This window comes from Flavobacterium sp. ENC (genome assembly GCF_020991415.1).
Classification (GTDB): Bacteria; Bacteroidota; Bacteroidia; order Flavobacteriales; family Flavobacteriaceae; genus Flavobacterium.
Genome location: NZ_JAJMOY010000005.1, coordinates 1 through 57473, shown reverse-complemented (window position 1 = coordinate 57473; position 57473 = coordinate 1). Strand labels below are relative to the sequence as shown.

The following is a 57473-nucleotide window of genomic DNA, read 5'->3' as shown; positions in this document are numbered from 1 at the left end:
CGATGTATGAAGATGTCTGGTATGTTGCGAAAGGAAACAGCTGGGTAGCAGAATTTATGAAGGATGCGCAGGCCAATTATTTATGGGCAGATCTGAAAGGAACCGGAAGCGAAGGGCTGTCATTTGAAAAAGTGTTCGTCAAAGCCAAAACGGCTAATTTCTGGATCGCAGCAGGATCCTTTAAAACGCTGGACGAGTTTGGGAAAATAAATCCGCATTACACGCAGTTTGATGCTTTCAAGAATAAAAACGTTTATACTTTTGAAAGTCAGTTTGGGGCAACGGGGGGAATAATCTATTATGAGCTGGCACCAAGCCGCCCTGATTTAGTTTTAAAAGATTATATCAAGATTTTTCATCCTGACCTGTTACCGGGTTACGAATTTACTTTTGCATCCAAATTAAAATAGTCAAATTGATCCATAGAAAACGCAATATAATCCTGTTTTTTGTACTGGCTTTGGCACTTCTGTTCATGTTTTTTCTTGACATTAGCCTGGGGTCCGTTACCATTCCGTTCAAAGAAGTATATACGAGCCTGACGGGTGGTACTGCCAGTAAATCAACCTGGGAATACATCATTATTAACTATCGGCTCCCCAAAGCGATTACAGCTGTCTTGGTGGGTGTAGGATTATCTGTTAGCGGTTTGCTGATGCAGACTTTATTTCGGAATCCACTGGCGGGCCCGGATGTCCTCGGTTTGAGTTCAGGCGCTATTTTAGCGGTAGCTGTCGTGATTCTGGGTGCCGGTTTTCTACCGCCATTTCTAAACACAATTTTAGTATCTGCCTACGGAATTGTACTGGCGTCAACCTTAGGAAGTATCTCCGTTTTATTACTGGTTTTAGTAGTGGCACAAAAACTGAGAAACACAATGGCAATTTTAATCGTCGGACTTATGTTTGGCAGTTTTACCAGTGCTATTGTCGGGGTTCTGACTTCTTTTAGTTCCGCAGAGCAGTTGCAGAAATTTACTTTTTGGTCATTAGGCAGTCTTGGAAATCTTTCCTGGACCTCAATTTGCATTTTGGCAGTTTGTGTGGGTCTGGGTCTTATTTTAAGTGCGGGTAGCATCAAACCGCTGAATGCGCTGCTTTTGGGGGAAAATTATGCTAAAAGCATGGGACTGAATTATAAGAGAGCCAGATTAATCATCATATTTGCCACCAGTATTCTGGCGGGAAGCATCACCGCTTTTGCCGGTCCGATTGCTTTTATTGGTTTGGCAGTACCCCATATTGCAAAACTTACTTTTCAGACCAGTAATCATGTCGTTTTATATTGGAGCACGTTTTTTTATGGCGGAATTATCATGCTGTTTTGCGATATTGCCTCACAGTTACCGGGATTGGAAACAACATTGCCTATCAATGCGATTACGTCTCTGATTGGTGCTCCTGTTGTGGTCTATTTATTACTGAAAAAAAGAAACTTCCAATAACAAAAAAACCTCGGCACCTTAACGACTTACAATCCTTAGCATCTTAAAAAAAATGAAAACAATTCTATCTACTTCAGATTTAAGTATTGGCTACAAGTCCGGGAATGCAACTGTGACTATTGCCCAAAAGCTGAATTTAAATCTCGGGGCAGGAAAACTCATTTCGCTGATAGGGGCAAACGGAATAGGAAAATCAACTTTATTAAGAACCATAACAGGGATTCAGCAGCCTTTATCAGGAACTGTTTTTCTGAATGGTAAAAATATAAATACCTACAAACCTTTAGCTTTAGCTCAAAACTTAAGCCTGGTGCTGACTGAAAAACTTCCACCCAGTAATTTGACTGTTTTCGAATTAGTGGCCTTGGGCCGTCAGCCGTACACGAACTGGATTGGTACTTTAACGCCCGAAGATATTACAAAAGTAAATGAGGCTTTGGCGCTGACACAAATCAGCGATCTGGCGCTTAAAAAACATTTTGAGATCAGCGACGGACAATTGCAAAAAGTTTTAATTGCAAGAGCACTGTCGCAGGATACACCGTTGATCATTCTCGACGAACCTACTACACATCTTGATTTGCTGCACAAAGTTTCCCTTTTCAAATTATTGAAAAAGCTCACACAGGAAACTCAAAAGTGTATTCTTTTTTCGACTCACGATATCGATCTGGCGATCCAATTAAGTGATGAAATGATTATCATGACTCCTGATCTGATTGTTCAGGATGAACCTTGTAATTTAATTTCAAAAGGAAGTTTTGCCACTTTGTTCAAAGACGAACATATCGCTTTTGATGCCGAAAAAGGAAAATTTATTATTACTTAGGTTTTTTTCAGGAGCTAATCCTGCTGTCCACTATATCTTTTGTGGTGAACCCCACCACAAAAGGATGCCGTTCCCATCAGGGCTAGGTGGGAGATCAGTTTTTATAAGAACAGTAGTAAGTGACAATTACGTAATATTATTAAATCTCATTACCATTCAATAACTGAGATCACATTACATCTTTAATCCAATTTGTCTTTTAGCTTCACCCACCACAAAAGCGACAGAATTGGCAATATTAAAACTTCGGATCAATTTTGACATCGGAATCGTTAAATGATTTTCAAAACGGGCCAGCACTTCTTGGCTTAAACCCACACTTTCTTTTCCGAAAACCAGCCAGTCCCCATCCTGAAAATCGGTTTGCAGGTACGATTTTTCGGCATGCGAACTCATCAGGAATACACGAGAGGGATCAGGAATTTGTCTGATCCATTCTTCAATATTCGCATACTCGGTAACATCAAGGTGTACCCAGTAATCCAGACCGGAACGTTTCAGGTTTTTGTCATTAATTACAAATCCAAAGGGATGAATTAAGTGCAGACGACTTTCTGTGCCGACACACAATCGTCCGATATTTCCGGTATTATTCGGGATTTCCGGTTCTACAAGAACTACGTTCAGCATTGGTTTTTGAGTTATGGGTTATGAGTTATAAGTTAAGAATTCTAAAAATTATCTAATTATCTAATCGTCTAATTATCAAATTATCTAATTAAAAAAAATCCTCAACTTCCAGAACATCTCCGGCTTTTAAGTTTTGCAAATATACATTTCCTATGCGAACGCGAACCAATCGTAAAGTCGGAAAACCAACGGCAGCCGTCATTTTTCGCACCTGACGAAATTTACCTTCATTTACCGTTATGGAAGCCCATGAAGTTGGTCCATGGCGTTCGTCCCTTATTTTTTTTGCTCTTGGTCCAAAGTCCGGAATTTCTGTCACGATAAAAGCCTTGCAGGGTCTGGTGATGTACTTTCCGCCATCAAAACCGATTTCAACCCCTTTTTGCAGCTGTTCGATAGCTTCAGCGGTGATTACACCATCGACCTGTACATAATATTCTTTATCGACTTTTTTACTCCTGATCTGTTCGCTTACTTTTCCGTCGGTGGTCAGTAAAAGCAAGCCTTCAGAATCTTCATCTAAACGGCCAATAGCCATGGTACCTTCCGGAAAGTCATATAATTCGCCCAGAAGCTTTTTCTTTCTTTTTAATTCGTAAATAAACTGGCTGAGATAGCCATAAGGTTTAAAAAGAATGAAGTGCTGGTGCATGTTTAATTTTTCTGCAAAGATAGTTTTGTTTCACTATAATTGAAAGAAGAAGATTTTATTATCCAAAAGCTATGTTAAAGCATTTAATTTTTTGTCATAGAATTCGTAATATTAGGATACGAATTTTAAAAAATAAAAATATGGAAACTAATGATTTAGGCTCTAAAAAAATAAACGGAGTACAAAAAACCAACGATGAACTGAAAGGGAAAAATGTTTCTCACGATCATAAACCTGAAGATACAAAATTGCAAAAAGAAGTGGTGACAGATGAAGATGGCAACAAAGAGGTGGTAGACCGGGCAAGAAATGAAAATGAAAAAATAAAAAAAGTTTCACATCAAACCGATAGCGAAAATTCAAACCGTGGCGTTTCTACAGAAGAAGAGGCAAAAAAAACGGTTGAAAACAAAGACAGGAATTCTGATATCACTCCAAATCGTTATCCTAATTCTGATCCCGAAAATCATAAAGACAGGGGAAATATGAAGTTAGATGAATAGTAAATGTTTTAATGACTTTGGCCTTTTTTTTTCTTAAATAACATTTGATTGGCAAACAGCGTTAATGTTATTTTAAAGTCCTGTTTTAAACGGGTCATCCCTGCGGATCTTCGTAAATTGTAGTATTAATTAAAATACAAGATTATGGCACTTTTAGAAAACAAAGTGGCTTTTGTATCGGGAGCAGGTTCAGGAATTGGGCGTGCTGTTGCAGAAGTCTATGCTCGGGAAGGAGCAAAAGTTATTATTTCAGACATAAATACAGAGCACGGCCAGGAGACCGTGAAAATTATAAAGGATAGTGGTGGTGAAGCTTTTTTTATTAAAGGAGATTCTTCAAGTGCAAGTGACAATAAGAGGCTGGTAGAGGAAACGGTTGCAAAATACGGGCGATTGGACATTGCGTGTAATAATGCAGGAATGGGTGGTCCGGCCAAACCAACTGGCGAATACGAGCCTGAGTCCTGGGATCGCGTTATTGCGCTTAACCTTAGTGGTGTTTTTTACGCCTGTCGTTATCAATTGGAGCAAATGGAAAAAAACGGCGGTGGAAGCATTGTTAATATTGCATCCATCCACGGTCAGGTTGCCGCTCCCAATAGTGTCGCTTACACCGCATCAAAACATGGAGTTGTCGGACTAACCAAAAATATTGCCGCAGAGTATGCTCAGAAAAATATTCGCTGCAATGCCGTTGGCCCGGGTTATATTGAAACGGCATTGTTAAAAGATAATTTAGATAGTAGTGCAATGACAGCAATTGCAGCAAAAGCACCCATGAATCGTTTGGGAACTGCCGAGGAAATTGCAGAACTGGTTTTGTTTTTAAGTTCCGAAAAATCTTCATTTACCACAGGAAGTTATATCATTGCCGACGGAGGTTATACCGCGGTTTAGTTGTATTTCGAATTATAGAATTAAAAGGCCTTCTACTTGTAGAGGGTCTTTTTTTTGTTTATTTTCATATAATAAAAATAATTATCTAAAGTTATTTCTTATAAATTACTATCTTGTAGGTAAATTTTTCGAATAATGTAAATGCTGCCAAACTCTGTTGTTGCTGACAATAATGAAATAATTTTACTAATATTTTCTTTTTCATGAGCAGCTGTTCACTCATTGGAGCACCATAAGTTTAAGATTTTACAATATTCCCTTAATATTAAAGACTATAAATTTGATTTCTAAAAACCCCTATTTTCAAACGTATGAAAAACATTTACTCTTTACGCAGCGTAATCGCTTTTTTTAGCTTTTTTTGTTGCTTTTCGATGAGTCTTGTGGCACAGACCATGCCAACAGCTCAAAGTTTGCCTTACACGCAGGATTTTTCTTTTGCTGCAACAGTAGTAGCCTATCCGGCAGGTTTTCAGGGCTGGACAGTGTCGACCTCAAACCCGTCAGGTACAAGTCAATATGCCACTGCGGCTACTATGGTTGCCGACAGACCTTTGGTTGGGAGCAGCAATGCTTCTACCAGTAGTGGTAATTTTCATAATTATGATGGAAAGATCGGATTCCTGAATACAGGTTCTCTTGACCTGGCTATAGGATTTGCTTTTTCAACAATTGGTCAGACAGCGATTCAGGTTAAATATGATGCAATGACCATCCGTAATCCGTATGATATACCGCCAGCTACCAATAATACGCGTATAAATGAAATGGTTTTACAATATCGTGTTGGAACAACTGCTGCTTTCGTTTCTTTATTGCCAACGGCTTATGTTAATAATGATGTAAAACAGATTACAGCTGTTACCACTCCGCAGAATGTAAAAATCATCAAAGTAACCTTGCCGGCAGAATGCGAAAACCAGCCTGTTGTGCAAATCAGATGGATTTCCAAACAAAATTCAGGCGGGGGCTCACGTCCTTCTTTTGCGATTGATAATATAGATATAAGAAGCGATAACACAGCCCCGGTAAATGTGGCAGGTTATCCACAGGCCAGTACGATATTGTCGGACAGTTTTGATTTTTTGAATAAAGTAGATGAAGCTGCCAAAACCTACTATGTATTAGTCCCTTCAGGAAGTGCGGAACCAACTGCTGCCCAGATAAAATCGGGTGTTGATGCTACCGGAACAGCAGCTTTACAATCCGGATTTCTGGACATTACAGATCCTTCACAGGTATATGTAAAAAACTTTAGTGGTTTGAGTCTTAATACTCCGTATACTGTTTTTTCTATTTCTGAAGATCTTTATGGCAATATTCAGTCCACGGTAAATAAAGTGGATGTTACGACTTCAAGTGTTGTAATTCCATCTTTAGCCACGACAACAGCTTCACTGGATCTGGGATTTTCTGAGGCAAATTTTGATTCGGAAACGTTATCTTATCAGATTCAGGGAAGCAATCTTACAAATGATGTCGTAGTGACTGCGGGAACTAATTTTTCAATTTCTAAAGACAATACCAACTTTCAATCTTCGCTAACCTATAACCTGTCTGATTTTGCAGGTAATGCAACGCCAACCGTTTATGTGAAGTTTACTCCAAATGCAACAGGCATTTTTTCAGGTCAGATTACACATGAATCCACCGGTGCAGCAACCAAAACAGTTACGCTGTCAGGAAGAGGAATTAATCCGTATGTACAGGGCTTTAATGATGCCAGTGTTTTTACAAACAGTGGCTGGACTCAGTATAATGTTTCAGGTCCCATTAATAAATGGTCAACGACTACTGTTACAAGAAATGTGAATTCCGGAACCGGTGCGGTTCTTATGAATGGTTTTTCGGATACCGGAGCAAGCAAGGATTGGTTAATATCGCCAAGATTACGTCTGGATAATTTTAATCAGTTTCCTTTATTGTCTTTCTACACCCGTAAGTTTTATGCGGGGCCAGGTTTGAAATTATTGGTTTCTGTTGATTATGACGGGAAAAGCAGTCCTGAAACGGCGACATGGACAGAAATAAATGGTAATTTTCCAACAGCAACCGGAACTTATGTACCCTCACAGTATATCAATTTGGGGGCTTATAAAACAAGTCATACATATCTCGCCTGGGTTTATGAAACTACCGCCGGAGGAACCAATAATGCTTCAGAATGGTCTTTTGATGATTATGCTGTTACTAATGAAACCGGGTTCGTTGCTTCAAATCCTGTTTTGGATTTTGGAGACGTTAGCCCTAACGCGATATCGGCCGGTAAACCGTTTGATTTTAAAGCAGATGGCTACGGGGATATTACCATTACGGCTCCTGCCGATTATCAGGTTTCGTTAGACAATATTTTATTTCAATCCGCTATTGTTGTAAGTGCTGCAGACGCAGTAACAGGTAAAACACTGTATGCAAGATTTACACCGTCAGTAAAAGCGCTGACTATTTCAGGTACATTAACAGTAACGGGGACGGGGCTAAACAAACAAATCGGATCTTTAACTGGTTCATCTTTACCAAAAGCAGATACTTTTGATGTGGTAACCTATAATTTGGAGTTTTTCGGTAGCGACGTAAAAGATAAAAGCGGAACTGAATTCGGACCAACTGATGATGCTTTACAAATAGAGAATGTTGCCAAAGTAATGAATAAGCTAAATGCCGATGTATATGTCGTACAGGAAGTTTCCGATGATCCTTCCATAGATGTGCTGATCCAGAAAATAAATATAAACGGAAAAACATTTGACAAAACCATTTCCACTTCCTGGTCTTATTCTTTTAATGATCCGGAACCTAATTTTCCACCTCAGAAACTGGTGGTGCTGTACAACACACAAACCACTACTGTAAAAAGTACGGAGGTGTTGTTTAAGGATTTATATGATGCTGTTCGTAACGGAACTACAATTTTACCGGGCTATCCCGGAACGGAAACTCCGCAGGTTAATGATGATAGTTTTTTCTCTTCAGGACGCTTGCCTTATTTGGTTAAGATTGAAACTAATATTGGAGGAATCAAAAAAGAAATTAACCTGATTGATCTTCATGCGCGTGCCAACAGCGGAAGCGATATGCTCAAATACAATCAGCGTAAATACGATGCCGAATATTTAAAAGACGCTTTAGATGCCAATTATCCAAATTCGAATTTTATGATTTTGGGCGATTTTAACGATGATGTAAAAATATCAGTTGTGGGACCAACTATTCCTTCGTCTTATCAGAAAATAGTAGAAGATACAGACCGCTACAATGCATTGACCTTAGGTATTAGCCAGGCAGGGGCCTATAGTTTTTTAAGTTCCGGAGGATTTTTGGATCATATTGTGATTTCGAATGAACTGACAGATCAATACATTCCTAACTCAATTGCAGTATACGATCCGCGTACGGATATTTCAGGTTATACCACTACAACTTCAGATCACGGACCCGTAATTGCCCGTTTCGAATTCAAAGCCGATAATTTAGCTACAACCGATTTTGAAAATAAAAATGGATATTTTGTTCAGGCCTATCCGAATCCGGCGTCAGATGTTGTAAACGTTACAGTGAAAACAGCGCAGGATAAAAACCTGAAATTAAGAATTTATGACATATCAGGCCGTTTAGTAATGAGTCCGATTGAAATAAAAGGAACCGAGGAAAAAAGTAATGCAGTGATTCCGGTAGGTAATCTTAAAAGCGGAGTTTATATTTATACGCTGACTGAAAACAATAAGGTGATTTACACCAGTAAAATTATTAAGAAATAAAGTTTTTTTGTTTTTAAAACAACAAAGGCAGCTCGATCGAGCTGCCTTTGTTTATTATTTTAGACTTTTTAATCACGCTCCAGTAAACGTTTTACATGATTTAAATCTGTACAGGAATCGAGCTGAATTTCATAAAAATAATCCAGTTGCCACTGCTGTGTTTTCTGAGCCTGTTTGCTGGTAGTTTGGTCCCACGGCGGATAAACTCTTGTGGCCCGTATTCCTTCTTTGGCGGCAGTAGAAAATATTCCTTTCGCCAACAAAACAGATTTTGGGAAAATAAACTGTCCGGACAATTCGTTTTTTCTGACACTGACTATAACATAATCAATGGCGTCTGAAGCATCAAAAGGTTCAATCGTTTTTGAGGATTGATTGCGTTTCCATAACGTGACAAACTGACCTGTTTTTGTGGGAGTAATTTTGGCTTCACGATAGCAAATGTTCTTCCCGTTCAATTGAAAGCGATAGGCGCTGTATTCCGCACTTTCTCCTTCCGGATGAGGTTGGGTAAATTCCGGATCAAGAAGGCCGTAAACCAATTCCATAGCCAGCAGTAAGTCCGGTGGAATGGAATCTGGATTATTCCAGTTGTTTTTAATGCTCATTCTAAGAGGGTTAATTTTGTTGCTGTATTTTTGAAAATTACAACAAAAAATAGTCTAAAATGAAACATTCAACCCAAAATTCAATCCCCACTGAAACTGATTGAAAGACTGGTTGTTTAGTGGATTTAAATAATAATTCATAGCCGGTTCAACAAAGACATTTGTTTTCTTGTAAATGCGGTATTGCACCGTGCTGCTTAATACTGAACCGTAAACAAAGTCATTGGCTTCAATATTTTCCCCAATTGAATTACCGTCCAAAGCTACATGGTTTGAAATCAATTTACCTACAAAACCGCCTGTATTTAGGCTGATACTCGTTTTGTTTTTACTAAAAACGGCATACGAAACTTCTAAGGGCATTTCGATATATTTTAAACTCTGATCTAAATTACCCGTTTGCACATTATTACTTTTCAGTACCTCTTTGCTGCTGTTCGAAACAAATACATAATCGCTATTTGACGCAATTTGCGGAGTAGCGGAACTCTGAATGTAATAATCATTGTAGCTTGCAAGGGCATTATTTCGTTCACTTACATTCACATAGGAAACATTAGCAATACTCTGACCCAGTTCGTTGATTTTAAAACCGGAACCAACCGCCCATTTTTTATTGATTTTGTATTTTGTTTTTACGCCGTAAGTATTACTTTGTTTCGAGTCATTGACATGGCCTAGCGTTTTCTCATTTTTATAATTTTCAGAATTGGCAACGCCCGCAAAAACTGCAACAGCCCATTTTTCGGCACTGGATTTAGATTTTACTTCTTTCTCTGTTTCTTTTTTCGCTTCGGAAGCAACAATACCTTTTTCTAATTTCTGAAGTTCCGCTAACTGAACAGAATCTTGTTTGGTTAATACAGCGCCAAATTTTGAATTGCTTTTTTGATGCTCCGCCAAAGTTTTTTCAGTTACAGCCAATTCTTTTTTGGATTCTTTTCCGCTTTTAGCCATTTTACTTTCCGAATCATTTGAAAAAGGTTGGGCAGAATGTAAAGCGAAGCTGTTATTGCTGTTTGTAATGTTTTTCGAATGCTGCTTATCTTCAAAAAGAGCATTTGAAAGCTGATTTTTTGAGGTCGCGTTAAATGGATTCTGCTTTCCCTGATTAAAGGTCTTTTCGGCAAGAATCTGATTGGCTTTTCGTTTCTCTACATCTGCTATTTGCGTTTTTGAAGTCGCATGAAGCGAATTTTGCTTTCCGGTGCTAAGTGATTTTTCAGCTAAACCCTGATTTGTGTTTCTTTTTTCAGCATCCAAGGGTTGATTTTTTGAATCCGTATTGAATAGATTGCGCTTTTCAGGGCTAAATGTTTTTGCAGCTACATTTTGATTCGCATTTCTTTTATTGTTTACTATTTGATTTTTGGAAGCAGAATGTAATCCATTTTCTTTTTCAGGAGTACCTGCATTTTCAGCTACAGCCTGAGTGCTGTTTCTTTTTCCTGTAGTTCCCACTTCCTCATTTGAAACGTTGCGATTTTTTTCGTTATCTGCACCAGCATGAACAACAGCTGTTTCCTGTACTTGTTTTTCCTTTTCAAAACGGGATTGTTTTACAGGATTTTCTGAATTTGTAACAGTAACTGGATTTTGCCTGAGCGTATTTTTCTCAGTACTAATTGTTTTGTCCGGATTGGATTCTGCCGCGTTTTCGTCAAGAGCAACACTGTTGTTTTCTACGGCATTTGTATCTGCATTTTTAATTCCTGATCCTGAATTAAAATGCAAAACAGAAGGGAGCATCAGACCTAATAATAAGCATGCAGCAGCCGACCACCAAAGAATAGCTCTTTTCTTCTTTTTGGGTTTATTTAGTTTTTCTTCAATCTGTCCCCATAATTCGGGTGGCGGAACACTTGAAAAGTTTTCCATTGATGAAAAAATATCTTCTATTTTTTGCTTCTTCATGCTGTCTTAAAATTTTTTATGCTCAAAATTCTTTTTTGCAAAATTCGCTTGGCCCTGTTTAAATTTGATTTTGAGGTACCTTCTGAAATTTTCAATACTTCGGCTATTTCTTTATGTTTCATCTTTTCGAAAACATACAAGTTAAAAACGGTCCTGTACTGATCGGGTAAATCCCGGATGTATTCGAGTAACTTTTCCTGTTCGATCGGGATAATGTCCAGTTCTTCCTCTTCAGTATAATCGGTATCAGGGTCAAAAACATCTAAAAAGAAATTTTCCTTTTTCTTCTTGTTTAAAGTCTCAATAAGTTTATTGATAAAAATGCGTTTTAACCAGCCTTCAAAACTTCCTTCAAACTTGTATTGGCTTATTTTTTGAAAAACAATCAAAAAGGCTTCCTGAAAAACATCTTTGGCGTCGTCTTCGTTTTTCATATATTTCAAGCAGATTCCATACAAAACAGGAGAGAACAACTGATAAATCTTCAGTTGTCCTTCTCTTTCATTTTGCATGCATTGCTTAATATATTTTTCTATATCGTCTTTCAAAGATGTGGTTAAATTTGTTTTGGCAAAATTAGTTTTTTTTAACTCAGAAAACTATCTTTTTGAGATAGTCAGAGTAGGAGCCGTAAGAGTGCTTGCGATTACTGTGTTTTGATTATCAGGCTTTTAATTTTAGATTGTTGAGGTTTAAACTAATGAGCCCTGCTTCTCTGAATTACCTGATTCCGGCCTAAACATTATTTTGAAAAGCCGGAACCGATAATAAAGAATAGAATATTGTTATTACTTCAAGAGTGTTATTTTATCCTGAATTGCTTTTTTGAAAGCTTTTATTGCTGCATTTTGATCTGCGGTATCCGTATTGTCAATGTAAATTTTGGTGGTAACTGCACCCTGACGCAGTTCAAAATAAACGCCGCCGTGACCTGCCGTATCAGGTGTACCGTATGTTTTTGTCTGTCCTTTCAGTGCAGTAATTTCAGCTGGTACATTTTTTAAGAATAAGGTATACTCACTTCTCTTACCTGTTGCAGTGTATTTGTATTGGTTAAAGTCATAACTTCCGGCCACTACATTTTGAAATTTCAGGATGTTATAATCATTCAATTGAAAAAACTTCTGACAATCAGCACCAGTACATTGATTTGAGAAACTTCCAATTACGATTTTATCGGAACTTTCATTAGTTCTGTTAAAAAGAATAGTTTTAGCTGTTTTAGGAATCAGAATAAAATCGGAAGGATAAGTTGGCGTTTGTGTTATCGCCTCACCGGCCAACGGTGCTTTTTCATAAAAGTTGATAATAATTTCACAGTTGTTTTCAACAATAGAAGTCATTTTGATATCATATCCGCTTGTAGGTTTTGGCCCGGAAAAAATACCCACTAAATAGTATTTTGTAAAATCGACAGCAGGGTCAGTTGGATTTGGACAGGTATTTTCGTGTTTTGTGAAATAAGTTTCCAGTCTTTCCTGTGTATTGATTATATAGGCAGCAGGATTGGGAGGTAGTGTTTTTACACTGTAATTACATAAAAACGGAATTCCTGTAAAAGGGGCGTCTACATTTGATCCGCAATCAACATTCAGATCATCATTGCTTATTGAACAAGCGCTAATTCCAAAAGCTATAAATAAGCCAAGTATTAATTTTTTCATGATTTTTTTTAATAGGTTATATTTAGAAGATGTAATTTTAGAAAATGGTTGCGTGATAAAAAACATTTTTATTTTAGAATGTTATTTAATTCAGAATCACCAGTTATTCGTGAAATTTCAATTTTAAAAATTAGGCACTACGTATTATTGCGTACTTTTACTTAAAAATAAACTTGCTTATGTTTGATTTTCTTCCGGTTTTGTTTGCTTTTGTTATCGCCTTGTTCTTAGGAATATACTTAGGGAAATTATTGTTTGCGGCCCGTTCGGAATCCGAAAAAGTAAGTCTTAATGAAAGATTAAATGCGACTTATAATCAGCTGCAATTGCAAAAAGAACAGTTTGAAAAAGAAAGAAGTACTTTTGAAAAACAGCTTTATTCGAATAATTCCGAAAAAGAAAGCATCCGGACCGAAAAAGACAGTTTAGCGATTCAGCTTTCCAAAAAAGAAGTTGATTTTGAAAATTTATGGGAACGTCATAAAGAACAAAAAAGCGAAATCAGTGAGTTACAGGAAAAATTTACCAAAGAATTTGAGAACCTGGCCAATAAAATCCTCGAAGAAAAGACGGCTAAATTCACTGAACAAAATACAGTAAACATGAAAAATATCCTTTTGCCTTTACAGGATAAAATTCATGGTTTTGAGCAAAAAGTCGAGCAAACCCATAAAGAGAGTATCGATTATCATGCAGCCTTACGCCAGCAGATTGTAGGTTTAAGTGAAATGAATGCCCAAATGAGCAAAGAAACCCTCAATTTAACCAAAGCACTGAAAGGCGACAGTAAAATGCAGGGAAACTGGGGAGAACTGGTTTTAGAACGCGTTCTGGAAAAATCGGGTCTGGAAAAAGGACGCGAATACGAAGTACAGCAGAGTTTTACAAACAGTGAAGGTGCCAGGGTTTTCCCCGATGTGGTTATTAACCTGCCGGACGGTAAGAAAATGATTGTCGATTCTAAGGTTTCTCTGGTAGCCTACGAAAAGTGGATCAACGAAGAATCGGAACTCCTGAAAATTGAATTCCTGAAAGAACATGTAAATTCCATTAAAAGACACGTAGAGCAGCTTGGGAATAAAAATTATCATGATTTATATCAAATCGAAAGCCCGGATTTTGTACTGCTTTTTATTCCTATAGAACCTGCTTTTGCTATTGCTTTAAACGAAGATTCTGCCTTGTACAATAAAGCCTTTGACCGGAATATAGTAATCGTGACGCCCAGTACACTGCTTGCAACTTTACGAACCATTGACAGTATGTGGGCGAACCAGAAGCAACAGGAAAATGCGTTCGAAATTGCCAGACAGGCCGGTGCCTTATATGATAAATTTGAAGGTTTTGTAATGGACCTGGTTCGGATTGGGAATAAAATTAAAGATACCAAAACGGAATACGACAGCGCCATGAACAAGTTGGTTGATGGAAAAGGAAATCTGATTTCAAGTGTAGAGAAGCTTAAGAAAATGGGAGCCAAAGCCAAAAAAGCATTGCCTGAAAATATTATCGCAAGAGCAAGTGCTGACGAAAATGAACAACTAAACTAAAAATAAATACTAAAAACAATACCACATGACTGCCGATTTTAAACCCGTTTCTTCTTCCAAAGTAAGTATTTCCGAACTAATGCTGCCCTCGCACACCAATTTTAGCGGAAAAATACACGGAGGATATATTTTGCTTTTACTGGATCAGATTGCTTTTGCCTGCGCTTCAAAGTTTTCCGGAAATTATTGTGTCACCGCTTCTGTTGATACCGTAAACTTTCTGAAACCAATTGAAGTGGGGGAGCTGGTTACTATGAAAGCTTCTGTAAACTACGTAGGAAGAAGTTCCATGATTGTAGGGATCCGTGTGGAGTCGGAGAATATTCAGACGGGAGCGGTAAAACATTGTAACTCGTCTTATTTTACCATGGTGGCCAAAGATAAAGAAGGAAAAAGCGTTCCCGTACCCGGGCTTATTTTATCGAGTCTGGACGAGGTACGCCGCTTTAGAAAATGCATCAAGCAAATCGAAACTAAAGAAGAAATCGAAGATCATGCTAAAATTACCAGTGTAAATTCGATTGAAGATTTGGCAAGTCTGGATAAGTATAACGTACTTCTGGAAATAGGATAGACTTTCCTTCAGGTTGGGTACTATTTTGTAATAATTTAAATATAGAGAAATGATAAAGTTCGGATACACCATTTTATATGTTGAAAATGTGGAAACAGCAATTGCATTTTATGAAAATGCTTTCGGGTTTTCAAGGAAGTTTGTAACGCCGGAGAACGATTACGGCGAATTGAGTACAGGTGAAACAACTCTTTCGTTTGCATCGAAAAAACTGGCAGCTCAAAATTTAAAGGAAGGCTTCATCGAAAGCAATCTGGAAGCTAAACCATTTGCAATAGAAATTGGTTTTATCACTGATGATGTTACCGAAACCGTACAAAAAGCAACTACTTTCGGAGCGGTGCTGGTTAAAGAACCCACTCAGAAACCATGGGGGCAGATTGTGGCTTATGTAAGGGATTTAGATGGGTTTTTAATTGAGATTTGTACGGAAGTGGAGGGTTGAGGAGTTATGAGTTATGGGTTATGAGTTGTGAGTTGTGGGTTATGAGTTACGGGTAATAAGTCATGAATTATGAGTGGTTGTGATTTATAAGTTATGAAGTGGGAGTTATTAGTCAATATTTGTAAGTTATTGACTGTAAAATGGAATATTGTAATAACCTTTGTATGATGAAATACCTTTTGCGTAAACCTTATTGTCTATTTTTTTTCCTGATAGCTTTTTTTTTGATTGGTGGTTTTTTGAATGCTCAAAAAACACTAGATATCAATATTCATGATACTTATTTCGTTATTTCCTACTGGCATTTCGGAGTACTTTTGTCTTTTATATATAGTTTTATTGCTCTAATTTATTTTGTTTTAATAAAGTTGAATTTTATTTTAATTAAGTGGATTACGGTAACACATGTTATTGTGTCTATAGGAGGCGTTTTTTTGATTTTATTGTTTTTCCAACTTACTCGTCAGACAGCTCCCGGAGATTTTGAATCGCTTCTGGATGATATTGATTTTAAAACTAACATGACTTGGGGAATATGGCTTACCTTCTTGAGTATCCTCGTTATGCAGGCCCTATTTATCATAAATGTGATTCAGGCTCTTTTTAAGGGGAAAAGATAATTTTACCACTTCTTACCTCTCGCAAAATCATTTTACAAAAGGATTTTTTTTTCACAAAGATTTAGGATAAATCAAGAACGATGTGGCGTATAATTTCGTAACTTTAAGTATAGGGTTTAGGTTACTAAGTTTTCACGGAGTATTGCCATTTGATTTTTTTCCGACTTGCTTAAGTTCAGTTTTTTTCTCCTCTTAAATTAAAAAGAATCGAATGACATAATTGTTTAATTATTAACGATTATGAAAAAAACTACTTTATTTATTTTTCTTTTTACCGCATTTTCACTGCTCGCCCAGGATAAATTTAAAACAAGTTCGGCGGTTGTAAATTTTCAGGCTTCTGTTCCTTTTTTTGAAGAAGTAAAAGCGGTAAATAAGCTCGGGACTATTGTTCTGGAACCTCAGACAAGTACACTCATCTGTACTGTTGTTATCAAAGATTTTCGTTTCAAAATGGATTTAATGCAGGAACATTTTAATGACAATTATATTGAAAGCCGACGCTATCCAAAGGCCGTTTTTAAAGGTAAAATCGAAAAGTTTGATTTAAAAGATATTACTGAAATTGAAAAAGAATATGATGTGACGGGAAAAATGTACCTTCATGGGAAATCGAAGATGATTGCCGTAAAAGCCCTAATCAAAAAAGTGCCGGAAGGAATACAAATAATGTCCAATTTCCCGCTTTCGGTTTCGGACTTTAATATCGAAATCCCTTATGTAGTGGCTAATAAAATTTCAAAAACCGTACAGACAGACCTGAGCGGTATTATGAAATGATTCTGTTATTTTAAACAGCTCGAAAGGGCTGTTTCCAGGTCATAGTATTGAAATTCAAAGCCTGCTTTTTGTATTTTCTCTGAAGAAACCCGCTGACCTTTTAAGACAGCTGCACTCATTTCGCCTAAAACAATTTTAAGGATAAATTCAGGCGCTTTGGGAAGCCACAGGTTATAGCCATATAGATTTGCGAGTATTTTAGAAAATCCCGTATTGGTAGTATTGTCTGTAACTGCTGCGTTATACGGGCCATGCATGTGTATGTCCGTAATGGCTTTCAAATAAATCTGAGACAAGTCATCGATGTGAATCCAGGGCAGGTATTGTTTGCCAGTTCCTAAAATTGATCCGAAACCGGCTTTGAAACTGGGAGCGACTTTTTTCAGGAAACCTTCGTCTTTTCCAAAGACAATGCCGGTTCTGATCTTTACCGTTCTAATTCCAAGGGCTGCAATTGTATCTGCTGCGTTTTCCCATTGCTGGCACGTTAACCCCAGAAAATCATTAGCAGGAGATGTTTCTTCCGTACAAATCCTCTGACTCGTATCAGCACCATAAATGCCAACTGCAGAAGCAGAAACAAATGCATCTAGTATTTTATTGTGTTTTTTAAGAATAGAATGAATCAGTTCAATGGGTTGCGTGCGGCTTTCTAAAATTACCTGCTTGCGTTTTTTAGTCCATCGTTTTTCTACAATTCCTTCGCCGGCAAGGTGAATGATATAATCCGCATTCAGGATTGCATTTTCATCAATATAATTCTGTGTTAAGTCCCACTTATAATACGTTACGGAATCGGTGTTTTTTCTTTCGGCACGACTTAAAATTGACACTGAAAAATCATTGGCAATGAGAATATCTGTTAAGTATTTGCCAATAAATCCTGTTCCCCCAGTAATTAGTACATTTTTAGACATCTGCTTTATCATTTATTTAACAAAGTGTTTTGTTTAACGATTAATAAAGGTACTTAAACATTCCTTACCTTTAAGGCAAATTCTAAATTTTAATATGATGGCAACTAAAAAAAAGGAAATTACTAAGAATGAGATCATTTCAGTCTATATGAATGACGTTTTGGAAGCAGGAAAAAAACCTGCCTCGGTATTTCATTTTACTAAAGGGAAAGATTTTTCAGAAGCTGAATTTTATAACTTTTTCGGAACGCTTGAAGGTTTAGAAAAAGAAATATTCAGATTGTTTCTGGTTAATACAGTTAATCTACTACACAAAAACACCGATTATCCGGAATACGATATGAAGAACAAAATGCTGAGTTTTTACTTCACATTTTTCGAGATCCTGACGGCCAACAGAAGTTATGTTTTACAGGCTTTAAAATCAGATCCGAATCCCATTCGAAATTTGACACAACTGAGTACATTACGGGATAGTTTCAAAGAATATGTTGCCGAAATCCTGACCGATGATTACAGGCTCGAACAGGAAAGATTTCAGAAATTTCAGGAAAAAACAATTCAGGAAACAGCCTGGGTGCAATTAATGCTAACCCTGAAATTCTGGATGGATGATGCTTCACCTGCCTTTGAAAAAACAGATATTTTTATCGAAAAATCAGTCAATGCGTCATTCGAACTCATGAATGTAGCGCCAATGAACCATCTTTTAGATTTAGGGAAATTCCTATTCAAAGAAAAAATCTACAGCAGATAATGAAAACAATCGATTATATACCCACCTCAAAAATAGAAAGAGCTAGTAAACTGGTTCAGACAGGAGCAAAGGTAGGAGTGAACTATATTAAGCATTATGCCGAAAAAATGGTAAACTCTGATTTGACCCGTGATAAATTAAATGAAAACAACGCAGAAGATATTTACGATGGCTTAAAAAGCCTGAAAGGAAGTGCGCTTAAAGTGGCCCAAATGCTCAGTATGGATAAAAACTTTCTTCCGCAGGCGTATGTGGAGAAATTTTCGTTGTCCCAGTTTTCGGTGCCACCTCTTTCTGCACCTTTGGTACTAAAGACTTTTAAAACCAATTTCGGAAAAACACCTTACGAAATTTTCGATGAATTCAATGCTAATTCCGTAAATGCGGCAAGCATTGGTCAGGTACATCTGGCTGTGAAAGACGGAAAAAAACTCGCCGTTAAAATTCAGTATCCCGGTGTGGCCAACAGTATCTCATCAGATTTGGCTTTGGTGAAGCCCATTGCGATCAGAATGTTTAACCTGCAGGGAAAAGATTCTGATAAATATTTTAAAGAAGTAGAAGACAAACTTATAGAAGAAACCAACTATTTGCTGGAGCTACAACAAAGCGAGCAGGTTGTTGCAGCCTGCAGTAAAATTGAAAACATCCTTTTTCCAAATTATTATTCGGAGTTTTCATCCGAGAAAATTATCACCATGGACTGGATGACGGGAATTCACCTTTCTGAATTTACGGCTAAAAATACAAATCAGGAAGTTGGCGATAAAATTGGTCAGGCACTTTGGGATTTTTATATGTACCAGATTCATGTCCTGAGAAAAGTACATGCAGATCCGCATCCCGGTAATTTTCTGGTTGATGACCAAAACCGGTTAATCGCTCTTGATTTCGGTTGTATGAAACAAATTCCGGAAGATTTTTATGTACCGTATTTTGAATTGATCAACAAAAATGTCATTACGGACCAGGCGCTTTTCAATCAGAAATTGTTTGAACTGGAGATTCTTCGTCCGGATGATTCACCAGCAGAAATTGAATATTTTACCGAAATGTTTCATGACTTATTATCGCTTTTCACAAAACCATTTCAGGGGGAGACTTTCGATTTTGCAGATGAAACTTTTTTTGATAGTATTGCCAAATTAGGCGAGCGTTTCTCCAACGATACCAATCTCAAGAAAATGAACGGAAACCGTGGCTCCAAACACTTTATTTACATGAACCGTACTTTCTTTGGTTTGTACAATTTAATGTTCGATCTGAAAGCAAAAATCAGTGTAAATAATTATTTGAAATACTAAGCGGGAAAATTAGAAAAAAATTTAAATTTCAATATAAAAATTCCAAATTCCAAATTCCAAGTGTCTTGAAATAAAACAATTGGAATTTGGAATTTAAAAATTTGGAATTTACTTAACTATTCCTGCCTTATAAGTCGCAATCGCCCTGTCTCTGGCAAAAGCATGGTCTATCATGGGTTCCTTATAACCGAGGTCAAATTCGGGAATCCATTTTCGGATGTAAATTCCTTTTTCGTCAAATTTCTTTTGTTGAATTTCAGGATTGAAAACCCTGAAGTAAGGCGCAGCATCACAACCCGTTCCGGCAGCCCATTGCCAGTTGCCTACGTTCGAAGCCAATTCGAAATCTAATAATTTTTCAGCAAAATAAGCTTCACCCCACTGCCAGTTGATGAGTAAATGTTTGCATAAAAAACTCGCCACTACCATTCTTACACGATTGTGCATATAGCCGGTTTCGTTGAGCTGTCGCATGCCGGCATCAACAATAGGATATCCTGTTGTTCCGGAACACCAGCGCTTAAAATCTTCTTCGTTATTACGCCATTGAATACCGTCGTAAGCCGGTTTGAAATTGTGATTGACTACATTAGGGAAACTAAAAAGGATCTGGATAAAAAATTCCCTCCAGATCAGTTCACTTAAAAAAGTCTGGTTCTTTCTGTTGGCCCAATTGACTAATTTACGGATACTGACTGTTCCAAAACGCAGATGCGGCGAAAGATAAGAAGTACTGTCTAAAGCGGGAAAATCCCTGGTTTCCTTATAATTTGCAATTTGCGTTAAGTTATGAGGAAGCACTTTTATGGAACTTCTTTCAAAACCTATTTCAGCTAATTCAGGAAATTTAAAGTCATTTTTAGCAAAGCGCGTAAACAAAGGTTTTGTGTCATATTCCGCAGCTTGTCCCAAAAGATGGTACTTCTCCAGCCATTTGTTTTTATAAGGCGTATAAATCGTATAAGGCAGCCCGTCTGATTTTGTGATTTCTTTCTCTTCAAAAATAACATGGTCCTTATACGATAAAGATTCCACACTATTTTGTTGTAATAATTGCGTAATTTCTAAATCACGTCTGATCGCGTAGGGTTCGTAATCTTTGTTGAATAGGACTTTCTGAATGTCAAATGCTGCTAACAGCGATTTCCAGACTTCGGCCGTTTTTCCTTTTTTAATTAAAAGTGACGACTGAATTACTTTAAGCTGTTCGTCTATTTTCTCAAGGGAATCATAAATAAAACTAACCCTTGCGTCGTTTTTCGGAAGGTTTTCAAGAATGTCTTCATCAAAAATAAATAAAGGAACTACAGGGAATTCAGATTGTAATGCATGAAATAACCCAACATTATCTTCTAATCGCAAATCACGCCGGAACCAGAAAAAAGTAACTTTTTGTTTCATTTTATTTTCGAATTGAACAATTCTTCAATTTTATTATGGCGGTAGTTAAAAATAGTTTTTAGTTTATTTTCGACAATCAGCTTGTTCATAAGTCGTCCTAAATAGCCAAAAGGCAGGGCATAATGTACCACATCGGTCATTTTTGTTCCGGTTTCAGTCGCTTCAAAAAAATGTTTGTGATGCCAGAATTTATAAGGGCCAAATCGTTGCAGATCAACAAAGTATTGATTTTCCTCTGAAACTGTAATTTCTGTTACCCAGGATACTTTAATCCCTAAAAGCGGTTTTAAGGTATAGGAAATAATTTGTCCGGGATACATTCGCTTGTTGTCGAAATCCTGAATTTCAAAACTCATATTATCTAATGTTATGGTTTGAAGATTCTTTGGACTTGAGAAAAAATCCCAGCATTCCTCTACACTGGAATTGATATATTGAACAGTTTCTATTTTGTATAATTTCATAGTGAGGGCTACATTTTATAATATTTGAAAGGAACGAATAACATTCCGAAGCATTCTCCATGTTCTTTTCCTAAATGCTTATGGTGGATTTTATGCGCTTTTCGTAACCCGATGAGGTACTTGTTTTTAGTGTTTTTGAACCACTTAAAGCGCTGATGGATTAAAACATCGTGAATTAAGAAATAGCAGATTCCGTATAAAGTGATACCACAGGCTATAAAGAACAAATAATTAAATCCACCCTGAACCCCCAGATAAAAGAGAATAATACTCGGTGTGGCAAAAATGGCAAAGAAAATGTCATTGCGTTCAAAAGTATTCTCGTATTTAGGCTGGTGATGATCGGCGTGAAAATACCACATCAATCCGTGCATAATATATTTATGCGTAAGCCAGGTCACACATTCCATGAAGAGAAAAACGCCTAAAAAGATTAAGAAGGAAATCATTTTTTATGTTTTGAATTGTTAATGATTGCGGAAAAACTAAACTAGTTTCAACTTGTAAGTTACAAAAGATTGTGCCAAAAGCCCGGCTTTGGTGTAATTTGAAACTCTGATTCTGGAATTTCCGATCTCATAATACGGTGTTTTTTTAAGCTTTGTCAGTAGTTTTTTATAGTAAACAAAAGCAGTATAAACGCCAAACTTGGCTTCCATCGGCAGTTTTACAATGCCCTGGTAGGCAATTCTGAAATCTTCTTCGATCTCGTTGATGATTTCTGTTTTTGCATTTTCATCAAAAGATTTCAGGTCTATTCCGGGAAAATAATTGCGGTTTAAGACTAAATTATCGTCTTTTAAATCTCTCAGGAAATTTACTTTCTGAAAAGCAGATCCCAGTCGCATGGCTTCATTTTTGAGCTGTTCGTATTTGGACTCCTTTCCTGCAACAAAAACCTTAAGACACATCAGGCCTACGACGTCAGCTGATCCGTATATGTAATCTTCGTATTCTGTTTGTGTATCGTAAGTTGATTTTATAAGGTCCAGTTTCATACTCTTCAAAAAAGCCTGAATCAGGTCGTCTGTAATATGATACTGCTTTACAGTATGCTGAAAAGAATTTAAAATGGGATTTAAACTTATGCCCATTTCCATTGCTTTGTAGTATTCTTTCTCAAAATCATTAATCAGGTATTCCTTGTCATATTCATGAAATGAATCGACAATTTCATCAGCAAAACGAACAAATCCATAGATGCTGTATATGGCTTCTCTAATACTTGGCGCCAGCATGTGTACCGCAAGCGAGAAAGAAGTGCTGTAGCTTTTGGTAACCAATTTGCTGCATTTGAAAGAGGTAGTGTCAAATAGTGATTTCATCTTTTATGATCTTATAGATTTACGAATTAACTCGGCAACCAATTTTCCTGAAATTAAGGCAGGGGGAACACCTGGTCCGGGCACGGTTAGTTGTCCGGTGAAGTATAAATTCCTGACTTTTTTACTCTTTAGTTTAGGTCTTAAAAAAGCGGTTTGCAATAGGGTATTTGCCATACCGTAGGCATTTCCTTTGTAGGCGTTGTAATCTTCTACAAAATCATTTTTACAAAAAGACCTCTTAAATATAATGTTATTTTTTATTTTTTGTTGTGTGAGCTGCTCAAAACGTGAGATTATTTTTTCAAAATATTCTTCTCTAAGTGCTTGATTGTCTTCTATTCCCGGCGCTAAAGGGATGAGGAAAAAAGCACTTTCCATTCCTTTCGGTGCGGCAGTTTCGTCTGTTTTAGAAGGGAAATTAGCGTAAAATAAAGGAGCTTCAGGCCATTTTGGGTGGTCGTAAATGTCGATTGCGTGCTGATCAAAATCTACGTCAAAAAACAAAGCGTGATGTGAGATGTTTTCTATTTTTTTGTCAAAACCCACAAAGAAAAGGAGGGATGAGGGTGCGAAAACCCTGCTTTTCCAATATTTTTCTGAATAGGCACGATGTACTTCGTCCAGTAAAGTTTCGGTGTGATGATAATCTGCCCCGCTTAAAACAATATCGGCTTTTATGAAATTTCCGTTTATTAGGACACCGGTGGCAGTATTGTTTTCTACGACTATTTTTTCTATTGGTGAATTGGTTTGTATTGTTACACCCAGTTCGGTTGCTAGTTTTTCGATGGCACGGACGACATCAAACATTCCCGTCTTTGGATGCCAGGTTCCCAATCCAAAATCAGCATAGTTCATGAAATTATAGAAAGAAGGTGTCTTAGTTGGTTTTGCTCCAAGAAATAAGACAGGAAATTCCAGAATCTGGATAAGTCTTTCGTTTTTAAAACTCTTTCGGACATCCCGGCTTACAGTGCTGAAAAACTGATTTAGTTTTAAGGCAGTCTGCGGTGTAATTAATTCTAAAGGAGAAACTCCCGGACGATAGACCAAATCTTTAATGGCGATATCGTAATTGCTTCTGGCTTGATTGATAAAAGCTTCCAGTTTTTTGCCACTTCCGGTTTCGATTTTTTCGAAAGTATTTTTTATTTCTTCCAGATTGTCGCAAATACTGATAAAATCATTAATTCCGAAGTAAACCCTGTAGGCAGGATTCAGTTTTATAAGCTCATAATAGTCAGATGATTTTTTGTTGAAATCATTGAAGAAACGTTCGAAGACATCTGGCATCCAGTACCAGCTTGGTCCCATATCGAAAGTGAAACCGTCTTTTTTAAATTGTCTGGCCCTTCCCCCAATTGTTTCGTTTTTTTCATAGATAGTGACGCTGTTTCCTTGTTGTGCAAGGTAACAGGAAGCCGCCATGGCAGAAAAGCCTGATCCTATAATAATGATAGTTTTTTCCATTTGTTTAACAAATGTACAAAAACTTTAAACAAAAAAATTATATTCTTTCTATTGTTTCTGTCATAGAATTAAAAATGCGTATTCTTTCAGGTAAATTTTTCTGGTCAATGTGTTCGACCATCTTTCCCATAAGCCAGATTTCGTTATTTTTCAGCAATAACTTTTGTCCCATGGACTTGACATATTGATTGATAAGCCCGCGATCCGGCTGAACGGTCATAAAGGATATAAAGGTGATGTTGTCAAAATGTCTCGTAAGATCCTGAAGATTTTCGATGGGCATACTTTCTCCTAAATAGATGGTTTTGTAGCCTTTCGATAAAATTTCGTATTGCAGGTAAAGTAATCCGATTTGGTGAATTTCATTGAGCGGTAAAGAAAGTACAAAAACACGATCCGTTTTGGTTGGCTTTTGTATTTGAAGACTTTCGGTATAAATCAATATTTTTTGCTGAATCAAATGACTCATGAAATGTTCATTTGCAGGGGTAATGGTTTCAGATTGCCATAGTAATCCTAATTCTTTCAATAAGGGAAGGAAATTTTCTTTGAAAACCTCTTTAAACGTTTTTTCAGAAATAAGCCAGTCAAAAGTGTTGAAAAATATTTCCTGATCAAAATTCATCATGGCCATTTTGAATGAGGTAATGGCATAGTTCTGAGAATTCTTTTTTGAGATGATTTCACGGACCAATTGTGGAATCTTTTCTTCCGGATAAGTTGCAATTTTTGAAATTTTATAACCGTATTCGTGTAATAATGTTATGTTTAGGAGCTTCTGTAGGTTTTGTAGATTATAAAGTCTGATGTTGGTATCCGTTCTCATAGGTTCAAGAATATTATATCTCTTTTCCCAGATACGAATCGTGTGTGCTTTTATTCCAGATAAGTTTTCGAGGTCTTTTATGCTGAAAACAGTCTTTATGTTGTTTATCATTATGATACAATTTGGTAAACAAAAATAGAATAAAATCTGAGATTACCTTTCATAGTTGCTTAAAATCAGGGAATATTGGAAATTATGTAGTCTCATACTGATTTAATTTGTCCAGATGTAGGATAGTTCTGGAACCATCCTCACTTCTGTTGTACATTGTTTTGAATTTTGCACCATAAATAATTTCATCAAACGTATAGGAGGTTCTTGCAGCAACAGTATTACTGAACATATCATCAAAGGTCGTAATGAAAACCAGGATTTCACCATGCGTTTTCCTGAAATCCTCTTCGGTAAAATTATATAAAGGACTATTTTCCGTAATTGGATGTACCAAAGTCCAGCTTAATGAGAGTGCATTAATTTTGTCGAGTTCCAGTTCTAAATTATAGAACTTGTTCGTCATAGTGCCGTTTTCTTCAACACTCATTCCAAGTGTTATTTTTGCTTTGGCATCTGTTAAGTTGGTATTTTTAAAAGGGACAAGGCGGATCATTAATCCTTTTTTGTCACCATAGGGCGAGATAAGGGCATTATGTGAAAATTTTAAAAAAGCTGTCGGCTTACTGAATCTTCCAAAAAACAAACCCGTTGCAATGGCAAAGCTCAATAGGCCAATTAAGGCTTCGGCGGCAGATAAGGCACTGGTCAGAAATCCTGTTGGACTGATATGTCCATAGCCTACGGTGGTGAACGTTTGGGCGCTAAAAAAATAAGCTTGTCCAAATTGGGTTAAAAAATTTCCCGAAGCATTTACTCCGTCCAGATGTTGTATTCCGATAGCATAATAAACAATTGCAAAAATAAAATTGATGATGATATAAAAGGAAAACAAAATAAGCATGAATTTCCAGTTGGGCATTTCGATCATGGTATGATACCAACTGATTCGGCGCAGTAAATGCATACCTCTTTTTTCGATATTGGGTGTTCCGTTTTTGTTGACAAATCTTCCTCCGTAACTATTTGCGTTAGTTCCGAATCCGGAATTTATATCTGTTTTAGCGTTGTGGTTTATTTTTTTTCAGAAGCACCATTAAAATTTAATTTAGGGTAACAAATGTAGTGATATTTTAATATGAAAACAGGGAAGCCCAGAAGCAGAAAAGCAATCTGAAAAATGAAGTTTCGCAGATTGCTTTTCTATTATGAGTTTTGTTTTTTTACTTTTATTTGCAAAAGGTAGCTTTGTTTTTTATGGCACTTTTGCTTCCTAATTCTATTGCTTTGGTGAAATCACTGCAGGATTTTTTCCTGTCACCGATTTTGTTATAAGCCAAACCTCTTAAGTTGTAAGCAATGTAATCTTTAGGGTTCATCATAAGACAATACGAACAGTCTTCAATAGAGGCATCGTAATTCATTAGTTTGTAATTGACATTGGCTCTTCCTGTAAAAGCGTCAGAATTCATGGTGTCTAATTCAATTGCTTTGGTAAAGTCAGCCAAAGCTCCTGTTAGATCATTGAGTTTGTACTTTGCCACTCCTCTGTTTTGGTAGGCCTCAACAAATTTTGAATTCATGCTGATTGCTTTGGTGTAGTCGGCAATAGCACCTTTAGTGTTTCCTGCTTCCGCCTTTTTCATGGCTTTGTCAAAATAACCGGTTGCAGATTGTGCAATACCGGAGCACGTAATCATAAGAAATGATAGTAATAATAAATGTTTCATAGACTAATTTGGGATTAGTAGGTTAATTAATTCTGTGACGAATTTAAGAAAGATTTATTTGTAAGAGAATTTCTTTTGTAAAAAATAATGATTAGTAAATAAAAAAATATTGTTACTAGTAATGGATTTTTCAGCGGCTATCAATTATTATGGGACTTGCTTTTTAAGGCATACAGTTTATTTCTAAGGTTTTTTAGCAGTAAAGGATCTTTTGTTCCGGTTATAGGAATGGTTTTTCCTATAGTCATTTTAAGTATATATCCTTGTTTGTTAAAAAGCTCCGATATTAGTTTTGAAGTTTGTAACATGGGGTGAATTGTTTTTAACATACTAAAGAAAAGCCCGTTATTTCCGTGAAAATATACAGGCAAAATAGGAACGTTTGCTTTGCAGATGATTTTCCCGACTACAGGATGCCATTCCGGGTCTGTTATTTCACTTGTTTTGAAGTTATAGGACGAAACTTCTCCTGCGGGAAATATGGCAACCGGAATGCCGTCTGCAAGGGCTTTGAGTGTCATTTTGAGTCCGGTAATACTCGCAGAATTTTGCACGTTTTCAAATGGATTTACGGCAATAATGCATTTTTCAAGATTTGGAATTTCCTTCAATAGAAAGTTTCCCATATACAGCGTGTCAGGACGTATTTTTGCAATTGTACTTAACAGGGCCAGTGATTCAATGCCTCCATAAGGATGATTGGCAATTACTATAAAAGCTCCTTCACGGGGGATATTCAGTAATTCAGCAGCATCAAACTGGACTTTTACGCCAATTTTCATTAAAGCAAAATTGGCAAAATCCGCACCCTCGATGCTGCCTGCCTCTTTGACCATTGTATTTAAATTGTTAATTTTCATTACTTTCATTAAATAAGAGGATAGTCCGGGTATGGGAATTTTTGAAAGGCCGGAAGCTTCCGAAAATTTTTCTTTGGATATCAATGTCATAGTATTGGAGCTGTTTAGTTGGTTGTGAAAAAATAAATAAAAAAGCCTAAAAGGATCTGGAACGAACAAAGGTTGTTGTTTTTAGGAAATTTTGTTTATTCAACATTATGACTTGAAACAAGAATTCTGAGTTTTGAATAAGAGGTTACGTAATCATCTTGCTGTTCTCTGTTAATAATGGCCAAATATAGTCTGATTTTGTCTGGGAACATTCATTATGCAAATAAAAACAAATTAGGAAAGGTAAGAATGAGTTTTATGTAAAAGGGACAATAGGGTTGTCTTTAATCTGCCGGACAAAAAAAGCCTGCAAAATTGATTTTGCAGGCTTTTAATTTTCTTGTGACCACGGTGGGATTTGAACCCACACGCCCTTACGAGCACCACCCCCTCAAGATGGCAAGTCTACCGTTTCTCCACGTGGCCGTAAATAAAAAAAGGTCAAGTAATATAAATTACTCGACCTTTGTGACCCGACTGGGGCTCGAACCCAGGACCCCATCATTAAAAGTGATGTGCTCTACCGACTGAGCTATCGAGTCATTGCTATCAAGGAATCTAATTTGTTAATCACAAAATTTGTGACCCGACTGGGGCTCGAACCCAGGACCCCATCATTAAAAGTGATGTGCTCTACCGACTGAGCTATCGAGTCATTTAATTCCTTGAATGCGGGTGCAAATATAAGGAGTTATTTTCGAAGTTTCCAAGCATTTTTATTATAAATTTGTCTTTTTTTACGAAAAGTTCACAACGTCTTAGTTTATAAGGTTTTATTAATATGAAAAAAATTGTGTTATTAGGTTATATGGGTTGCGGAAAGTCAACAATTGCCCAAAATTTGTCAAAAATTACAAATATTCCGTTTCTCGATTTGGATAAATGCATCGAAAAAAAAGCAAATTTGTCTGTAAATGAGATTTTCGAACAGCATGGTGAGATCTATTTTAGAAAATTAGAGCATGAAATTTTCGTAGAATTGCTTCAGTCGTCCGAAAAAAGTATAATTGGTTTGGGCGGAGGAACGCCATGTTATGCCAATAACCATGAATTACTGAAAAGAGAAGATGTCAGTTCGATTTATTTAAAAGCTTCCATAGAGACTTTATATAAGAGACTAATTCATAACAAGAGCAAACGCCCTTTGATCGCTAATATGAACGAGGAAGAAATGAGAGAGTTTATCGCAAAACATTTGTTCGACAGAAGCTTTTATTACAACCAGGCACAACATAAAGTTTCGGTTGATAATAAATCTGTCGAAGAAACGGTTCAGGATATTATGGGAATACTAGCTTAAAAAAGCGTAATCGCCGCCATTTTCATCAAAAACAACCTGTACGTGCTCCAGCAATGAAGTTGAAAGTGAAATCCCTTTAAAATCGGCTTTTACAGGGTATTTCTTGTGATTTCTGTCGACAAGTACTGCAGTTTTGAATTTCTTAAGCGGAACGTCTAAGAAGTGACGAACTGCATATATTAAGGTAGTTCCCGAGTTTAAGACGTCGTCTACAAGTACTAATCCTTTATTAGAGTATTCGCTGGCAGCTAAAGAGGTCTGTATAGGCAGCTGCGGATTTTGTTTGTTTACCGTGACTTCGCAAAGGGAAACCTTAAGAGTGGAGATGTTCCCCAGAGCTACGGCTATTTTTTGGGCAAAAACAGATCCATTCGAGGCAATTCCGGCAATCACAACTTCATCTTCATCAACAAAAGTCTCGTAAATTTGATATGCGATACGTTTTATTTTATGTTCGATTTCCTGATTCGTTAAGATGATGTTCTTGTTCATGATTATTTTTTTTGCTAAAATACAAATTTAGGGTTTTAAATTCCACTATATGAAATTTGAAATTCCAATAGTATAAATTCCAAATTCCAATATTAAAACGTGGAATTTCCTTCTCAAATTGGGATTTGGAATTTAAAAAATTGAAATTTACTCCGTTTCTTCTTCGTCAATAATATCATTGCCATATTCGTCAATGTCTCTTCTGTCCTTTTTGGTAGGTCTGCCGGTTCCGGTCTTGCGGTAATGTTCTTTGGATAGTTTTAGTAATTCTAAATGCGCATAAGCTTCCGCCGGTGTTTCGTTTTTTCTGTAGATATCAACAAGTTTTGCCCCCACACGACTTTCCGGAATGTCAAGAACGGTGATGATTTGCGTAATCTGGTCTTTTCTAAAGGTAATCTTATCACTGGGAAAAATCTCTTTTGAAGGTTTTGCAACCTGTCCGTTTACTGTAACATGGTTCTTTTTACAAGCCTCGGTAACCATATTTCTGGTTTTGTAGTAACGTACACACCACAGGTATTTATCTATTCTCATAATTTTTCTAAAATAGAAGTTAAAATCTTTACAAAAATAAATCAATATTGTATCTTGCGCACCTAAAAAATTAAGAATAATGAACAAATTTAAATATTATTTTATTTTATTACTTGCGGGTATTGCTATAGTTTCTTGTAATAAAAGTGATGACGATGCGGAAATAGTTCCTTTAAGAGATTATAAGGAACAGTACAAAGCTGACAGTGATTCCATTATGAAATATTTAAAGAGTAATTATATTGAAAGTGTTTCGGCTAATTATGATATTAAGATATCTAAAATTCCGGCAGGAGGCACTCAGGTTTCTATTTTCGATCAGACTCAATATCCTATACAATCAAGAGATGTTTACAGTAATGATGTTACTTATAAAGTGTATTACCTGGTTTTGAGACAAGGTACAGGGCAGGCTCCAACTAATTACGATAAAATTTCGGCTTCTTATTCAGGGAATACCTTGAATGGAAAAGTTTTTGATACTTCTTACGGAATACCGAGAGATTTTAGCTTAGAGCCTTATTTGACTACTTCTGTAATAGAAGGCTGGTCAGAAATTTTTCCTAAGTTTAAAACAGGTACAGCGACAGCGGCAACCGATGGCAGTGGTACGATAACATATGACAATTATGGAGCAGGTGTAATGTTTTTACCTTCAGGATTGGCATATTATGGTTCGGGACAGACCGATATACCGGCTTATTCTTGTCTGGTATTTAGTTTTAAATTATTAGGACTTCAAAGGCTAGATCATGATTTTGATGGTGTTTTTGATTTTGAGGAAGATCTGAACAAGGATGGCTATCTTTATGACTTGAGAAATACAACAAAATATCCTAAGCCGCCGGCTAATTTAGCTGATGATACTGACGGAGACGGTCTTGCTGATTTTATTGATGTTGATGATGACGGGGATGGATTTACGACTTTACTGGAGATTACTAAACCAAAAGATAAAGTGGGTATTGTTATAGAAAATGGGGTTCCGGTTAACTACGGAATTAGTAAATATTATCCTTTTACTGCTCCTATTGCAGATAATCCTAATACACCTAATACAGATGAAACGGAGCCAAGGGGTATTCCTGCATTTGCAGCCACTGGTGAGCCGGATTATACTTCACCAAACCGATTAAGACTTCATGTTGATAAAGCACATCATACGCCTAAACCGTAGTGACTTTTAAATAATATATAGAAAACCCCGAAATTGATTTCGGGGTTTTTTGTATTTGTGAGTTTTTGGTTTTTATAATAGAATGCCCAGAGTGACAATTGGAGTTCGAGAATACTCTTAAAACTTTGCGGCTTTGCAACTTTGCGTGATTATTATGTCGTTATATATTTGAATAGAGGTTTATAATATAGTGGGGAACAAGCTCACCAAAATACATACATTTTGGCTAAAGCCACCGTTTTCGTCATACAAAATTCCTCCAGCTAAAGCAGGAGGCTATTGAGATGCTTTAGAAATTACGGTTTCCAGTCAATGCACAGCTCTGGTTTTCATAAGCCTTCGCTTCGCTCAGGGTGACAATTGGAGTTCGAGAATACTCTTAAAACTTTGCGGCTTTGCGACTTTGCGTGATTATTAAGTTGTTATATATTTGAATAGAGGTTTATACTGTAGTGCGGAACAAGCTCATCAAAATGCATACATTTTGGCTAAAGCCACCGTTTTCGTCATACAAAATTCCTCCAGCTAAAGCAGGAGGCTATTGAGATGCTTTAAAAAGGTAATAGTCTAAAGTTAGTAAGCGGGTTTTGTTTGCATAAGCCTTCGACTTCGCTCAGGGTGACAATCGGGGTTCGAGCATACTCTTAAAACTTTGCGGCTTTGCGACTTTGCGTGATTATTAGTCGTTATATATTTGAATAGAGTTTTATACTGTAGTGCGGAACAAACTCATCAAAATGCATACATTTTGGCTAAAGCCACCGTTTTCGTCATACAAAATTCCTCCAGCTAAAGCAGGAGCCTATTGAGATGCTTTAAAAAGGTAATAGTCTAAAGTTAGTAACCGGGTTTTGTTTGCATAAGCCTTGGACTTCGCTCAGGGTGACAATCGGGGTTCGAGCATACTCTTAAAACTTTGCGGCTTTGCGACTTTGCGTGATTATTAGTCGTTATATATTTGAATAGAGTTTTATAATATAGTGGGGAACAAGCTCATCAAAATACATATATTTGGCTAAAGCCAACGTTTTCGTCATACAAAATTCCTCCAGCTAAAGCAGGAGGCTATTGAGAAGCCTTAAAATTAGGGTTTCCAGTCAATGCACAGCTCTGTTTTTCATAAGCCTTCGACTTCGCTCAGGGTGACAATTTGGGTTTTGAGCGTGGTTTGTTTATTTCGTTATATAAAAAAACCCCGAAATCACTTTCGAGGTTTTGTATGTAAGTAAGAAAAATTTAAATTATTTTCTTTTAATAACTCTTTCTACAGCTTCAACAATCGCCTGATTGTTCAGTTTGTATTTGTCCATCAATTGCTCAGGAGTTCCGGATTCACCAAAACTATCGTTTACGGCAACAAATTCTTGCGGAGCAGGAGTATTCAAAGCCATTACTCTTGAAATGCTTTCTCCAAGGCCTCCAAGAATGTTGTGCTCTTCAGCGGTTACCACACATTTTGTTTTGGCAAGAGACTTTAGAATCGCTTCTTCATCAAGTGGTTTAATTGTATGGATGTTGATTACTTCAGCAGAAATCCCTTTTGCTTCCAAAGCTTCGGCAGCAATAAGCGCTTCCCAAACTAAATGTCCTGTTGCTACAATAGTAACATCGGTACCTTCGTTTAATAAAATTGCTTTTCCGATTACGAAAGGCTCATCCGCAGGAGTAAAATTAGGTACAACCGGACGTCCAAAACGCAAATACGCAGGACCATGGTGATCTGCCAATGCAAGAGTAGCTGCTTTGGTCTGATTGTAATCGCAAGTATTGATTACAGTCATTCCCGGTAGCATTTTCATTAAACCAATATCTTCAAGGATTTGGTGCGTTGCTCCGTCTTCACCAAGTGTTAATCCGGCGTGAGAGGCACAAATTTTTACGTTTTTATCCGAGTAAGCCACAGACTGACGAATCTGATCGTAAACCCTCCCCGTAGAGAAATTAGCGAAAGTTCCTGTAAATGGAATTTTTCCACCAATGGTTAAACCTGCCGCAATACCAATCATATTGGCTTCTGCAATACCAATCTGGAAAAAACGTTCCGGATGGTTTTTCTTGAAATCATCAAATTTTAATGAACCAATTAAATCGGCACATAAGGCAACAACATTTTCATTTTTCTCACCTAATTCAGTCATTCCCGCTCCAAAGCCTGAACGGGTATCTTTACTTCCTGTATTTGTATATTTTTTCATTTTTGTTTTTTTGCTGTACGCAATAGGCTGTAGGCAATAGGCATAAAGCTTACTGCTTAAGGCTTATGGTTTTTTAATAATCGATTTGATCTGCAGAATAGTTTTGAGCCAATGCATTTGCCAATTGCTCATCGTTTGGCGCTTTTCCGTGCCATGCGTGAGTGTGCATCATAAAGTCAACTCCGTTACCCATTTCAGTATATAATAAAATACAAACAGGTTTTCCTTTTCCGGTTCTTGATTTTGCATCATTCAGACCTGCAAGGATGGCATCGATATTGTTTCCTTCTTTAATTTCAAGAACGTCCCAGTCAAAAGCTTCAAATTTCGCACGGATACTTCCCATAGGTAAAACCTGATCGGTTGTTCCGTCAATTTGTTTTCCGTTAAGGTCAATAGTTGAAATGATATTATCTACTTTTTTAGCAGAAGCATACATGATCGCTTCCCAGTTTTGACCTTCCTGTAATTCACCATCACCGTGAAGACTGTAAACGATATGATTGTCTCCGTTTAATTTTTTCGCCTGAGCTGCCCCAAGAGCGACAGATAAACCTTGTCCTAATGAGCCTGAAGCTATACGAACACCAGGTAATCCTTCGTGAGTTGTCGGATGCCCTTGTAAGCGGGAATTTAATAATCTAAACGTAGCTAATTCTGAAACAGGGAAATAACCGCTTCGGGCTAAAACGCTATAAAAAACTGGAGAAATATGCCCGTTGGAAAGGAAAAAAAGATCTTCTCCGATTCCGTCCATATCAAAACCTTCTTTGCGGTCCATGATGTTTTGGTACAAAGTAACCAAAAATTCTGTGCAACCTAGTGATCCACCCGGGTGGCCTGAGTTTACAGCATGTACCATACGAAGGATATCTCTTCTTACTTGGATAGTTAAATCGCTTAATTGTTGTGTGTTAGGCTTCATTTTATGTGTAAAAGTTAAACTAACGCAAAAGTAATTGTTATTTTGCGGGGAGACAAATGATTTTTTGCTTTAGTTTGTCAGAATTGTTAAATTTTGCTTATTTTTTTATTGATCTTAGAAAAACAATAAAGTATTGTTGTGTGCTATAAACGTTTTGCCACAGATTATAAGGATTCAAGTGATTTTAAAAAAAAACTATGTAATCCTTATAATCTGTGGCAAAAAAAGCGGTTAATTTAGTATGATGAATAATTTTAATTCGTATCGCTTTCGCTGTAATAATTATTTTCTTCATCTTCAGATCCGATTTCTTCCTGTGTGTCATCCAGTTCAGAACCAGGAACATCAAGATCTTCTCCGGTTTTGTCCTCTTTATCGATGTCAAATGAATTTTCATTCCATTCTCCTTCTTTTTCGTCAATGGTCTTGCCATTGGTAATATGATCCGGATCGATGTCTTTTAGCTTTTCCTCATTATTATAGATGTCTTCTGATGCCGGATAATCCAGTTGCTCCAGGTTTTTTTCAATCTGATTTTCTTTTATGGCGTCTTTCTCTTCTGAATTTATCATGATTTCTATGTTTTAAATTAAATTTTCTTTTTTACTAAATTAAACAATCAATCCTCTGTTTCTGTTACACTTTTATTGTCCGGATATTGTACCTTTTACATTATTTTGACTTCATTATTTTGGGCGTTCCCCAAGGGTCGGGCTATCCGCTATATCTTTTGTTCCGGAAAAATCATTGTCAACTAAGACCGGACCTGTGTCACAAAAGGATGCCGCTGCTATCCCTAACGCAGATGCAGTCGGGTTATTCCGATCTGAGACAATTATCTCATTTTCTAATTAACAAATTATCTAATTAGAAAGCCAGGTTTAAAGCCCATCAAACTCATTATCCAATTTTCTAATTGACAAATTTTCTAATTAAAAAGATTGGAAGACAATAAAAGTCATTATCTAATTTTCTAATTGACAAATTATCTAATTAAAAAACCAGGTTTGCAGCCCATCAAAATCATTATCTAATTTTCTAATTGACTAATTCTCTAATTACTTAGATTTTCCTCAAATTAAACTATCTTTGCCGACTGAAAAAAGAAACAGATGAAGTTTGATTTATTACAAAAAGATCCGCAATCAAAAGCGAGAGCGGGGAGTATTACTACAGATCACGGCGTAATTGAAACGCCTATTTTTATGCCTGTCGGAACAGTTGCTTCTGTAAAAGGAGTGCATCAGCGTGAATTGAAAGAAGATATCAATCCGGACATTATTCTTGGAAATACCTATCACCTATATTTACGTCCGCAAACCGAAATTCTCGAAAAGGCGGGAGGACTGCATAAATTTATGAACTGGGACCGTAATATTTTGACGGATTCGGGCGGGTATCAGGTATATTCACTTTCGAATAACAGAAAAATTAAGGAAGAAGGGGTAAAATTTAAATCCCATATCGATGGTTCGTACCACTTTTTTACACCTGAAAATGTAATGGAAATTCAGCGTACCATCGGAGCCGATATTATCATGGCTTTTGATGAGTGCACCCCTTATCCGTGTGATTACAGATATGCACAGCGTTCGATGCACATGACGCACCGTTGGCTGGATCGCTGTATCAGTCATTTAGATAAAGTTCCTTATAAATACGGATATGAGCAAACTTTTTTTCCAATTGTTCAGGGAAGTACCTATAAAGATTTACGTCGTCAGTCTGCAGAATATATTGCGAATTCCGGTCAGCAGGGAAATGCGATCGGAGGTTTGTCAGTAGGGGAGCCTGCTGAAGAAATGTACGCAATGACCGAAGTAGTCTGCGAAATTTTACCGGAAGACAAACCCCGTTACCTGATGGGAGTTGGAACTCCGATTAATATTTTGGAAAATATCGCTTTAGGAATCGATATGTTCGATTGCGTAATGCCAACGCGTAATGCCAGAAATGGTATGTTGTTTACGTCAAACGGAACCATTAATATTAAAAATAAAAAGTGGGAAGCTGATTTTTCCCCAATCGATGAAATGGGACATACCTTTGTGGATACAGAATATACAAAGGCTTACCTGCGTCACTTGTTTGCTGCTAATGAATATTTAGGAAAGCAAATTGCAACGATTCATAATCTTGGTTTCTATATGTGGTTGGTTCGTGAGGCCAGAAAACATATCTTAGCAGGGGATTTCAGACCATGGAAAGAAATGATGGTTAAAAACATGAGTCAACGACTGTAAAAAATTTCAGGTTATTTTTGTTTCAGGTTTCAGGTTCTCTCCAACAGAACGTGAAACCTGAAACATGAAACAAGAAAAACAAAAAAATCTATGCTAACAATAATAGATAAGTATATATTAAAAAGATATTTAGCCACTTTTTCGGTGATGATCATGTTGTTTATTCCAATCGGAATTGTAATCGACGTTTCTGAAAAGGTGAATAAGATGTTGGAGAACAAGATTCCATTTATGGATATCGCGATCTACTATTATAACTTTACCATTTATTTTGCGAACTCCTTATTTCCGATATTTTTGTTTTTATCGGTAATCTGGTTTACTTCAAAACTGGCGAATAACACAGAAATCATTGCTATTCTGAGTTCAGGAATTTCATTTACACGATTTTTGAGACCTTATATCATTGGGGCCAGTATTATTTCGGTTTTTGTGTTATTAATGGGTTTTTTCATTGTTCCTGCTGCCAGTGAGGGGTTTAATAATTTTAGGTATACGTATCTGAAAGGAAACGGAAAACAGCTGATGCGGGGTGAAAACACCAATGTGTACCGACAAATTAATGACAATGATTTTATCTTCGTGAATAGTTTCAATGAAGAGTCGAAGACGGCCTTTAATTTTTCTTTAGAACATTTTGAAAAGGATAAGCTGAAGTATAAAATTACCGCAAGCCGCATCAAATGGGATCCGAAGAAAAAAATATATGTCCTTTACGATTATACGAAAAGAACAGTCAATGACTTAAATGATGTAATTGAAAAGGTTCCTGAAAAAAATATGGCCTTTAAATTTGAGTTAGAAGATTTAACTCCTGTGGTTTATATTGCTGAAACTTTAAGTTTAGGGAAACTTTATAAATTTATTGAAAAAGAAAGAAAAAGAGGGTCAGGGAATATTAATACCTATTTGGTGGTACTGTACAAAAAATACAGTGTTCCGGTTTCTGCTTTTATCCTGACTATTATTGCCGTTGCCGTTTCTTCAATGAAACGTCGTGGAGGTATGGGAACAAATCTGGCAATCGGAATCGCAATTGCTTTTTCTTTTGTCTTTTTTGATAAAATATTTGGTACTCTTGCCGAAAAATCTACTTTCTCACCTTTATTAGCCGTGTGGTTCCCGAATATTGTTTTTGGAATTCTGGCCGTTTACCTATTACGCAATGCGAAACGATAATTTAAAAAGTTACTTAAATCTTCATTTAATTGTTTTTATCTGGGGATTTACAGCCATTTTGGGCGCTTTAATTACCATCGATGCTGAAAATCTGGTGTGGTACAGAATGCTTCTTGCCGGTATTTTTCTGGGTATTTTTATTGTTTACAAGAAACAATCTTTTAAAGTTCCCGTGAAAGAATTTTTCAAGCTTATTTTTGTAGGTCTCCTGATTGCTTTACACTGGATTTTCTTTTTTAAAGCCATTCATATTTCCAATGTTTCGATCACACTCTCCATCTTTTCACTGGGGGCATTTTTCGCTTCTTTGCTGGAACCCATATTTTATGGACGAAAAATCCTGTGGTACGAAGTTTTCTTCGGACTTATCATTATCGGAGGTTTAGGACTGATCCTTCAAGTGGAAATAAAATACCTGCAAGGCGTTTATTTTGCATTGGCTTCCATTATTCTGGGGGTATTGTTTACGCTTATGAATGGAAAATTAATAGCAGACCACGAGCCATCGGTAATTACTTTTTATGAGTTTGGAGCCGGTGTTTTTTTTATCTCTGTTTATTTTTTATTTCAGGGAAAATTTAAGGCGGATTTCTTTTCAATGTCATTAAACAATTGGGGTTTGCTCCTGGTGCTGGCATCAGTTTGTACGGCCTATGCTTTTACGGCTTCTGTAAAAGTAATGCAGCGTTTAACGCCATATACGGTTATGCTAACCACTAATTTAGAGCCTGTTTACGGGATTATTCTCGCGTATTTCATTCTTGGCGGAAAAGAAAAAATGAGCACGGAATTTTATATCGGTGCGGTAATAATTGTCATTACAGTTATTTTAAACGGCGTCTTTAAACATTATCAAAATAAGAAAAAAGTGTAATATTTACCTTATTTTTAAATTGCATTTTTATATATTAAACAACATTTAATTCTGCCAATGATATAATATTTTTATATTTGCGGTTCGATTTACAAACAAAATTCAAAAATCCATGGAATATTTAGATTTTGAGCTTCCAATAAAAGAACTTGAAGAACAATTAGAAAAGTGTGTTATAATTGGAAAAGAATCTGACGTTGATGTTACGCCAACTTGTAAGGAAATCAACAAGAAATTAGAACAAACCAAGAAAGAAATATATAAAAACCTTACGGCCTGGCAACGTGTACAATTGTCAAGACATCCGAACAGGCCTTATACTTTAGACTATATCAGGGCTATTTGTGGTGACACTTTTTTAGAACTTCATGGCGACAGAGGTTTTAAAGACGATAAAGCCATGGTTGGTGGTTTAGGAAAAGTAAACGGACAATCTTTTATGATTGTGGGCCAGCAAAAAGGATATAATACAAAAACACGTCAATACCGTAATTTCGGTATGGCCAATCCTGAAGGATACCGTAAAGCGTTGCGTTTGATGAAAATGGCGGAGAAATTCGGTATTCCGGTTTTAACTCTTGTAGATACTCCTGGTGCTTATCCGGGACTTGAAGCTGAAGAAAGAGGACAGGGAGAAGCTATTGCAAGAAACATTTTCGAAATGGTTCGTCTAAAAGTGCCAATCATTACCATTATTGTGGGTGAAGGTGCTTCGGGAGGGGCTTTGGGAATAGGTGTAGGAGATAAAGTATATATGTTGGAAAACACCTGGTACTCGGTAATTTCACCGGAATCCTGTTCTTCCATTTTATGGAAAAGCTGGGAGTACAAAGAACGTGCAGCTGATGCTTTAAAACTGACATCATCCGACATGAAAAGACAAAAATTAGTAGATGATGTAATTCCGGAACCACTGGGAGGAGCGCACTATGATCGCGAAACTACTTTCAAGACAGTAGCGGAATATATTACCAAAGGTTATAACGAATTGAAAGACTTATCAACAGCCGATTTAATTGCCCAGAGAATGGACAAATATAGTAAAATGGGCGAGTATAAAGAGTAAATTCTTACAAATTATCTAAAAATCCGAAGCCTCGCCGTTTCGGATTTTTTTTTGGTTATGAACAAAAAAAACATATTTATAAACAATTAATAGTTATAACTCAATAGCATTTTTTTTTTAAATTTTGCTACTTTCGCTATATGGAAAATTTCAAGAATGTAAATCCTGTAAAGGTCGATAAAACCACAATTATTAATTTAGAAAGAGGAAAATTGCCTCCGCAAGTACTTGATTTAGAAGAAGCTGTACTTGGGGCCATGATGATTGATAAGAAAGGGGTAGATGATGTAATTGATATTTTGCAGGCTGATGCTTTTTATAAAGATGCACACAAATTTATTTTTGAAGCAATCGTTCAGCTTTTTACCGAAACACAGCCAATTGACTTGTTAACCGTTTCTACCCAGCTTAAAAAAAATGGAAAATTAGAACTGGCTGGCGGTGATTTTTATTTAATTCAGCTTACACAAAAAATAGCGTCTTCCGCGCACATCGAATTTCACTCCCGTATTATTCTTCAAAAGTTTATTCAGAGAAGTTTGATCCGCATTTCGACTGAAATTATCGAAGACTCCTATGATGAAACAACAGACGTATTTGATTTGCTGGATAAAGCCGAATCAAAACTCTATGAAGTAACACAGGGAAATATTAAACGTAGTTCCGAAACTGCGCAGAGTTTAGTACTTCAGGCCAAAAAACGTATTGAAGAAATTGCAAAACAAGAAGGTCTGAGCGGGGTTGAAACCGGTTTTACGAACTTAGACAAGCTGACTTCCGGATGGCAGCCGAGTGATTTAATTATTATTGCGGCGAGACCGGCGATGGGAAAAACCGCCTTTGTACTTTCGATGGCCAGAAATATGGCGATTGATTTCGGACATCCGGTAGCATTGTTCTCTTTGGAGATGGCATCCGTTCAGTTAATCACCAGGTTAATCTCATCAGAAACAGGTTTGTCGTCAGAAAAATTACGTACGGGTAAATTGGAACCCCATGAATGGGAGATGCTGAGTACCAAAGTTAAAAACTTAGAAAAAGCACCATTGTTTATTGATGATACGCCTTCGCTTTCTATTTTTGATTTAAGAGCAAAATGCCGTCGTCTGGTTTCCCAGCACGGGATTAAAATCATCATTGTCGATTATTTGCAATTGATGACTGCCGGAGGGAATAGTAAAGGAGGAGGAAATCGTGAGCAGGAGATTTCTACAATTTCCCGAAATTTAAAGGCTCTGGCAAAAGAACTAAACGTTCCGGTAATTGCACTTTCGCAGCTGTCGCGTGCCGTTGAGACACGTGGTTCCAGTAAACGTCCGTTACTATCGGATCTTCGTGAATCCGGAGCGATTGAGCAGGATGCCGATATTGTTTCGTTTTTATACCGACCTGAATATTACAAAATTGACGAATGGGATGATGACGAGGCTTCACCAACCACAGGTCAGGCAGAGATAATGATTGCGAAACACCGTAATGGTGGTATTGAAAACGTTCGATTGAAATTTATAGGACATCTTGGAAAATTTGATAACCTTGATGATTTTTCAGGTAATTATGACGATTTGCCTTCTAAGATGAATCATGAGGAAAATCCGTTTATAACCAAAAATCTGCCTTCGGCCAATGAAGCCTTTGGCAGTAATCTAAATGATGACGATGACGATAGTGATGTTCCGTTTTAAGAAAATGTAAAGCCTTATTTTAAGGCTTTTTTTTTATGTCTTATTGTGAATTTTCTTAATATAATTCTGTAGTTTAGCAATGCAATTCGTAAAATAATTGCATATTAACTTGTAACCAAAAACAAAATTATATTATGTTAGAAAACGAGAATTTAGGAAGTGTTGAAATTCCTTTGGCTGAAGGTCAGGTATGGGCTGAAAAATACAGAAAATCATCTGGTCTTGAAGAAGATGGTAAAAACAAAGTGGACGCCTATCTAATTCCATTAGAAACTTTGAGACAAGTACTGGATCAGGATATCGATGCGGTACGTGCTTACAAAGGAATTAACAATGCAGGTCAGCAGGTTTTAATGTTTGTGGGTACAAAACTAGATACTAAAACGGGTATTTACAAAGATGTATTCAAAACAGGATCTGCCGCTAAAGGTAGTACAACTGACGGTGGAGGTGTTGTTTATAATATGACACAGCCATGTCCTCCAAATGGGGATCCTTCAAGTCCTATGAATCCTTAAAAATGTATCAATTAATTGCAAATACAGGTTATTTTTTTTTAATACTTAACCTTATTTTATATATTATAGGCTTTTCCAAATTTGGAAAGGCCTATAAAATTTTTACTGCTTACCTTGCATTATTAGTTGTTGTACAGCTTATTTGTGTCATTTTGCTTTACTGTAAAAAAGTAAACCTCTTTATGTCTCATTTTTACTTCGTCGGACAGTTAATAGTATTGGCAGTATTCTATTTTTTACTGGTGAAAGATGTCTTGAAAAAGAAAATAATCCTGACCGGAACTTGTGCCGGATTAGTGGTTTTAGCCGTTCAGTACTTCTTTGATCCAGGTATGTTTTTTAAGTTTAACTTATTAGAAATTACTATCACCTCTTTATTGGTCGTGTTTTTTGCACTTTTGCATTTGTACGACATGCTTACGGAGAAAAAAGAGTACTACTATATTACAATTGGAATCATTATTTATTTACTGGCAAGCACAATTTTGTTTTTAGTAGGTAACCTGACAATTGGATTAAGCGAAAATCTGAAGTTTCTAAGCTGGACATTAAATGCTGTTTTAGTTTTAGTAAATCAGTTATTTGTTTTGTACGAATGGAAAAAAAGTTTTTATAAAAAGACGATTTCTTAATTTTAAATTGTACTTATGTGTAATTGGTTTTGTTATCAAAGTGAAATAAACAGGTTTATATGAGTATGAATTCAATTCCTGAAAAAGAGATTGTTGCTATCATACTGTACACATCTCTTTTTTTTATGGTTATGGCAATTGCCCTCGTCATCTTTTTCTATTTTTCAAGAAAAAAAATCATCCAGAAAGAACTGGAAAAGAAAGATTTGGTCTTGCAGTATCAAAAGGAACAGTTGCATGCCATTATTGTCACCCAGGAAGAAGAACGAAAACGTATTGCTCAGGATCTGCATGATGACATCAGTTCTAAACTGAATATTGTGTCCTTAAACAGTCACTTACTGACCGCTCCGGACTTAACTGAGAAAGAAACTTTTGAAATTACAGAGAACATTATCAATCTCACAACAAAGGCTTTAGAGAATTCCAGAAAAATTGCGCATAATTTGTTACCGCCCGTTTTTGAGAAATTTGGACTTCATGCTGCTGTTGAAGAACTATGTGAAGAGTTCGAAAGTTCTAAAGCGGTAAAGGTCTATTATAAAAATGAAATTGATTTTGATGACAAGGATATTGATCGCCATCTGCATGTTTTCAGAATCCTGCAGGAATTAATGAACAATTCCATAAGGCACGGAAAAGCCAGCGAAATCTGGATTGCCTTCAGCAATGATCATCAGGTTAAAATCTGTAATTATAAAGATAACGGACTAGGTTTTGATATGGAAGAATTAGAAAACCAAAAAGGACTTGGTATGAAAAATATAGACAGCCGAGTATCTTTTCTGGAGGGGACAATCCAAATAAATTCACAATCAGGCAATGGTATTGCTGTAATGTTTACTTTTTAAAGTAGAATTTAAGACAAAAGTCAAATTTTTACTAATAAACAAAGGTGTTTTTCTTTTTTTTCAAAGCATATTTTGTAATTTCGGCAGAATAAACGACCAAAACCAAATAAAAATGAGCGGTGCTATTAAAATTGCTTTAGTCGATGACGAAATTTTATTTCGGAAAGGAATTTCTTTTTTACTTCAAAGAGAAGAAAATATCGAAATTATTTTTGAAGCTTCCAACGGAGAAGAACTCATTTCCCGCTTGGAAGACAATGAAATAAAACCGGATATTATTATCATGGATTTGAAAATGCCTGTTCTCAATGGAGTCGAAGCCACAAAAATTATCCGGAAAGTTTATCCGGACATAAAAATAATAGCTTTAACAAGTTACGATACAAAATCGTTCGTTGCCAATATGATTCAGGTTGGAGCTGTTGCTTATCTCATAAAAAATACCACTCCAAAAGATTTAATCCACACTATTAATGAGGTATCCCGCAAAGGGTTTTATTACAGTCAGACTGTTTTAAAAACGATTCAGGATACCATCATTTCCTCAAAAAATAATAAATGTAATTTAGAAACCGGGTTTCTGTCGCCTCGTGAAATAGAAATTCTTCAGCTTATTTGCCAGCAAAAAACAACTTCTGAAATTGCTGATCAGCTTTTTTTAAGTCCAAGGACCGTCGAAGGGCACCGTAATAATTTATTGCTAAAAACGGAGTCCAGGAATATTGCCGGATTAGTGGTGTATGCAATTCAAAATGAAATAGCCGTTTTGACAATTTAAGTTTAACTGGCTAAAAATTGAATAGATAAAACATAATACACGATTATCGTCAGGACAAGTACGCAAATACCTATTTTTTGTAATAATTTTAATCCCTTTGGTTGATTGGACTTCATGGTTAGATTTTTCATTGATTTATATTAATTGGTTATTTTGTACACAAATTTAGTAAGAAAGGAGTGTCAGTTTATAGGTGTTTTTACGTGTTTTTGCATTTTTTCTGGCTTTTTTCTGATTTTATTAATCCGGCTTCAATAAAACAACTATGCAATTGTGTTTTTTAATCCTTCCTTTATATCTTTACTAAAATAATTTTCTGATGCATAAAGGATTCATTTATATTTTCATATTTCTATTATCAGTAACATCCGCCAAAGCCTCATTTATATTAGTGCCAATGGATGAAACTACACAACAGAATCATCTTAAAGCCTACGGAATTACCTATTGGTGCTTAAGTAAAGATTATAAAGCCAGCTGGCTGCTGAATTATCGCGGAGGTTCATTTTTATTGCCCGATGCAGAGGAAATTAGAAAGGAATGTAAAATCAGGGGAGTTAGTTTTGAAATAATTTCAGATAGTGAAGAAGCCTCTATTTTAAATGATATTTCAAGTCCTTCACAGAATATGGAATCCGTAGTTCTTGAAAAAGCACCGAAAATTGCCGTTTATACACCAAAAGGAAAACAGCCTTGGGATGATGCCGTAACGCTGGTTTTAACTTATGCCGAAATACCTTTTACACCCATTTATGATGAAGAAGTTTTGAGTGATCAATTGCTTCTTTACGACTGGCTGCATTTGCATCATGAAGATTTCACGGGTCAGTATGGTAAATTTTATGCTGCTTATAAAAATACACCCTGGTATATTGACCAAAAAAAGGATGCCGAAGCACTGGCAGCTAAATTAGGCTATGCCAAAGTATCGCAGGAAAAGGGTGCAGTTGCCAAAAAAATCAGGGATTTTGTCGTAGGGGGAGGATTCATGTTTGCCATGTGTTCTGCAACAGATAGTTTTGATATTGCACTGGCTGCAGACGGAGTGGATATTTGCGAAGCCATGTTTGACGGCGATGCAAGTGAATCCAATTATCAGTCTAAATTAAATTATGCCAATTCTTTTGCGTTTAAAAACTTTACCTTAGAAAGAAAACCGGAAGTATATGAGTTTTCAGATATCGATATGACTTCTAAACGAAAAATTCAAATGGAAAAAGACTATTTTTCCCTCATGGAATTTTCAGCAAAATGGGACCCTATTCCAAGTATGTTATGCCAAAATCACACCCAATTGGTAAAAGGGTTCATGGGACAGACCACCTCTTTCGATTCCGCATTAATAAAATCGAATGTATTGGTAATGGGTGTTTGTGAACTTAATGGAGAGTCCAGGTACATTCATGGAGAAAAAGGAAAAGGAATGTTTACGTTTTTCGGTGGCCATGATCCGGAAGATTTCCAGCATCAGGTAGGGGATCCTCCAACCGTTTTAGATTTACATCCAAATTCTCCGGGTTACAGGTTAATATTAAATAATGTATTGTTCCCTGCTGCCAGAAAGAAAAAGCTTAAAACGTAATTTATTTAATTGAAAATTCAAACCAGATCGGAATGTGATCCGATATTTTTCGCGCTTCCTGTAAGGAATTAAATTTTTTATAGAAGGGATTTATTCCTGAATTGACCAGCGATAAAGAAGTTGTTCTGTAAAATATGTTGTCAAATTCTGATGCCAGACAATTTTCACCGATACATTTTTGTTTTAAAGTCGTTTTTTGATTTTGAAAAACAGGAGCATAACCCATTTTTTTCAACGGATTAAAAACAGTATGCGATTGAGGGCAATTGTAGTCCCCGATAAAAATTAAGTTTAGGTTCGGATATTCTTGTGGGAGAAATTTGAAAAACTTTATTTCTGTTTCAGGCTGTTTGCTTTTTGTAATGGCGTGGAAAGTAACCAGCGTAATTGTTTTTTTACCCACTTCAAAACTCGCAAAATAAGGTTCACGATCAATTTCGAGCGTATATTTTTTTTCCAGCCAGGCGTTTCCTTTTATACATGCTTTACTGGTTTTCCATATAAAGGCATATCGTTCTTTTTTATAGCTGCTGCCACTAGTAGGATCACTTACACGATAATCCCATTTAGAACCTTTTTTATTCAAAATTCCAACAAGGCTGGCAACTGCCTGGGCACCACCATAACCTGCTACGACTTCCTGAATGGTGATAATGTCATATTCGCGGAGCGTGCCTGCGATAAAATTTAACTGGGCTTCATTTTTTGATTTCCCAAAGTTTTCTATGTTCCAGGACAAGACTTTGACCTGAGAAAAAGACTGAAAAGTAAAGAATAGAATAAAAAGGCTTAGGATATTTTTCATGCAGTATGTAAAGGATCAAATATACGCATTTCAAAATTTTTCACTTCCATTTTAAGAATCAATGGTTTTTAAAGCCAGTATTTTTAATGTTTCTTATATCTGTTTTTTAAGGCAGTACTTATAATGATTATTTGCAAAACCAGTAATGTTGGAATAAAAATAATATTCCAGTCAACTTCAATCCATCCTGTTTTTTCAGATATGAAAGCGAAACTGATGGAAAGAAAAAGACAGAGTAACATAGCTTTGATCACAATTTTATTTTTAGACGTATTAATTCTGGAAATAATTTTACGGCTTTTATTGTTCTCTAAATTAATTATGGATTTTGGTTTCATCTGTTTTTTAATAGATTCTACACAAATTTAAAGCTATAAAAACAATTTTCCTTACGGGAAACCGTAACGGAATTAAAAACTAAATCAATCCAAAGTCCTTGGCAATGGCAATTAAATGAACATTGTTGTTGGCCTTAAAGTATATTTTTAGTTTATTAATTCGTTTTTCGATACTGCTTGTGCCATTCGGAGTTATTGAAGCAGCTTTAAATTCGTTTGAGATATTTTCTAAGGTATAGCCTTTAGCCAGAAGATTTAAGATGGAGATATCGTAAGATTCAATTTCAATTAAGGCTTTGTCATTAAAACTAAAGGATAAATCAGACGATAGTATTTTCTCCTCATTTTTAAAAGTCCGCTCCACGGCAGTTTTCAATTCATCAATACTATTTCGTCCTTTGGAGACGTAGGCATTAATTTTTAAATCATTAAAAAGAGATTTGATGCGATAAGATTTGTCTTCTATCGAAAATATAATTTTTTTTATGGATGGCTGTGCTTCATTTACGGCTGCTATAAGTTCTTCTCCCGAAGAAAGTGTTGTTTTCCTGTGATCTGATTTGAATGATAAATCACTTATTATAAGATCGTAGGGATTTTTCTCGGTCATTCCTTTTTTTATTTTTAATAACGCGTCATCACAATATTTTACGTGATCAATTACGGGGATGTTCAGATCTTCAAGAACCTGGACAATTCCAATGCTTATACTATCTAAATCTTCTGCAACTAAAACCTTTTTGAACATACTACTGTTTTTTTATATAGAAAAAGTAAAACTTAATTTAAATCCACTTCGGGAAGAAGTGTCAAAAATAATAGTTCCATTGATAGTTTTTATACGGCTTTCCACATTTTGTAGTCCATTTTTTAAAATAAATGCATTTTTTGTAAGCCCAACCCCATTATCAGTATAGTTTACGGATAAAATTTTATTATTTATCTTGAAAGTGATACTTGCGAGCGTTGCCTCGCTATGCATTTTCATATTGGTAAATAACTCCAGAATCACTCTGTAAAGAATTATTTTTTTGTTCTTATCAACGTTGTTCCAGGCAATTGTATCCAGACCATTTAATAAAATGTTTACATTCGGGGTTTTAAATCCGGCGATCATTTCTTTTAGTACCAAAACGTAATTTTCGTCTGTGACAATATGACTGTTCTCTTTTGAAATATTTCTGGTGCGGGAATATACAATTTCCAAATTGTTTAATAATAGTTCTTTATTTTTCGGTTTTTCAAGATCTTCGATTTTCGCAAAAGAAATAGTGTCATAAATAGTATTGGAAAGTTCTTTTTTTAGTTTCTCCGAAATTCGTATTTCACTGTTGTAAATAGCTTCGTTCTTTTCTCTGTTTCCTTTGATGCGGAAATGAAAAAACAGAAATGATATCAATACAAGGATGCAGGAAATAATTATATAAGAGATTATATTTCGGTTCTTTTGGCGTTCTAATTGTAATTCATTTTCTGCCTGTAGCGTTTTTAGCTGTAAATTCTCTGCCTTGTCCAGTTTTGAATCATATTTAATCTGGGCAAATTGATTTTTTGCTTTTAATCTGACCTCCCTGATACTATCGGTAAGATGTATGTATTCAAGAACATATTTTTTCAGATCTTCCCCGCTGCTGCAATGTACTAGTACGCTTAAAAAACTGATTCTTTTTGTTGGGAATTTATCTTTAATCGATATCTCATATGCTAATTTAGCATGTTGCTGAGCAAGTTTCGGATTGGTTTTTAAATAATAAAATGAAATAAATCTGTGATTGAACATCACACCTTCCTGATCATTTATCTGAAGATTAATTTTTAAGCTTTCATTAAAACATTGTAAGGCCTTCGGGTTATTCGTTTTATAATAGCAATACCCGAGATTATTCAACTCTATGGCATGGTTTCTTTTGCTGAAATCTAAATTGTTTTTGTCAACATAGTTTTTTTGAACCAGGGGAAAATATATTTTTATAGCTTCATCATATTTTTCCTGATCCGTGTAAACACCTGCTATATTGCTGAGTGTCTGATTCTTTTTTAATATAGAAAGAGTATGTTTTAATGCCATTTTATTATACAAAAGGGCATTTTTTAAATCGTAAGTATTGTGATAATTTTTAGCCATAACGGTATATACATACCATTTATACCGGGGCCTTGTTGTTTTGTTTAGATACGGCATGGTCTTAGTCAGCAAATATTCACTTTTGATATAGTCACCTTCAAGCTGCAGCATTTCAGACATACAGGCTAAAGAATAAACATATTCATCCGGATTTTTTGTCGGTTCACTGAGCGACAAGGCTTTATTGAAGTAATAAAAAGCACTGTCTCTTTTATTAGTATCAAAGAAAAAATCTGCCGTATCTATAATTTTTTTAATCGCAGCAGTATGATCTTTTTGTTTGTATAGAATATGATTTTCTCTCCGGCAGGAATGAACAGATGAAATAACGAGTAAAAACACCGCTATTTTGGCCAGAAAATATCTGGCGGAAATTTGTTTGAGAAAAGGATTTATAGTGTTTTTCATTAGACTAACGGGAATTTAATAAACACTTTAAAACCTTTTTCCGGATTTGATTCAATAGCAATACTTCCTTTTGCAGCGGAGATTCGGTTTTCTACATTATAGAGTCCATTCTTCACTACTATTTTTTTGAGGTCAATACCCTGTCCATTATCAGTATAATCAATTGATATGTTATTATTGTTTTCCTTGAAAGTAAGAATAACTAAGGTTGCTTTACTGTGTTTTTTCATATTTACCAGTAATTCCTGTACAGTCCTGTAGATATTTATCTTTTGGATTTTTTCAATTTCATTCCATCGAATAGCGTCTAAACCATTTAGTAACAGCTTACTTTTTGGGGTGTGAAATCCCGAAATCATTTGTTTCAATGAAATTAAATAATCTTTGTCGGTATTGATTGGGCATTTTTCCTTTGAGATGTCTCCGCTTCGGGAATAGATAGTATTCAGGTTATCTAACAATTGTTTTTTGTTTCCAGGTGTAGAGAGGTCTGTATTTTCTGCAAAAACCATGGCATGGTAAACATCATTGGCGAGCTCGTCATGTAATTTTTTCGAGATCCTGGTCTCACTATGATAAGTTGCCTTTATTTTTTCGCGATTAGCTCTGGATTTTAGATAAAAATAGAGAATAATTATAAAGACCAAAGCGACTAAAATAATCACATAAGAAATAATATTTCGCGTTTCCTGTCTTGCTAACTGCAGCTCATTTTTAATTTTTTGAGATTTTAATTTTAAGTTTTCCTCTTTTTCTTTTTTAGAATCATATTTAATTCTTGCAAATAGATTTTTTGCTTTTTGTTTTATTTCGAAAACACTGTCTGTTAAGGCAACATATAAAATTGAATTTCTTTTTAATCTGGTATCGGAACTATTTTTTATAAGAAGCGCAAGAGTCTTTAATCGATTGTCAATGCAATTGGTGATAGTGTATTTTTTGTAACTCAGATTGGCATATTTTAGAGATAAAACCGGATTGCTTTTTTGATAATATTCGGCAAGATAATAATACGTTTTACCCAATTCAGAATCATTTTTCAGCTTAGATTTTATGGCTAAGCTTTTGGTATAGAAGGACAGGGCCATTTTATTTTCCAGTTTAAAATAACAAAAGCCAATTTTATCAAGTATTTTAGAGTAGTATTCCGGATTCTGCTGAAGAGTTCTGTTCAGACTTAAAGAGAGTAATATCTCTAAAGCCTCATTGTATTTCCGCTCTTTGATAAAGACAGAGGCAATGTTGTTTTTTGCTTTTAGTTTTCTGGTCTCATCTGTTTTTAGGCGCAATGCCTTTTTAAAAGAATATAGGGCACAATCATAATTGTAAAGATTGATGTAATTATTACCGGAAATGGTATGAACATTCCACTTATAAATTGCGTTTTTACTACTGCTTAAGAATGGTAAAGCCTCTTTTACTGTGTTTTCACTTCCAATAAAGTCGTCCTGATTGTGTTGTATATCTGCCATATTCCATATGCAGTAGATATAATCATCGGTATTATTTCCCGGATTGCAATTTATTTTGGCTTTGTTATAATAGTAAAAAGCACTGTCAAATTGTTTAGCAGTATTAAAATGATCGGCAGTCGCGATAAGTTTTCGGACTTCGGTTTTGCTTTTTGTTTCTTTTGGAATGAAAATACCTTTCTTTTGACACGAAGAAAAGACAAGGAGAGTAAAAAATATGTAAAGGTAAACTAGTATTTTTTGTGGTATCATTGCGCCAAAAATAGAAAATTCTATAAATTGACAACACGTAGAAATACGGTATTTTGAATATTCTTTAAAATTAAAATGATCAGATTCTCATATACAGGTACATACGAATAAACCCTCGAAGACGAGGGTTTGCATTTGTGCTTTTTTTGTAAAATTTATCTTTAAAATTATACAGCTCTCATACCGGTAGCAATTCCGATTCGGTTCCAGGCATTGATCGTAATGATCATCATAATTATCTCAGCAAGTGATTTTTCATCAAAATATTTTGCAGCATGCTCATACGTTTCTTCAGAGACATGATGGCTTATTAAGGTCACTTCTTCAGTCAGTGCTAAAATTGCTTTTTCTTCTTCCGTATAGACATCAGCTTCACGCCATGCACTTAATAAATAAATGCGTTGTTCAGATACACCTAATTTTCGTGCATCTGCAGTGTGCATGTTAATACAGTACGCACATCCATTTACTTGCGATGCTCTAATTTTGATGAATTCCTTGTGAACAGGACTTAATGATGTTGTAGCAATGTATTTTTCTAAACTTAACATGGCCTGATAAGCTTCAGGAGCTACTTTGGGAATAACGATTCTTGGTTTCATTTTACTTGTTTTTTAAAGTTTGATACAAAGTTCATTTATATCTGCTTTTTAAAACTTGAACTACTTCAAGAAATTCCGGTTAGACTTTCCCCGCTCTGATTTTACTCATAAACTCCGCCGAAAAATCTAAATAGGAGGCAAGCATGTATTGAGGAACGCGTTGTACAAATTCAGGGAACAGGTTATTGATATGATGGTATCTTTCTTCAGCAGACATCGTGAACAAAAACTTGATTCGCATTTGAGCTGCCCCGAATGATTTCTGTGAAACAACCCTAAAGTACCGCTCCAGTTTTGGAATCTGAATAAGAATAGACTCAAGAATTGGCTTTTCAACTGCGATAACTTCACAGTTTTCTACAGCCTGAATGTAGAAGTGGGAAGGAGTGTGGTTGTGATAACTTAAATAGTCTGTAATCCACCAGTTTTCTATGCCAAATTGAAGGGTCTGCTCAGTTCCCTTGGAATTGATAATATATTGCCTCATACATCCTTTAACGATAAAATAAAGAGTATTACAGGTTTGGCCTTCCTGCAATACATGTTCCTTCTTTTTAATTTTAGACAAACTTAAGCACGATTCTAAAGTGTCAATTTCTGAAGGTTCTAATGTGACAAATTTTTCAATATGGTCAATAAGTGGTTTGTGCATAAAGTAAAGTTTTGCTCCTGTGCAAATGTACTTTTTAAATTCAGAAGGTTAAATAATTTCATTATAGAAGTTAATCTTAAAAGAGCTGTTTACTTTTACACCGCTTGAGACAGCAGCTTTCCATTTTGCATTCTCAATAAAAGAAATAAGTTGATTAACGATTTCAGTATTAAATTTTTGATTTTCCGGATTTTCAAATTCAATATTTATCCTGATATCAGAGACTTTATCATCTCTATTTATTATAAACATAGTTTTCGCGATAAAATCTCTTTTATCTGTTAGATGTATAAAACCAGCAGGAAATTTGAAATTGGAAAAAAAATCTTTTTGAATTTGAATTTTCTGATCAAGGAAATCTGCAGCTTTTGGGTATATCATGCAGTAGGCATCTACCTCATTCGGGTAGTCAAAAATGTCATTGATCCTGCTTATTACATACAAGCTGTCAGCTGTTTGTTCTATTTTCCGGGTGAATTGATAGCCATATTTTATATCAAGTAATTCATTAGATGCCTTGTAATAGCAATTCGTAATTGCCGGATATTTTTCATTAGCAGTTTCCATCCAAAAAGAGGCTATTTCCAATTCTTTTGATGTTGAAAACTGGATTCCTTTTTTCTCAAGTAATTCGCTTAAAAATGGGAAATGTCTTTTATGATTGCTATCCGGATATCCTTCGGGTTCGATATAGTAAAAAACTTCTTTTGATTTGAAATCTGTTTTGGCTCTTTCAATTTCACTAGCACAATTTAAATCCCGTTTGTCTATTATTCCAATTATTGTACTGATAGCGTTCTTTGTAAGCGTCTGCGCTTGGGCTGCTATAGCCAGACAGTGAATTAAAACTAAAATAAGAAATGATTTTTTCATAGGACAAAGTTATCTTTTATCTAATTGAATTAATGTAAAAAATAGCTGTAAAACAAAAAACCATTCGCGTTAACGAATGGTTTTTCTATGATAAGTAAGTAATCTAAATTGAGTTTATAAAACGTTTATTTTACTTTATTAAGTATTGCTTTGAAAGCTTCAGGGTGGTTCATCGCTAAATCTGCAAGAACCTTACGGTTCAATTCGATTCCGTTAGCTTTAACTTTACCCATGAATTGAGAATAAGACATTCCTTCTAATCTGGCTCCGGCGTTGATACGTTGAATCCATAAAGCACGGAAATTTCTTTTGTTTTGTTTTCTATCGCGGTAAGCGTAGCACATTGCTTTCTCTACTGCATTCTTAGCAACTGTCCAAACGTTTTTACGTCTACCAAAGAAACCTTTGGCTTGCTTCATTATTTTTTTTCTTCTTGCTCTTTTAGCAACTGAATTTACCGATCTTGGCATAATTTTAATGTGTTTTTGTAGCAGGCGTCCTGAATTAAATCAAAGGAACTTAATGGCCATACTCCAAGGTTATATTTAAATGATTTTTAACCTAAAGAATTATTAGATAATTCTTAATTGTTGTTTGATGCTTTTCATATCTGTAGAGTGAACTAGCGCTGAGTGTGTCAAAGCTAATTTACGTTTTTTAGATTTTTTAGTCAAGATGTGACTTTTAAAAGCATGCTTTCTTTTAATCTTTCCAGAACCAGTAACTTTGAAACGTTTCTTGGCGCTAGATTTTGTTTTCATTTTAGGCATTTTTCCTAGTGTTTTAATTTATTCTTACTTACTTATTTCTTTGTTTCAAGTTTAAAGTTTCAGGTTTTAAAACTGAATACTGAAACTGCAAACTGAACACTATTTCTTTTTCTTCGGAGCAATGAACATAATCATTCTCTTTCCTTCTAACACAGGCATAGCTTCTACTTTACCATGCTCTTCTAAATCCGTTGCCAGACGCAGTAATAAAATCTGACCCTGATCTTTATAGATGATCGAACGTCCTTTAAAGAAAACGAATGCTTTTAGTTTAGCACCTTCTTTCAGGAACTTTTCAGCATTCTTTCTTTTGAATTCGTAATCATGCTCATCCGTTTGAGGACCAAATCTGATTTCTTTTACTACAACTTGTGTAGACTTAGCTTTTAATACCTTATCACGTTTCTTTTGTTCGTAAACAAATTTCTTGTAATCCATGATTTTACAAACCGGCGGCTCAGCATTTGGCGAAATTTCAACCAAATCCAATTCAAATTGATCCGCTAAACGTAAAGCCTCTGCAAGTTTAAATACACCTGGTTCGATGTTTTCACCTACTAGTCTTACTTCTTGCACACCGCGAATAAGGTTATTTATTCTGTGTGCATCCTTTTTTTCTACTCGAGGTTGGTAACCTCTGTTGCTTCTTATTGCTATGACTTTATAATTTAAGTTAAACTGTAAAAACTTTTAATGTCTTTTTTATTTCTTCGTTTACAATAGCGACAAATTCATCAATTGTAACTGTAATATTCCCTTTTCCTTCCTGACCGTGACGACGAATTGAAATTGTTCCGTTTTTCTCTTCTTCCTCACCTACAATAAGCATAAAAGGTAATTTCTGCATCTCTGCATCTCTGATTTTCTTACCAATTGTCTCGCTTCTGTTGTCAATTAGGGCGCGAATTTCGTGATTTTCTAGCAAATCTAAAACTTTTTTAGCATATATTTCATATTTCTCGCTCAAAGACAAGATAATAGCCTGCTCAGGCATTAGCCAAAGTGGGAAATTTCCTGCGGTATGTTCCAGTAAAATTGCAATAAATCTTTCCATTGATCCAAATGGAGCTCTGTGAATCATAACAGGGCGATGTAATTCATTATCAGCACCTTTATAGGTTAACTCAAAACGCTCAGGAAGGTTGTAATCCACCTGAATTGTCCCTAATTGCCATTGTCTTCCCAAAGCATCTTTAACCATAAAATCAAGCTTCGGACCGTAAAATGCTGCTTCCCCATATTCAACAACAGTATTCAGTCCTTTATCGGCAGCAGCGTTGATAATTGCATTTTCAGCTTTTTCCCAGTTTTCGTCTGTACCAATGTATTTGTCTCGGTTTTCTTTATCTCTCAGCGAAATTTGAGCGGTAAAGTTTTCAAAACCTAACGATCCGAATACATATAATACCAGATCAATTACTTTTTTGAACTCTTCATCTAATTGCTCCGGAGTACAGAAAATATGCGCATCATCCTGAGTAAAACCTCTAACACGGGTTAAACCATGCAATTCACCGGATTGCTCATATCGGTACACAGTACCAAATTCAGCATAACGCTTTGGTAAATCTTTGTACGACCATGGTCTTACATTGTAAATCTCACAGTGATGAGGACAGTTCATTGGTTTCAGTAAAAACTCTTCCCCTTCAGCCGGAGTATTTATAGGCTGAAAACTATCAGCACCATATTTCGCATAGTGACCGGAAGTTACATAAAGTTCCTTTTGTCCAATATGCGGAGTAACCACTTGCTCATATCCTGCTTTCTTTTGGGCTTTCTTTAAAAATTGTTCTAATCGGTCTCTAAGAGCAGCACCTTTCGGTAACCATAAAGGTAAGCCGGCGCCAACCTTCTGAGAGAATGCAAACAATTCCAGTTCTTTTCCAAGTTTACGGTGATCACGACGTTTGGCTTCTTCAAGAAGTTCAAGATATTCAGTTAAGTCTTTTTGTTTAGGGAAAGAAGTTCCGTAAACACGAGTCAGCTGTTTGTTTTTCTCATCACCCCTCCAATAAGCACCTGCAACACTCATGATTTTAAAAGCTTTGATGATTCCGGTATTCGGAATATGTCCGCCTCTGCATAAATCAGTAAAAGTAGCGTGATCACAAAACGTAATAGTTCCGTCTTCAAGATTCGAAATCAATTCAGTTTTGTAAACGTTATCCTTATACATTGCTAAAGCATCAGCTTTGCTAACTGCACGCATTTTAAACTCATGTTTGCCTCTTGAAATCTCAAGGACACGATCTTCGATCTTTTTAAAGTCAGCATCAGTTATTTTCTGATCTTCAAAATCCACATCATAATAAAATCCGTTTGAAATTGCAGGTCCAAGAGTTAATTTAATTCCGGGATACAATTCTTCAAGGGCTTGCGCCATGACGTGCGAAGTCGAATGCCAGAAAGCTTTTTTTCCTTCTGCATCATTCCAGGTATATAATATAAGACTACCGTCGGTCGTCAATGGAGTTTCGGTTTCAATTGTTGTACCATTAAAAGATGCAGAAATCACATTTCTTGCAAATCCTTCGCTAATGCTTTTTGCAACCTCCATCGGAGTTACGCCTGAAGCAAACTCTCTAATTGACCCGTCGGGTAAAGTAATCTTAATCATTGTTTATAATTTTGTGAATGCAAATATAACGCATTACAAAAATACATACAATACATATCTACATGTTTATATTATAATATGTAAGAAGAATATAGATTGTCATATTATAACCCGTCTTGTCCTAATATAATAAGGATAAAACAATCCTATATATAAGGAATGATTTCATTTCTATAACCCGACAGGTTTCCAAAACCTGTCGGTTTGTTTTTTATACATTATATATAAGGTATACAGCAATTATCGTGTCCGTCTCAAAGAATTCGAAGTTTTTGGAATTTGGAATTTAATTAGGAGCTATTTCCCGCTGTACGCTCCAATCTTTTGCTTTTTGACATCAAAAAGCAAAAGGATTTCCACTTCCATCAGGGCTAGGCAGTAGTTTTCAAAAGGGATATTGCGTAAGAGAGAAACTTAGCGCCTCTGCGCCTTTGCGTGAGCTAACAAATCTGCGAGAAA

General features: G+C 35.9%; 58 protein-coding genes and 3 tRNA genes (1 of these 61 running past the window's edge). 25 read left to right on the top strand and 36 right to left on the bottom strand.

All coding sequences use genetic code 11. From position 1 onward, the window contains the following. The 3 genes from LPB89_RS14240 to LPB89_RS14230 form a co-directional block, all read left to right on the top strand. Positions 1-410 carry the 3' portion of an ABC transporter substrate-binding protein gene (locus LPB89_RS14240; RefSeq protein WP_230702424.1) on the top strand. It extends 733 nt beyond the left edge of the window, so the window shows 410 of its 1143 coding nt (coding positions 734-1143); its start codon lies off the left edge, out of view; its stop codon occupies positions 408-410. A gap of 65 nt (positions 411-475) precedes the next feature. Further along, on the top strand, positions 476-1444 hold the full coding sequence (locus tag LPB89_RS14235) for an iron ABC transporter permease (protein WP_230702722.1): 969 nt from the start codon (positions 476-478) through the stop codon (positions 1442-1444). 52 nt (positions 1445-1496) lie between these two features. After that, positions 1497-2273 carry an ABC transporter ATP-binding protein gene (locus LPB89_RS14230; RefSeq protein WP_230702423.1) on the top strand — a complete coding sequence of 259 codons (777 nt, stop codon included), beginning with the start codon at positions 1497-1499 and terminating at the stop codon, positions 2271-2273. A gap of 174 nt (positions 2274-2447) precedes the next feature. On the opposite strand, the gene LPB89_RS14225 is transcribed toward LPB89_RS14230, so the two are convergent. Continuing rightward, positions 2448-2903, bottom strand: a complete 456-nt coding sequence (locus LPB89_RS14225) for a tRNA (cytidine(34)-2'-O)-methyltransferase (RefSeq protein WP_230702422.1) — start codon at positions 2901-2903, stop codon at positions 2448-2450. 88 nt (positions 2904-2991) lie between these two features. Then, the gene (locus LPB89_RS14220; protein ID WP_230702421.1) at positions 2992-3555 is read right to left on the bottom strand and encodes a pseudouridine synthase; all 564 of its coding nucleotides are present in this window, start codon (positions 3553-3555) and stop codon (positions 2992-2994) included. Between the two features lie 140 nt (positions 3556-3695). On the opposite strand from LPB89_RS14220, the gene LPB89_RS14215 reads away from it, so the two are divergent. The 3 genes from LPB89_RS14215 (at position 3696) to LPB89_RS14205 (ending at position 8713) form a co-directional block, all read left to right on the top strand. Next, positions 3696-4058, top strand: a complete 363-nt coding sequence (locus tag LPB89_RS14215) for a hypothetical protein (protein ID WP_230702420.1) — start codon at positions 3696-3698, stop codon at positions 4056-4058. A 144-nt stretch (positions 4059-4202) separates the two neighbouring features. After that, positions 4203-4955: an SDR family NAD(P)-dependent oxidoreductase gene (locus LPB89_RS14210; protein ID WP_230702419.1), complete on the top strand. Its 753-nt coding sequence runs from the start codon at positions 4203-4205 to the stop codon at positions 4953-4955. Positions 4956-5266: 311 nt separating this feature from the next. Next, a complete protein-coding gene (locus LPB89_RS14205; RefSeq protein WP_230702418.1) occupies positions 5267-8713 on the top strand; it encodes a T9SS-dependent choice-of-anchor J family protein in 3447 nt (1148 codons plus the stop codon). A gap of 68 nt (positions 8714-8781) precedes the next feature. Here LPB89_RS14205 and LPB89_RS14200 read toward each other — a convergent pair whose 3' ends face one another. The 4 genes from LPB89_RS14200 to LPB89_RS14185 all read right to left on the bottom strand — a co-directional run bounded on the left by LPB89_RS14200 (position 8782) and on the right by LPB89_RS14185 (position 12899). Beyond that, a complete protein-coding gene (locus LPB89_RS14200) occupies positions 8782-9321 on the bottom strand; it encodes a MepB family protein (RefSeq protein WP_230702417.1) in 540 nt (179 codons plus the stop codon). Between the two features lie 54 nt (positions 9322-9375). Beyond that, entirely contained in the window at positions 9376-11235 is a 1860-nt protein-coding gene (locus LPB89_RS14195) for a hypothetical protein (RefSeq protein WP_230702416.1), read from the bottom strand. Next, complete coding sequence (locus LPB89_RS14190) at positions 11232-11783, bottom strand: RNA polymerase sigma factor (RefSeq protein WP_230702415.1); 552 nt, start codon at positions 11781-11783, stop codon at positions 11232-11234. The genes LPB89_RS14195 and LPB89_RS14190 overlap by 4 nt, the downstream gene beginning before the upstream one ends. A 240-nt stretch (positions 11784-12023) precedes the next feature. Continuing rightward, entirely contained in the window at positions 12024-12899 is an 876-nt protein-coding gene (locus tag LPB89_RS14185) for a protease complex subunit PrcB family protein (protein WP_230702414.1), read from the bottom strand. A 179-nt stretch (positions 12900-13078) separates the two neighbouring features. On the opposite strand from LPB89_RS14185, the gene rmuC reads away from it, so the two are divergent. From rmuC to LPB89_RS14160, 5 genes are all read left to right on the top strand, one after another. Next, complete coding sequence (gene rmuC / locus LPB89_RS14180; RefSeq protein ID WP_230702413.1) at positions 13079-14449, top strand: DNA recombination protein RmuC; 1371 nt, start codon at positions 13079-13081, stop codon at positions 14447-14449. A gap of 25 nt (positions 14450-14474) precedes the next feature. Continuing rightward, positions 14475-15023: an acyl-CoA thioesterase gene (locus LPB89_RS14175; RefSeq protein WP_230702412.1), complete on the top strand. Its 549-nt coding sequence runs from the start codon at positions 14475-14477 to the stop codon at positions 15021-15023. Between the two features lie 49 nt (positions 15024-15072). Beyond that, entirely contained in the window at positions 15073-15468 is a 396-nt protein-coding gene (locus LPB89_RS14170; protein ID WP_230702411.1) for a VOC family protein, read from the top strand. Positions 15469-15632: 164 nt separating this feature from the next. Next, positions 15633-16088: a cbb3-type cytochrome c oxidase subunit I gene (locus tag LPB89_RS14165; RefSeq protein ID WP_230702410.1), complete on the top strand. Its 456-nt coding sequence runs from the start codon at positions 15633-15635 to the stop codon at positions 16086-16088. A gap of 240 nt (positions 16089-16328) precedes the next feature. Next, on the top strand, positions 16329-16868 hold the full coding sequence (locus LPB89_RS14160; RefSeq protein WP_230702409.1) for a YceI family protein: 540 nt from the start codon (positions 16329-16331) through the stop codon (positions 16866-16868). Between the two features lie 5 nt (positions 16869-16873). On the opposite strand, the gene LPB89_RS14155 is transcribed toward LPB89_RS14160, so the two are convergent. Continuing rightward, positions 16874-17797 carry a TIGR01777 family oxidoreductase gene (locus tag LPB89_RS14155; protein ID WP_230702408.1) on the bottom strand — a complete coding sequence of 308 codons (924 nt, stop codon included), beginning with the start codon at positions 17795-17797 and terminating at the stop codon, positions 16874-16876. 85 nt (positions 17798-17882) lie between these two features. On the opposite strand from LPB89_RS14155, the gene LPB89_RS14150 reads away from it, so the two are divergent. Together LPB89_RS14150 and LPB89_RS14145 are read left to right on the top strand one after the other, a co-directional pair. Continuing rightward, positions 17883-18542, top strand: a complete 660-nt coding sequence (locus LPB89_RS14150) for a TetR family transcriptional regulator C-terminal domain-containing protein (RefSeq protein ID WP_230702407.1) — start codon at positions 17883-17885, stop codon at positions 18540-18542. Beyond that, the gene (locus tag LPB89_RS14145; RefSeq protein WP_230702406.1) at positions 18542-19846 is read left to right on the top strand and encodes an AarF/ABC1/UbiB kinase family protein; all 1305 of its coding nucleotides are present in this window, start codon (positions 18542-18544) and stop codon (positions 19844-19846) included. The genes LPB89_RS14150 and LPB89_RS14145 overlap by 1 nt, the downstream gene beginning before the upstream one ends. A 108-nt stretch (positions 19847-19954) precedes the next feature. Here LPB89_RS14145 and LPB89_RS14140 read toward each other — a convergent pair whose 3' ends face one another. From LPB89_RS14140 to LPB89_RS14085, 12 genes are all read right to left on the bottom strand, one after another. Continuing rightward, positions 19955-21247, bottom strand: a complete 1293-nt coding sequence (locus LPB89_RS14140; protein ID WP_230702405.1) for a deoxyribodipyrimidine photo-lyase — start codon at positions 21245-21247, stop codon at positions 19955-19957. Beyond that, complete coding sequence (locus LPB89_RS14135) at positions 21244-21711, bottom strand: SRPBCC family protein (protein ID WP_230702404.1); 468 nt, start codon at positions 21709-21711, stop codon at positions 21244-21246. Before LPB89_RS14135 ends, LPB89_RS14140 begins: the two co-directional genes overlap by 4 nt. An 8-nt stretch (positions 21712-21719) precedes the next feature. Then, positions 21720-22160 (bottom strand): sterol desaturase family protein, encoded by a 441-nt coding sequence (locus LPB89_RS14130; RefSeq protein ID WP_230702403.1) that lies wholly within the window; start codon positions 22158-22160, stop codon positions 21720-21722. Positions 22161-22196: 36 nt separating this feature from the next. After that, on the bottom strand, positions 22197-23036 hold the full coding sequence (locus LPB89_RS14125) for a phytoene/squalene synthase family protein (protein ID WP_230702402.1): 840 nt from the start codon (positions 23034-23036) through the stop codon (positions 22197-22199). A 3-nt stretch (positions 23037-23039) separates the two neighbouring features. Further along, positions 23040-24506 (bottom strand): NAD(P)/FAD-dependent oxidoreductase, encoded by a 1467-nt coding sequence (locus LPB89_RS14120; protein ID WP_230702401.1) that lies wholly within the window; start codon positions 24504-24506, stop codon positions 23040-23042. A 37-nt stretch (positions 24507-24543) separates the two neighbouring features. Next, on the bottom strand, positions 24544-25443 hold the full coding sequence (locus LPB89_RS14115; protein WP_230702400.1) for a MerR family transcriptional regulator: 900 nt from the start codon (positions 25441-25443) through the stop codon (positions 24544-24546). A gap of 82 nt (positions 25444-25525) precedes the next feature. After that, the gene (locus tag LPB89_RS14110) at positions 25526-26461 is read right to left on the bottom strand and encodes an ion channel (protein WP_370635543.1); all 936 of its coding nucleotides are present in this window, start codon (positions 26459-26461) and stop codon (positions 25526-25528) included. A gap of 151 nt (positions 26462-26612) precedes the next feature. Beyond that, positions 26613-27113, bottom strand: a complete 501-nt coding sequence (locus LPB89_RS14105) for a tetratricopeptide repeat protein (protein ID WP_230702398.1) — start codon at positions 27111-27113, stop codon at positions 26613-26615. 140 nt (positions 27114-27253) lie between these two features. Continuing rightward, a complete protein-coding gene (locus tag LPB89_RS14100) occupies positions 27254-28063 on the bottom strand; it encodes a hypothetical protein (RefSeq protein WP_230702397.1) in 810 nt (269 codons plus the stop codon). A gap of 343 nt (positions 28064-28406) precedes the next feature. After that, positions 28407-28489 (bottom strand) — tRNA-Leu (locus LPB89_RS14095). Between the two features lie 43 nt (positions 28490-28532). Beyond that, a tRNA-Lys gene (locus LPB89_RS14090) sits at positions 28533-28605 on the bottom strand. 40 nt (positions 28606-28645) lie between these two features. Next, a tRNA-Lys gene (locus LPB89_RS14085) sits at positions 28646-28718 on the bottom strand. 126 nt (positions 28719-28844) lie between these two features. Here LPB89_RS14085 and LPB89_RS14080 point away from each other — a divergent pair. Beyond that, a complete protein-coding gene (locus LPB89_RS14080; protein ID WP_230702396.1) occupies positions 28845-29363 on the top strand; it encodes a shikimate kinase in 519 nt (172 codons plus the stop codon). On the opposite strand, the gene LPB89_RS14075 is transcribed toward LPB89_RS14080, so the two are convergent. Continuing rightward, positions 29355-29855 (bottom strand): phosphoribosyltransferase domain-containing protein, encoded by a 501-nt coding sequence (locus tag LPB89_RS14075; RefSeq protein WP_127339785.1) that lies wholly within the window; start codon positions 29853-29855, stop codon positions 29355-29357. The two genes, LPB89_RS14080 and LPB89_RS14075, sit on opposite strands and share 9 nt — an antisense overlap. 147 nt (positions 29856-30002) lie before the next feature. Next, a complete protein-coding gene (locus LPB89_RS14070; protein ID WP_230702395.1) occupies positions 30003-30392 on the bottom strand; it encodes an RNA-binding S4 domain-containing protein in 390 nt (129 codons plus the stop codon). A gap of 79 nt (positions 30393-30471) precedes the next feature. Between LPB89_RS14070 and LPB89_RS14065 the strand changes: the two genes are divergently transcribed. Further along, entirely contained in the window at positions 30472-31569 is a 1098-nt protein-coding gene (locus tag LPB89_RS14065) for an FKBP-type peptidyl-prolyl cis-trans isomerase (RefSeq protein ID WP_230702394.1), read from the top strand. A gap of 1241 nt (positions 31570-32810) precedes the next feature. Here the strand turns inward: LPB89_RS14065 and LPB89_RS14060 are convergent. The 3 genes from LPB89_RS14060 to LPB89_RS14050 form a co-directional block, all read right to left on the bottom strand. Then, positions 32811-33764, bottom strand: a complete 954-nt coding sequence (locus LPB89_RS14060; RefSeq protein ID WP_230702393.1) for a transketolase family protein — start codon at positions 33762-33764, stop codon at positions 32811-32813. Positions 33765-33837: 73 nt separating this feature from the next. Then, positions 33838-34689: a transketolase gene (locus LPB89_RS14055; protein WP_154339353.1), complete on the bottom strand. Its 852-nt coding sequence runs from the start codon at positions 34687-34689 to the stop codon at positions 33838-33840. 254 nt (positions 34690-34943) lie between these two features. Beyond that, entirely contained in the window at positions 34944-35261 is a 318-nt protein-coding gene (locus LPB89_RS14050; protein ID WP_230702392.1) for a hypothetical protein, read from the bottom strand. Positions 35262-35801: 540 nt separating this feature from the next. On the opposite strand from LPB89_RS14050, the gene tgt reads away from it, so the two are divergent. From tgt to LPB89_RS14000, 10 genes are all read left to right on the top strand, one after another. Next, positions 35802-36932: a tRNA guanosine(34) transglycosylase Tgt gene (gene tgt, locus LPB89_RS14045; RefSeq protein ID WP_007807692.1), complete on the top strand. Its 1131-nt coding sequence runs from the start codon at positions 35802-35804 to the stop codon at positions 36930-36932. A 90-nt stretch (positions 36933-37022) separates the two neighbouring features. Beyond that, the gene (locus LPB89_RS14040; protein WP_230702391.1) at positions 37023-38111 is read left to right on the top strand and encodes an LptF/LptG family permease; all 1089 of its coding nucleotides are present in this window, start codon (positions 37023-37025) and stop codon (positions 38109-38111) included. Next, positions 38098-38985 (top strand): DMT family transporter, encoded by an 888-nt coding sequence (locus LPB89_RS14035; protein ID WP_230702390.1) that lies wholly within the window; start codon positions 38098-38100, stop codon positions 38983-38985. The genes LPB89_RS14040 and LPB89_RS14035 overlap by 14 nt, the downstream gene beginning before the upstream one ends. Before the next feature lie 112 nt (positions 38986-39097). Then, positions 39098-40051, top strand: a complete 954-nt coding sequence (locus tag LPB89_RS14030) for an acetyl-CoA carboxylase carboxyltransferase subunit alpha (protein WP_132038316.1) — start codon at positions 39098-39100, stop codon at positions 40049-40051. Positions 40052-40191: 140 nt separating this feature from the next. Further along, entirely contained in the window at positions 40192-41736 is a 1545-nt protein-coding gene (gene dnaB, locus LPB89_RS14025; RefSeq protein WP_132038315.1) for a replicative DNA helicase, read from the top strand. Between the two features lie 134 nt (positions 41737-41870). Further along, on the top strand, positions 41871-42254 hold the full coding sequence (locus LPB89_RS14020; RefSeq protein WP_230702389.1) for a hypothetical protein: 384 nt from the start codon (positions 41871-41873) through the stop codon (positions 42252-42254). 182 nt (positions 42255-42436) lie between these two features. Further along, positions 42437-42886 carry a hypothetical protein gene (locus tag LPB89_RS14015; protein WP_230702388.1) on the top strand — a complete coding sequence of 150 codons (450 nt, stop codon included), beginning with the start codon at positions 42437-42439 and terminating at the stop codon, positions 42884-42886. A 59-nt stretch (positions 42887-42945) separates the two neighbouring features. Continuing rightward, positions 42946-43737, top strand: coding sequence for a sensor histidine kinase (locus LPB89_RS14010; RefSeq protein ID WP_230702387.1), 792 nt, complete (start codon positions 42946-42948; stop codon positions 43735-43737). Positions 43738-43849: 112 nt separating this feature from the next. Beyond that, positions 43850-44515: a response regulator transcription factor gene (locus tag LPB89_RS14005; protein ID WP_230702386.1), complete on the top strand. Its 666-nt coding sequence runs from the start codon at positions 43850-43852 to the stop codon at positions 44513-44515. Between the two features lie 319 nt (positions 44516-44834). Beyond that, positions 44835-46097 (top strand): asparagine synthetase B, encoded by a 1263-nt coding sequence (locus LPB89_RS14000; protein ID WP_230702385.1) that lies wholly within the window; start codon positions 44835-44837, stop codon positions 46095-46097. A 1-nt stretch (position 46098) separates the two neighbouring features. On the opposite strand, the gene LPB89_RS13995 is transcribed toward LPB89_RS14000, so the two are convergent. The 12 genes from LPB89_RS13995 to thrS all read right to left on the bottom strand — a co-directional run bounded on the left by LPB89_RS13995 (position 46099) and on the right by thrS (position 57014). Then, positions 46099-46902: an endonuclease/exonuclease/phosphatase family protein gene (locus LPB89_RS13995; RefSeq protein WP_230702384.1), complete on the bottom strand. Its 804-nt coding sequence runs from the start codon at positions 46900-46902 to the stop codon at positions 46099-46101. An 83-nt stretch (positions 46903-46985) separates the two neighbouring features. After that, positions 46986-47240 carry a hypothetical protein gene (locus LPB89_RS13990; protein ID WP_230702383.1) on the bottom strand — a complete coding sequence of 85 codons (255 nt, stop codon included), beginning with the start codon at positions 47238-47240 and terminating at the stop codon, positions 46986-46988. A gap of 79 nt (positions 47241-47319) precedes the next feature. Beyond that, complete coding sequence (locus LPB89_RS13985; protein ID WP_230702382.1) at positions 47320-47988, bottom strand: response regulator; 669 nt, start codon at positions 47986-47988, stop codon at positions 47320-47322. A 12-nt stretch (positions 47989-48000) separates the two neighbouring features. Next, entirely contained in the window at positions 48001-49773 is a 1773-nt protein-coding gene (locus LPB89_RS13980; protein WP_230702381.1) for a tetratricopeptide repeat-containing sensor histidine kinase, read from the bottom strand. Next, a complete protein-coding gene (locus LPB89_RS13975) occupies positions 49773-51497 on the bottom strand; it encodes an ATP-binding protein (protein ID WP_230702380.1) in 1725 nt (574 codons plus the stop codon). Before LPB89_RS13975 ends, LPB89_RS13980 begins: the two co-directional genes overlap by 1 nt. A gap of 167 nt (positions 51498-51664) precedes the next feature. Continuing rightward, complete coding sequence (locus LPB89_RS13970) at positions 51665-52099, bottom strand: carboxymuconolactone decarboxylase family protein (protein WP_230702379.1); 435 nt, start codon at positions 52097-52099, stop codon at positions 51665-51667. A gap of 79 nt (positions 52100-52178) precedes the next feature. After that, a complete protein-coding gene (locus LPB89_RS13965; RefSeq protein ID WP_230702378.1) occupies positions 52179-52751 on the bottom strand; it encodes a Crp/Fnr family transcriptional regulator in 573 nt (190 codons plus the stop codon). A gap of 48 nt (positions 52752-52799) precedes the next feature. Further along, the gene (locus LPB89_RS13960; protein WP_230702377.1) at positions 52800-53624 is read right to left on the bottom strand and encodes a hypothetical protein; all 825 of its coding nucleotides are present in this window, start codon (positions 53622-53624) and stop codon (positions 52800-52802) included. Between the two features lie 125 nt (positions 53625-53749). Continuing rightward, on the bottom strand, positions 53750-54094 hold the full coding sequence (gene rplT / locus LPB89_RS13955) for a 50S ribosomal protein L20 (RefSeq protein ID WP_007810721.1): 345 nt from the start codon (positions 54092-54094) through the stop codon (positions 53750-53752). A 102-nt stretch (positions 54095-54196) separates the two neighbouring features. Beyond that, a complete protein-coding gene (gene rpmI / locus LPB89_RS13950) occupies positions 54197-54394 on the bottom strand; it encodes a 50S ribosomal protein L35 (protein WP_007810722.1) in 198 nt (65 codons plus the stop codon). Positions 54395-54493: 99 nt separating this feature from the next. After that, a complete protein-coding gene (infC, locus tag LPB89_RS13945) occupies positions 54494-55045 on the bottom strand; it encodes a translation initiation factor IF-3 (RefSeq protein ID WP_081491471.1) in 552 nt (183 codons plus the stop codon). A 22-nt stretch (positions 55046-55067) separates the two neighbouring features. Further along, entirely contained in the window at positions 55068-57014 is a 1947-nt protein-coding gene (gene thrS / locus LPB89_RS13940; protein WP_230702376.1) for a threonine--tRNA ligase, read from the bottom strand. Between the last annotated feature and the right edge of the window lie 459 nt (positions 57015-57473).

Bases quoted from the DNA above. Each gene is read 5' to 3' on its own strand.
- LPB89_RS14235 (WP_230702722.1), top strand. From the start codon at position 476: ATGTTTTTTCTTGACATTAGCCTGGGGTCCGTTACCATTCCGTTCAAA.
- LPB89_RS14230 (WP_230702423.1), top strand. From the start codon at position 1,497: ATGAAAACAATTCTATCTACTTCAGATTTAAGTATTGGCTACAAGTCC.
- LPB89_RS14225 (WP_230702422.1), bottom strand. From the start codon at position 2,903: ATGCTGAACGTAGTTCTTGTAGAACCGGAAATCCCGAATAATACCGGA.
- LPB89_RS14220 (WP_230702421.1), bottom strand. From the start codon at position 3,555: ATGCACCAGCACTTCATTCTTTTTAAACCTTATGGCTATCTCAGCCAG.
- LPB89_RS14215 (WP_230702420.1), top strand. From the start codon at position 3,696: ATGGAAACTAATGATTTAGGCTCTAAAAAAATAAACGGAGTACAAAAA.
- LPB89_RS14210 (WP_230702419.1), top strand. From the start codon at position 4,203: ATGGCACTTTTAGAAAACAAAGTGGCTTTTGTATCGGGAGCAGGTTCA.
- LPB89_RS14205 (WP_230702418.1), top strand. From the start codon at position 5,267: ATGAAAAACATTTACTCTTTACGCAGCGTAATCGCTTTTTTTAGCTTT.
- LPB89_RS14200 (WP_230702417.1), bottom strand. From the start codon at position 9,321: ATGAGCATTAAAAACAACTGGAATAATCCAGATTCCATTCCACCGGAC.
- LPB89_RS14195 (WP_230702416.1), bottom strand. From the start codon at position 11,235: ATGAAGAAGCAAAAAATAGAAGATATTTTTTCATCAATGGAAAACTTT.
- LPB89_RS14185 (WP_230702414.1), bottom strand. From the start codon at position 12,899: ATGAAAAAATTAATACTTGGCTTATTTATAGCTTTTGGAATTAGCGCT.
- rmuC (WP_230702413.1), top strand. From the start codon at position 13,079: ATGTTTGATTTTCTTCCGGTTTTGTTTGCTTTTGTTATCGCCTTGTTC.
- LPB89_RS14175 (WP_230702412.1), top strand. From the start codon at position 14,475: ATGACTGCCGATTTTAAACCCGTTTCTTCTTCCAAAGTAAGTATTTCC.
- LPB89_RS14170 (WP_230702411.1), top strand. From the start codon at position 15,073: ATGATAAAGTTCGGATACACCATTTTATATGTTGAAAATGTGGAAACA.
- LPB89_RS14165 (WP_230702410.1), top strand. From the start codon at position 15,633: ATGATGAAATACCTTTTGCGTAAACCTTATTGTCTATTTTTTTTCCTG.
- LPB89_RS14160 (WP_230702409.1), top strand. From the start codon at position 16,329: ATGAAAAAAACTACTTTATTTATTTTTCTTTTTACCGCATTTTCACTG.
- LPB89_RS14155 (WP_230702408.1), bottom strand. From the start codon at position 17,797: ATGATAAAGCAGATGTCTAAAAATGTACTAATTACTGGGGGAACAGGA.
- LPB89_RS14150 (WP_230702407.1), top strand. From the start codon at position 17,883: ATGGCAACTAAAAAAAAGGAAATTACTAAGAATGAGATCATTTCAGTC.
- LPB89_RS14145 (WP_230702406.1), top strand. From the start codon at position 18,542: ATGAAAACAATCGATTATATACCCACCTCAAAAATAGAAAGAGCTAGT.
- LPB89_RS14140 (WP_230702405.1), bottom strand. From the start codon at position 21,247: ATGAAACAAAAAGTTACTTTTTTCTGGTTCCGGCGTGATTTGCGATTA.
- LPB89_RS14135 (WP_230702404.1), bottom strand. From the start codon at position 21,711: ATGAAATTATACAAAATAGAAACTGTTCAATATATCAATTCCAGTGTA.
- LPB89_RS14130 (WP_230702403.1), bottom strand. From the start codon at position 22,160: ATGATTTCCTTCTTAATCTTTTTAGGCGTTTTTCTCTTCATGGAATGT.
- LPB89_RS14125 (WP_230702402.1), bottom strand. From the start codon at position 23,036: ATGAAATCACTATTTGACACTACCTCTTTCAAATGCAGCAAATTGGTT.
- LPB89_RS14120 (WP_230702401.1), bottom strand. From the start codon at position 24,506: ATGGAAAAAACTATCATTATTATAGGATCAGGCTTTTCTGCCATGGCG.
- LPB89_RS14115 (WP_230702400.1), bottom strand. From the start codon at position 25,443: ATGATAAACAACATAAAGACTGTTTTCAGCATAAAAGACCTCGAAAAC.
- LPB89_RS14105 (WP_230702398.1), bottom strand. From the start codon at position 27,113: ATGAAACATTTATTATTACTATCATTTCTTATGATTACGTGCTCCGGT.
- LPB89_RS14100 (WP_230702397.1), bottom strand. From the start codon at position 28,063: ATGACATTGATATCCAAAGAAAAATTTTCGGAAGCTTCCGGCCTTTCA.
- LPB89_RS14080 (WP_230702396.1), top strand. From the start codon at position 28,845: ATGAAAAAAATTGTGTTATTAGGTTATATGGGTTGCGGAAAGTCAACA.
- LPB89_RS14075 (WP_127339785.1), bottom strand. From the start codon at position 29,855: ATGAACAAGAACATCATCTTAACGAATCAGGAAATCGAACATAAAATA.
- LPB89_RS14070 (WP_230702395.1), bottom strand. From the start codon at position 30,392: ATGAGAATAGATAAATACCTGTGGTGTGTACGTTACTACAAAACCAGA.
- LPB89_RS14065 (WP_230702394.1), top strand. From the start codon at position 30,472: ATGAACAAATTTAAATATTATTTTATTTTATTACTTGCGGGTATTGCT.
- LPB89_RS14060 (WP_230702393.1), bottom strand. From the start codon at position 33,764: ATGAAAAAATATACAAATACAGGAAGTAAAGATACCCGTTCAGGCTTT.
- LPB89_RS14055 (WP_154339353.1), bottom strand. From the start codon at position 34,689: ATGAAGCCTAACACACAACAATTAAGCGATTTAACTATCCAAGTAAGA.
- LPB89_RS14050 (WP_230702392.1), bottom strand. From the start codon at position 35,261: ATGATAAATTCAGAAGAGAAAGACGCCATAAAAGAAAATCAGATTGAA.
- tgt (WP_007807692.1), top strand. From the start codon at position 35,802: ATGAAGTTTGATTTATTACAAAAAGATCCGCAATCAAAAGCGAGAGCG.
- LPB89_RS14040 (WP_230702391.1), top strand. From the start codon at position 37,023: ATGCTAACAATAATAGATAAGTATATATTAAAAAGATATTTAGCCACT.
- LPB89_RS14035 (WP_230702390.1), top strand. From the start codon at position 38,098: ATGCGAAACGATAATTTAAAAAGTTACTTAAATCTTCATTTAATTGTT.
- LPB89_RS14030 (WP_132038316.1), top strand. From the start codon at position 39,098: ATGGAATATTTAGATTTTGAGCTTCCAATAAAAGAACTTGAAGAACAA.
- dnaB (WP_132038315.1), top strand. From the start codon at position 40,192: ATGGAAAATTTCAAGAATGTAAATCCTGTAAAGGTCGATAAAACCACA.
- LPB89_RS14020 (WP_230702389.1), top strand. From the start codon at position 41,871: ATGTTAGAAAACGAGAATTTAGGAAGTGTTGAAATTCCTTTGGCTGAA.
- LPB89_RS14015 (WP_230702388.1), top strand. From the start codon at position 42,437: ATGTCTCATTTTTACTTCGTCGGACAGTTAATAGTATTGGCAGTATTC.
- LPB89_RS14010 (WP_230702387.1), top strand. From the start codon at position 42,946: ATGAGTATGAATTCAATTCCTGAAAAAGAGATTGTTGCTATCATACTG.
- LPB89_RS14005 (WP_230702386.1), top strand. From the start codon at position 43,850: ATGAGCGGTGCTATTAAAATTGCTTTAGTCGATGACGAAATTTTATTT.
- LPB89_RS14000 (WP_230702385.1), top strand. From the start codon at position 44,835: ATGCATAAAGGATTCATTTATATTTTCATATTTCTATTATCAGTAACA.
- LPB89_RS13995 (WP_230702384.1), bottom strand. From the start codon at position 46,902: ATGAAAAATATCCTAAGCCTTTTTATTCTATTCTTTACTTTTCAGTCT.
- LPB89_RS13990 (WP_230702383.1), bottom strand. From the start codon at position 47,240: ATGAAACCAAAATCCATAATTAATTTAGAGAACAATAAAAGCCGTAAA.
- LPB89_RS13985 (WP_230702382.1), bottom strand. From the start codon at position 47,988: ATGTTCAAAAAGGTTTTAGTTGCAGAAGATTTAGATAGTATAAGCATT.
- LPB89_RS13980 (WP_230702381.1), bottom strand. From the start codon at position 49,773: ATGAAAAACACTATAAATCCTTTTCTCAAACAAATTTCCGCCAGATAT.
- LPB89_RS13975 (WP_230702380.1), bottom strand. From the start codon at position 51,497: ATGATACCACAAAAAATACTAGTTTACCTTTACATATTTTTTACTCTC.
- LPB89_RS13970 (WP_230702379.1), bottom strand. From the start codon at position 52,099: ATGAAACCAAGAATCGTTATTCCCAAAGTAGCTCCTGAAGCTTATCAG.
- LPB89_RS13965 (WP_230702378.1), bottom strand. From the start codon at position 52,751: ATGCACAAACCACTTATTGACCATATTGAAAAATTTGTCACATTAGAA.
- LPB89_RS13960 (WP_230702377.1), bottom strand. From the start codon at position 53,624: ATGAAAAAATCATTTCTTATTTTAGTTTTAATTCACTGTCTGGCTATA.
- rplT (WP_007810721.1), bottom strand. From the start codon at position 54,094: ATGCCAAGATCGGTAAATTCAGTTGCTAAAAGAGCAAGAAGAAAAAAA.
- rpmI (WP_007810722.1), bottom strand. From the start codon at position 54,394: ATGCCTAAAATGAAAACAAAATCTAGCGCCAAGAAACGTTTCAAAGTT.
- thrS (WP_230702376.1), bottom strand. From the start codon at position 57,014: ATGATTAAGATTACTTTACCCGACGGGTCAATTAGAGAGTTTGCTTCA.